Origin of the sequence: Paraburkholderia sp. DHOC27 (genome assembly GCF_003429005.1) — a bacterium.
GTDB lineage: Bacteria > Pseudomonadota > Gammaproteobacteria > Burkholderiales > Burkholderiaceae > Paraburkholderia.
In genome coordinates this window covers 1,598,903-1,656,001 of record NZ_QVQV01000001.1, presented here as the reverse complement: position 1 = coordinate 1,656,001, position 57,099 = coordinate 1,598,903, and the positions used below count along the sequence as shown (strand labels likewise).

Below are 57,099 nucleotides of genomic sequence, written 5' to 3'. Positions count from 1 at the left end.
GGGGCGCTGGCAGCCTGACCGGTCACACGGCCAGCACGAGCTGGTTGATCAGTTCGAACAACCGCACAGGTCCCTCGCCCTTCTGACAATAGCCGTCGAATTCGTGATCGCTCAGATGCCGGCGCACTTCGGCTTCGTCTAGCGCTGTGAACGCAATGATGGCAATGTCATGCGTGTGCTCGCTCTGCCGCAGCGCCATCGCCGCCTGGAAACCATTACATTGCGGCATCGAAATATCCATGATGACCACATGCGGGCGCCAGTCGATGCCAACGCGAATCGCCTCGATCCCACCAAAGGCCAGGCGGCAGTCGAACTCGTCCAGTTCCAGATAAGCGGCCAACGCGCGAGCGGCGTTCACGTTATCGTCGACCACCAGTACACGCGTCGACGGTGAAGTCACCGTGACGCGCCGCTGTGTCCACGGCCTGCACATCGGCTGTCGCGCCCTTGCAGTCATCGCTCGTTGCACCTCATCAGCAGATCATTACCCGGTGTCGTCGTCGACATGACCCGTCTGCCCGACACCGGCTTGCATTGCGTCCACTTGCACTGCGTCCTCCTTCCCGGCGTTCGCTTTCGCAGCACCCACGCGCGATTCGCACGGATGCGCTTCGAGATTCGAGCCGGGAAACACAGACTTGAAGATACGTTGCAACTGCAACGCGCAGCGCTGCGCGTCATCCGGTGCGTTGATGTCCAGCGCTTCCATCAGTCCCACGACAGCGGCGAGAAAAGCGTCCGAAACAGGCGTGGGCCGCGACTGTTCGCGCAGGTAAGCGCTGTGCGCGAACACCCGCCGCAAGAACTCGATCTGATGCGCAGCAAACTCCTCATCAGTAACGGTCTCGGGAACAACCACAACCGCCCCTCCCGATAATGAAGACGGAAGGCGCACGTAATGCGTAGAGTCACTCATCCAGCTCAAGCCCTCGGTGCGCGCGCGGCATCAAGACGATGCGAACATCCAACATCGAATCAAATGCGCGTTTGCTTTCGGTTTTCAAAACTTTCTCTCAGGCCTCAAGGCTCTCATGCGAATCTGGCAACGTCAAATAAATTTGACGAGTGCGAGTTGGCGAGTGCTTGCGTGTAGTCACAACCCCACATCACTTAAAGATGCACTCGGCGCGCTCATTGGACTAATGTGCGGGTCTTTTACACGATGAACGGGAAGTCGCGTCGCCAGCCTCGTAGCCGCGATGTTGCGGCGTCTATAAGGGACATGGCGCGAAGCCAGGCTGAACGGCGCGTCTAAGGTAAGGGACATGGCTGGATGGACTGACAGGCATAGTCGTTGCGGCCATGTATGAACGATGAAAGCGCACAACGGTACGCCGGGCAGCACTTTTTTCCTCTCTACGCGCGTGGTGTTTCCTTTTTGCATGTTTTATCGCGCGCGCTTTTTACGCTCCTGGAGCCATGATCAATGTCTAGATTCGATGTCTAAAGCAGGCAATCTGGCAAACGTCAGATAACGAACGAGGTATCAAGGTCCAACGGGCGCTAACGCGGCGATGATCATCGCACCGCGACAGGCGTTCACGTGACCCACGGAGGGAGCAAATGCTACAGGTTCTGGTTGGAGTATTCGCCTCACACAGAGACGGCGATGAGGCCCTCGCCGCGTTGCAATCGCTCGGCTTGCCCGCAGGTGTCGGCCATCTTTACGAGGAACATAAGCATGATGGCCTGCCACCGGTTGCCGCGCAGCCGGAAGAATCGGATGCGGGTTTGCACGCCGAAGAGCGCGCGGAATATGCGGCGCATGGCGACTATCTGAACATTTCGGGCGCGACCAATCGGTACAGTGCCGAGACCCTCGACGATGCAATCCAACGCGATGCAGCGGAGTCATCGAGCAGCACACCGGGCAGCGATGCAACCGCCCGCACGCTGCTGGTGGTCGAAGATATCGGCGGCCTGCGGGCGGCGACGGCATGCGCCGTGTTGCACGATCACGGCGCCGTGGCAGTCAAGGACCCATCCGGTCACTGGCATTTTTCGCCACGTAGAAACGCGGCGCATCACAAAGTGTGAGGTACGGTGGTTTGATCTGAATGGCGGCGCTCGCCGTGATGCAAGCGCGCGATTCGCGCCACGCGCATTCGGCCATGTTGAGTCGGTCATGTTGAGTCGGCCACGGTAATTCAATCGCTACCGACTCAACTACTCAGCCTGCGATACGCACTCAGATGGCGTACCAGTGCCTGCCTGTCACCGCGTATCTCGCTGAGCCGGGCCAGGTTGAAGTGCGCATCGGCGTGGCCCGGATCGAGTTCGATGCAGCGCCCGTACGCCTGCACGGCCATGTCGAAACGCTGCAATTCCTCCAGCACAACTGCGCGATTGAAGTGCAGCAGTGCGTCGTCGGGAAAATGTTCGAGCGCCTCGTCGAACACAGCGAGCGCATCCTCACCGCGCGTACCGGCTTCGGACAGCAGCACACCCAGGTTGGTGTACGCGTAATAGTGCGGACCTGGCGCCAGTTCCAGCGCCTTGCGATACGCCTGTTCCGCGCCGACAGCATCGCTATCTACCAACTGTTCCGCGAGCGCAAACCACTCGGCCGCCTGTTGCTCGCGGCTTCGCATGCTGCGCGGTGTGGTATCGAGAAAGGTGACATCGCCCTGCAGCGGCGCGACTTCGAAATCGAGCAGATGTTGCCCCGAGGTCGCGTCCCATTGTGCCTGCCCCGTCTTCACGGCGACGCTGTCGCCCACCGCCGTGATGCGGATGCCCGAGAGCGGCAGTTCGTCCGGCAGATCCGCCTTTAGCTTCGCGAGCGCCCGCAAAATCTTGCGCGACGCGATGCGTGCGGATTGCAACTGAAATGCCGTGCGTAACACCACGACGTCCTGAAACGTAAAGCGCAACTCGTTGCGGCGTCCGCGCGTGGGTTGCACGAAGCCGGCTTCGATCAAACCGGACAGCACGCTTCTGGAGACACCCAGCAACGACTGAAGGCTGCGCAGCGAGTAATCGTGGGAAGTCGTACGCTTGCTCACTTACGTGCTCGGACCTTTGCCGGCGCGGCTTCTTCGACCTTGGGCGCAGCGCGTTTGGCCGGCCGCCTGGGTTTGCTGGCGAGTTCGCCTGCGTCTGCCGCCGCAGCCTTTTTCACGGCGGCCACTTTGGTTGGCGCAGCACGTTTGGTCTTGTTGGCGCTGAGACTCGCGCGTAGCGCTTCCATCAGATCGATGACTTCGCCACCGGCTTCATCCGAGCCAACTTCCGGCGACACGATCTGCTTGCCGGCGATCTTCCGGTCGATCGCTTCGAGAATGCGCTTCTTTTCTTCGTCTTCGTAAGCGGTGGGATCGTAGGTATCTTCGGAGACCTGATCGATGATCTGCAACGCCAGCTTGAGTTCCGCCTGCGTGACGGGCGTCGATTCGATATGCAGATCGTCCAGCGTACGCACTTCGTCCGCGAACAGCAATTGCTGAAACACCATGCCGTCTTCGGCCGGACGAATCTGCACGATGCGGGTCTTGCCCTTGTACGACCATTTGGCGAGCGCACAGCGCTCGCTATGCTGCATGGCCTGTTGCAGCAGACTATAGGGCTTGCCGCCGCGCTTGTCGGGCGCGATGAAATAGGCTTTGTCGTAGTAAAGCGGATCGACGGACTTCTGCGGCACGAAGGAAACAATCTCCACTACGTGCGAGGCGCCGTCTTCCAGCGCCTTGAGTTCGTCCGGCGCGAACACGACGAACTGGCCCTTCTCGAATTCGTAGCCTTTCTTCATATCGGCCCGCGCGACGACCTCGCCGGTGGCCTCGGAGACATACTGCTGTTTGACCCGTCCGCCTTCGGGCGTGAGGAAATTGAAGCCGACGCCGGAGGCGCTTTCAGTGGCCGAATAGAGTTTGACCGGGATCGACACGAGGCCGAAAGAAAGCGTGAGCGATGCGATTGAGCGCGCTGCCATGAGACCCTCCTCGAAGCCGGCGGTGGAACACCGCGCGGGCTCTATGCCTTTCTGTCGGCCGCTTCGTTCGCCGCCTGCGCATTATTTAAGCACGAGATTTACCCGTAGCGAAACCCTTTCGTTGACTGTTTCGCGCGCGGATATGGATCAAGGTGTTCAAGACACGCAGCCAGGCGCTTTCCTCGGGACGAAAAACACGCGCCGCACGGCAGCGAAGCAGGCCACCGCGCGTCACCGTCGTCGCCGTGTCTTCAGAAGGCCACCGTGCCGGTCGCCATGAAGGTGGTCGTGCTCGACAGCCGGTTTTTGCTGGCGATGGTCGGCACCCAGCGCACCGACAGGCTGAGCGGCGTCTTGCTGGCGATCTTGGTGTCATAGGTGACGATCGGGCCCATCGACACGTCATAGCCGCGGAAGCCATTCAGCCGGTCCGCGATGGTGCCGCTGTCGTTGCCGATCTGCTGCACCGTGCCGACTATCAGCCCCATACCCACACCGTTGTGGAAGCGCTTGAGCGCCATCACATCGAGCGTGAACAGCGGCGCATTCTGGTAGCCGGTGTCGTTGTTGCGCGTGTAGAACTGCACCCCGGCGCTGGCGTCGAACTCCATGCCAAGCGACGGCACGATCTTCGTGTAGGCCACCGTGGGGATGAAGGTCCAGTTGTTGAGGCTGTCGTTGGCGATATCGCCGGAATCGTATTTGCCGGTCGGCGCCCAGATGTTCACGCTGAATGAAATGTGCTCGGTCTGCGAGAAGTGGTAACCCGCGATGATCGGCGTGAAGGTCAGATCGAACAGGCCCGACGCATCCTGCGTGACGCTTCCCAGGTGATTGCCGACGCCGAGCGACGCGGTGGCGCTTTCCCATAGATACGGCAGTGTCACGCTCGACGCGAAGTTCCACCGGCCCGGACCCGTGTCCCACACATGCAGGAGGGTGGCGAGCGTGAAAGAGAGTTGCCCTTCGAGCCCGAAGGTGGATTTGCCGCCCACCGGCACGGGATGCGACGCGCTGATTGAGCCGTCGAAGTAGATCTCGCTCAGATTCACATACCAGTCCGGCTCGGGCGGCACGACGCCGGCATCGGGCTGCACGCCGGTTCCCGAGATGGGGCGGCCAAGCGCGCCTTCGGTGGCATGCGCCGCCAGCGGCGCGCCGAGTGTGGCAATCAGGGCGGTCAAGCCAAACACACGCTTAAGCATGAAGTCTGTCCTCCTGAAGAACTGCGCTGCGGTCGGCATCTGCACGTCACCCTGTTGTCATTCAAACGGCATGGGTGCTGGCGAACGTCGAATCTATTCGTTTTCCGAATCGTAGACGGTGCGAAAGCAGACCGCTAGTGCTTGTTGCTTTCTGCGCCGCGTGCTTGATATCGCAACGTTGGCAGTGTACGCAGTTCTACCGGCCGAAAGCGCACGCGAGGCTCGCTGCTCTCATGGATCAAGGCCGCGTCCCTTCGCGGCGTTGATCGGCAGGCGTTGCACGGCGTGATTCAATGGGCGTGATTCAACTCGCGCGATTCAACTGGCCTGGTTCAATCGGCCTGGTTCAATTGGCGCGGGCAATCTCGGGCATCGGTGCAAACAGCGCGTCGAGATCGTCGTCGGAAAACTTGACGCTTCCGGCCGCATCTTCGGACAGGATGCTGTCCGCAAGCGCCGCTTTCTTCTCCTGCAGGCGCACGATCTTCTCTTCGATACTGCCCGCTGCGATCAGCTTGTAGACGAACACCGGCTTGTCCTGTCCCAGCCGATGTGCGCGGTCCGTGGCCTGATTCTCGGCGGCCGGATTCCACCAGGGGTCGTAGTGGATCACGGTGTCCGCGGCAGTGAGGTTCAGCCCAACACCGCCTGCCTTGAGGCTGATGAGAAAGAGCGGCACCTCGCCGCGCTGGAAACGCTGCACGGGCGTGGCGCGGTCGGTGGTGTCGCCGGTCAGCGTGACGTACGGGATGCCGGCCTTGTCCAGCGCAGCGGCGATCAGTTCGAGCATGCCGGTGAACTGCGAGAACAGCAGCACGCGGCGGCCCTCCTCGATCAGTTCCGGCAGCATGGCCAGCAGCAGTTCGAGCTTGGCGGATTCCTTCACGCGCGCCGCCCGGTCCAGCTTGACAAGGCGCGGGTCGCAACACACCTGGCGCAGCTTGAGCAAGGCGTCCAGCACGATGATGTGACTGCGCGCGAGCCCTTGTGCGCTGACCGCCGCCCGCACCTTGGCCTGCATCGAGGTACGCACGATTTCGTAGAGGTCGCGTTGGGCGCCCTCCAGATCCACGGTACGCACGATGGTGGTTTTCTGCGGCAACTCCTTCGCCACCTCGTCCTTGCGACGCCGCAACATGAATGGCCGGATGCGCCGCGCCAGCAGTTCGCGCCGCACGTCGTCGCCGTTGCGCTCGATCGGATTGCGCCAGCGTTTCGTGAAGTCGTTCTGCGCACCGAGAAAACCCGGCAGCAGAAAATCGAACTGCGCCCACAGTTCGCCGAGATGATTTTCGAGCGGCGTGCCCGTCAGGCAGAGGCGATGGCGCGCGCGCAACCCACGAATCGCCGTGGCCGATTTGGTGGTGGCGTTCTTCACGTACTGCGCCTCGTCGAGGATCAGCAGGTGATACTCGTGCTCGGCAAGCACGGCGTGATCGCGCCACAGCAACGCGTAGGTGGTCAGAATGAGTTCATGCTCGCCGATCAGTTCGAAGCGCTCCTTGCGCTGCGGACCGTTGAGCACCAGCACCTTCAGATCGGGGGCGAAACGCTGCGCCTCTTCGCGCCAGTTATGCACCAGCGTGGTGGGCAACACGATCAGCGCGGGGCGGTCGAGCCGCCCGGCCTCTTTTTCTGCCAGCACGTGCGCGAGCGTCTGGACGGTTTTGCCGAGGCCCATGTCGTCGGCCAGCACGCCGGCCAGATTGTGTTCACGCAGGAACTGCATCCAGCTCAAACCCTGATGCTGATACGGCCGTAATTCCGCACGCAGGCCGCGCGGCAGCGGCACTTCCTGCACGCCCGCACCGGACTGCAGACGCTCGGCCAACTGGCGGATCGACGCGTCGCCCTGAAACTGCCAGCGGCCCGTGTCCGACAGTGCCGCGAGGCGCCCCGCATCAAGCTCAGGAATCCTGATGTTATCGTCACCCTTCCAGCTGCCGAGACCGTCGAGCAGATCGACCAGTACGCGCACCACCGGCTTCAGACGCCCGGCACGCAAGCGCAGACGCTCGGCGCGATCGGTGGTGAGCTCGATGGCTTCGTCGTCGGCAATGGCTTCGAGTGCGCCGCCCAGCCAGCGGCGGTCGCGCCGGAACAAACCGGCCAGCAGCGGTTCGAGCCGCACCGTGCGATCGCCTACGGCGATGCCCATTTCGAGGTCGAACCAGCCGTCGCCCGATTGGCGTGCGGTGCCTTCAATGGCGTCGATCTCGATGACGTTGTGACGAAACGCCGGCGTCATGCTGACGCGCCAGCCCTTGCTGACGAGTTCGGGCAGCGCCTCGTCGACGAACTCGGGCCAGGCATCCGGGTTGGCAAGTGCGAGCATGGTCTGGGGCAACGCCTGACGCGCATAGCCACCGCTCGCGGGCACCACCTGCAAACCGGCTTTGCGCAGTTCGAGCAGACGCTGTTTTTCCGCATCGTAGCGGCGCCGGATGTGGATCACGCTGCCGCCTGGCACCGGCACCAGCGTGGCGCTGCTGTCGGCCTTGATGCTGACGCCTTCGTAGTCGAAGCTGACCGCGGCGAAATCCAGCACATGGGCGCGCTGCGCCTGCTTGCCCAAACCGGAAGCCGGGATGGTCTGGGTGTTGAGCGACAGCACCGGTACCGGTTCGGCGTCGATCGTGCGCACCTTGCCGCTATCGAGCGCGGGCGGCGGCGGCAGATCCGGCGCGACCTCGCGCAGCACCGCCGCCACCAGCGGCGCCTCGGCGAGCGAAATGGGCGGCATGGACAGATAGTCCGGCAACTGCGCGAACGGCAGCGACAATTCGACGATGCCCGCTTCGCCCAAGGCGGCGTCGACGTACCAGACGGGCTCGGTGGCCAGCACCATCGCGGCGGGCGGGTCGGTGCGCAGCACCGGGCGCAGCCGGTCGTCGGCCTGGGCTTCCCATTCGATCCGCCCGGTGCGCGCCTCGCCCATCGTCAGCGGCCGCAGCGGGCGGGTCCCTAGACCGTTTGCACTGGGCGCGGGAAAGAGCCGCCCCGTCGCGATCATGCGGTGCATCACCTCGCCGCCGTTCGCGCCGCGCAGCACGAAGTGGCTGTGGTTCTGCCGCGAATGTCCGAGCCACAGACTGCGCAGGATGACGAGGTCGTCGTCGGTGATGAATTTGGGCGGCTTGATGAGGGCCGCTTCGATATTGCTCCACGGTTCGTCGAGGCGGTGAACTTCGCCGTCCTGAGCACGCCGCACCTTGAACAACTGGATTTCATGACGCTGCTGGTGATGCGACCAGCCCACCTGGTAAGCCAGCGCCATGACGGTGGGGACCGCGTTGCGCGGTTCCTCGATGTCGTTCTCGGCGCTGGCCCGGAAGGTCTCGAGCCATTGCACCAGTTCCGGACGCACACCGGCGTGCGTTTCCGTGGACTGTTGCGGCAGACCTGCCACCAGCACCGCCGCAATGTGCTTGCACTGGAAACCGACCGGACAGGAGCAGTCGCCCTCCACCCAGAGTTCGTTGCCGACGTCGTGGAAATGCACGTCCACCACGTACGGATAGCGCTGCGTACCCTGCACTTCCGCACTCAGCGTGTTGTTCTCCCAGTGCAGGTTCGTCACGGCGCGCGCATAGTCGCGCGCCTTCGCGACCGTTCTTTCCCCTAACCATTTCGTAACGTCTGCAACGTCATAGATAACTGATGACATCCGGTGATCCTGTGCATGCATATGGGCGCGCGGCGGACGGCGCTGATAGCGTTCCATTTTACGCGCTGTCGCCGCCTGGCTCAGAGGGCGAAGTGGCCGGAATGCGTGTCTATCGCACAACGATGGCGCGGTTTTGGCCGCGTGCAGGGTGGGATTGGTATGAAGGTTTAGCCGGCGCTGACTTCAAGTTCCGCCGCGGCGAATACCTGCGCGAGCGCCGGCGACGGCGCTTCGTCCGTGATCAACAGGTCGAGCCCGTCTGGACCGAACGCATGGACCAGCGCGCTGTGGCCGAACTTGCTGTGATCCGCCACGACCACACGCCGCTCCGCCTGGGCGAACGCGGCCAGCGTGTATGAGACATCGTCGGGCTGCGCGTCCATGAAACGGCCCTGAGCGTCGATGGCGGTGACCGAAACGATCGCATAGCGGACGTGGAACTGCCGCAGGAAAGCGAGGGTGCTCTCGCCGAACGCGGCGGCGTCGTCGGCACGTACTTCGCCGCCCGCCAGAAACACGCGATTGCCGTGGCGCGGCGCCAGCGTGCGGGCAATTTCCGCCGAGTTGGTGACGACCGTCAGACGCGAGCGGGCACATAGCGCCTGCGCGATATGCACGCAAGTCGTGCCGCCGTCGAGGATCAGCGCGTCGCCGTCCTGCACCATCTCGCCAACCCGCGCGGCCAGCGCCCGCTTGGCGGCGAGGTTGTGCTCCAGACGGCGCTGGAACGGCGGCTCGTCCAGTTGCTCCGGCAGCATGACGCCGCCGTGCACCTTCAGCAGCACGCCGTCGGCAATCAGCGGCTTGAGATCGCGGCGGATGGTCTCGTCGGATACCTCGAAGGCTTCGGCCAGTTCGGTGACCGTGCAGGTATGCCGGGCCCGCACGAGGCGCAGGATTCTGGCTTGGCGTTGCGTCGAGAACATGCGGCGGAGAGGAACGGGTGATGGGGAAGCCGGTAGTCTAGCAAACACAGGGCCACTCAGGCGCTCAATATCCACATATTTCCAAGCATAGCAACATCTACCCACAACCGAGATAACTCGCTTATTCTCCCAAGATTATTGCCGTATTCCAGGCCCATCAAGCCGTTCCGGTGTTGCAAAAAACGGCATTTTGTTGCAATCTATCGCCACGCATTTCCACACAGTTCAACATTTCCCTTGCAGGACTCTCGCATGACTCAGCCTCTCCCCCAGCACGCCCGCGTGGTGATCATCGGCGGCGGCATTATCGGATGCTCCGTTGCCTATCATCTGACCAAACTGGGGTGGACCGATGTCGTGCTGCTCGAACAGGGGCAGTTATCCTGCGGCACCACCTGGCATGCAGCCGGTCTGGTCGGCCAGTTGCGCGCGCAGGAGAGCATGACGCGGCTGATCCGCTACTCCACGGCGCTCTATGCCGAACTCGAAGCCGAGACTGGCCTCGGTACCGGCTGGAAGCAATGCGGCTCGCTCTCGGTGGCGCGCACCGCCGAACGGATGACGCAACTCAAGCGCACCGCCGCGGTGGCACGCGCCTACGGCGTGGACTGCGAGGTCATCAGCGCGCGGGAAGCCGGCGAGCTGTGGCCGGTGATGCGCACCGACGACCTGCTCGGCGCGGTCTGGCTGCCTGGCGACGGCAAGGCCAACCCCACCGATCTGACCCAGGCCCTCGCACGCGGCGCCCGCACTCGCGGCGCGCGGATCGTCGAAAACACCCGCGTCACCGCCATCCATACACGTGATGCACAGCATTCAACGGGCGGCGGGCGCGAAGTGAGCGGCCTCACGTGGCGCAACAAGGACGGCGCCGAAGGAACGCTTGGCGCGGAGATCGTGGTGAACTGCGCGGGCCAGTGGGCCAAGGCGGTGGGCCGCCTGTGCGATGTGACCGTGCCGCTGCATTCGGCCGAGCATTACTACATCGTCACCGAGCGGATCGCCGGCGTGCATCCCGATCTGCCCGTCATGCGCGATCCGGATGGCTTCATCTACTTCAAGGAAGAGGTGGGCGGCCTCGTCATGGGTGGCTTCGAGCCCGACGCGAAACCGTGGGGCATGCATGGCATTCCTGAGAACTTCGAATTCCAGTTGCTGCCCGACGACTGGGATCAGTTCGAAATCCTGATGGAAAATGCACTCCAGCGCGTGCCGGCGCTCGAGACCGCACAGGTGCGGCAGTTCTATAACGGCCCGGAATCGTTCACGCCGGACAACAACTTCATGCTCGGCGAGGCGCCGGAACTGCGGCGCTTCTACGTGGGCGCGGGCTTCAATTCGATGGGGATCGCGTCGGCGGGCGGCGCGGGCATGGCGCTCGCCGAATGGATCGTCGCGGGCACGCCGACCATGGATCTGTGGCCCGTGGACATCCGCCGCTTCGCGCGCTTCAACGGCAACGACACCTGGCTGCACGACCGCGTCAAGGAAACGCTCGGGTTGCACTACGCCATGCCGTGGCCGAATCGCGAACTCGACAGCGCGCGTCCATTCCGCCGCTCGCCGCTTTATACGATGTTGCGCGATGCCGGCGCCAGCTTCGGCAGCAAGATGGGCTGGGAGCGCCCCAACTTCTTCGCGCCGAGCGTGGCCGAGGCGAAAATCGAATACGCCTTCGGCCAGCAGAACTGGTTACCGTGGAGCGGCGCCGAACACCGCGCGTGCCGCGAGGGCGTGGCGCTATTCGACATGACGTCGTTTTCGAAATTTCTCGTCAAGGGCCGCGACGCCGAGACCGTCCTGCAAGGCATCGTGGCGAACGACGTGGCGGTCGCGCCCGGCACGACCGTCTATACCGGCATGCTCAACGAGCGCGGCACCTATGAATCCGACTTCACGGTGACGCGCCTGTCGCACGATCAATATCTGATCGTGACGGGTTCCGCCCAGACCACCCGCGACTTCGACTACATCGAGAAGTCCATTCCTCAGGACAAACATTGCACCCTGGTCGACGTCACCGGCCAGTACGCGGTGCTGGCGGTGATGGGGCCGCGCGCCCGCGATCTGCTGCAAAGCGTCTCGCGGGCCGACTGGAGCCACGCCGCGTTCCCGTTCGGGCAGAGCCGCGAAGTGGACCTAGGCTATGCCACGGTGCGCGCGACGCGGCTCACCTACGTCGGCGAACTGGGCTGGGAACTGTATGTGCCGGTCGAATTCGCCGCCGGGGTCTACGAGACGCTGCAACAGGCGGGCGCGGCGTTCGGGCTCGTCAACGCGGGCTATTACGCCATTGATTCGTTGCGGATCGAGAAAGGCTACCGCGCGTGGGGCCGCGAACTCACGCCGGACGTCAATCCGTTCGAGGCCGGTCTCGCCTTTGCCTGCAAGCTCGACAAGGACATCGCGTTTCGCGGCCGCGAGGCGTTGCTGAAGCTGCGCGACGCGCCGCTGCGCCGCCGCATGGTCGTGCTGACGGCAGACGGCGCCGCCGAGCGCATGCTGTGGGGCGGCGAAGCCATCCTGCGCGATGGCCAGCCGGTTGGCTTCGTCAGCTCGACGGCCTTTGGACATACCTTGGGCTGTCCGGTGGCGATGGGCTACATCAATCATCCGGACGGCGTGGCCGATGCAGCGTATCTGGCCAGCGGACGGTATGCGATCGACGTCGCCGGCGAGCTGTTGCCGGCCACGGTGCATCTGAAGGCGCCGTACGATCCGCGCTCGGAGCGGGTCAAGGGCTGAGCGAAGGCTGAGCGTGGAGTACGGGCAGAGTGCGGAGCGCAGGCGAATGTGGCACGCGGCGGGCCGCGCCATGCGCGAGGGCTCGGATTGCATGCGTATCCCGGCAAAAATCGCCTAAGGAATAAAACCGTAGGCCAGGTGTTAGCGCAGGTAAGCACTCTTGAAACCGCCAACATCATGAACCGCACCCCGCCCCGCCACGACCCGCCGCTCTCCGAAAGGGACATCCAGGCCTATGCCGATGGCCTGCTCTCCCCGGAGCGCGCCGCGCATTTGCGCGACTATCTGGGCAAACGTCCCGGCGAGGCACGCCGGGTGGCCTTCTACGGCAGGCTCAACGAGCAGATGCAGCGCTCGTTCGGCCCCGCGGATACCCCCTTGCCTGAGCGCAGCCCTGCCAGGCGCTGGCTGCGCCCGCTGGCCGGCAGATGGCTGGCATGGCGCGGCAGTGCAGCACGTCTGCGCACCCTGCGCACGAGCATGGCCGTGATTTTCGTGGCAGCGCTGGCTGTGCTGGCGGCAAGCGGGTGGATGGCGGCGGCGCAGATATCGCAGCAGGCGCTGAACAATGCGGCCGTGATGGCGTTGATGCAGGCTTCGGGAAGTGGTGAGGCGGTTGCAGAACCGCGGGACCTGGCCGCCCTCGAGGCCAGTGCGCCTAACCTGAGCGCCGTGGGCATGCACCCCGTCAACCGCCGCACGCTGACGCTCGGACCGTTCGCGCACGCCACCGAATATGTGTATCTGAACGCCGAGCATCAGCCGATCGTGCTGCTCACGGCCGCCGCGACAGCCGCGCGCGCCCAGCCGCAATGGGGCGCGCATCGGGTCGGATCGTTGCGTCTGCTGGAATGGACCGCGCACGGCCAGCGCTGGGTGCTGGCCGGCACTGCGGACGCTCGCGGGCTGATGCGCGCCGCTGACGCGCTGACGGTGCGTTGAACGCTCCCGGGCCTTGTACGCAGGTAGCGTAGACAGGCGCCGGAGTTGGAAGTAGAGGGTTTGTGTGGCTGGGGCGTCAGGTGCCGGCCCTCGGGTGCCGGCCTTTAGGTGGCGGACTCTGGGTGCCGGACTTTGAATGCCGACCTCTGGCCGCCCGATTTTCAGCCTCACCGGACCGCCCCCGCCAGAAGATGTCCCGTCCGGCAATTCGGCGGGAATAAAATGCCGTTTAGCGTGTTTGCACCTGAAATGCCGTCGTTCGCCGCTACCGGCGGACCGCGCCGAATATCTCACTGGTAAGGGCAATGGACATCCGTGATGAGTTGATGGACCACGTTCCACGGTTGCGGCGCTACGCAAGAGCGCTGATCAACAACCGGGAACTGGCCGACGATCTGGTGCAGGACACGCTGGAGCGCGCCCTTGGGCGCACCGAACTGTTCCAGGCCGGCACCGATCTGCGCGCGTGGCTGTTCACGATCATGCATAACGTGTTCGCGAACCAGGTACGCAAGGCCTCGGTACGGGCGGTGCATGTGTCCGTGGACGACGACAGCGTCGCGGAAAGCGAATTCGCCGTGCCGTCCGACCAGACGCGGTCACTGGAAATGCGCGACCTCGACTACGCGTTGCAGCGCTTGCCCACCGAGCAGCGCCAGGTCGTGCTGCTGGTCGGACTCGAGGAGATGAGCTACGCCGACGTGGCGCTCGCGCTGGAGATTCCGATTGGCACGGTGATGTCGCGCCTGTCACGCGGACGCGAACGGCTCAGGGCATTGATGGCGGGCACACAGCCCGGAGCGAAATTACAGGTGGTGCGATGAACGAACCAGTCACGCCGATTGGCGAAGAAGAATTGCATGCTTACGTGGACGGCACGCTATCCGACGAGCGCCGTACGCAGGTGGAGCGCGCACTCGAGCAGAATCCGGAACTCGCCGCGCGGGTCAGCGACTATTTCTCGCTGAACAACATGTTCCACGAGCGCTACGACCGCGTGCTGAACGAGCCGGTACCCAAGCGCCTGCAAGCGCCTGCGCCTGTCAAACAGCGGCGCTGGCTGAATGCGGCCAACTGGCCGCAGTTCGCGGGGATGGCGGCGGCGCTGGTGCTAGGCGTCGGCATTGGCGTGGGCACGCAGATGGGCAAGAACGTACCCGAAGCAGTCCCAGGTACGCCCGGCGCCTCGACCTCGGATACGCGTCCTGTCAGCGCGGATGCCTCGGATGGCCTCGCCCGCCAGGCCGCGGTGGCGCACGTGGTCTACATGCCCGCCGTGGACCGGCCGAACGCGATGGACGCCGCCGATCACGAACAGGAGTTCGTGCAGTATCTGGCCAACAAGCTCGGCACCGACGTGCACCCGCCGATGCTCGACAAAAGCGGCTTCGAACTGAGCGGCGGTCGCATCCTGCCCGGCGCGGATGGACCGGTGGCGCAGTTCATGTATCGCGGGCCAGCGGGCGAGCGTGTGACGCTGTGCATCTCGCATCGCAAGGAAAACTCGAACACCACCGCGTTCAAGCTGTATCAGGACGGCCCGGTGAATGTGTTCTACTGGGTGGATGGCGATTTTGGCTATGCGATCTCGAGCGGGATCGACCGCAAGCAGTTGCTGCAACTGTCGCACGATGTGTATGCGCAGTTGACGGCGCGGGGGTAAAACTCGAAGTTGCTGCCGCCGTGGCAATCGTAGCGAATCACGATCGCCACGGCGGTTTCCGCATAACAACGGCGGCAGTGCCTAAACCCGCTCCACCTGTTCCACCATCGTCCCAACCACCCGTTCTTCTCCCGTCGCTTTCGGCTTCCCCTTCGCGCTGTACTTCGCATACAACGCAGTGAGAAACGGCGCGAGCAACGAGGTCACGATCGTCGAAGCCGCGATTTGCGGCGTCGCGATGGCGACGAGCGAAGCCAGATGCGGATCGACGGCGGCGATCGCGGTCGGTGTCGCCACGGCATTGCCCGCCGTGGTAGAGACGGCCACGCCGGCCACGCCCGACCCTCCCGCCAGCCGCGACGCAATCAGATTGAACGCACCGCCAACAATCAGCGTCACCAGCCCGAGCAGCACGCCCGACATGCCCGCGCCCAGGATCGCGTGAAGATTGATCTGCGCACCCAGACCGAAGGCGAAGAAAGGAATCAGCAGGTCGCTGCCCGACTTCAGGAAAGCGCGCATGTCGCGATCGAGATTGCCCAGCAACATGCCAATCAGAATGGGCAGGATCGTGGCGATCAGATCGATGAAGGGAATCTTCGCGAGCCCCGATACGCCGAGCGCGAGCATCGTCAGGAACGGCCCTTCCAGAATGGACAAAACCGCGAGCGCGCCGCGGTCCACCTCATCGCCGAACTGCTTGGTCAGTGCCGCGTAAAGACCCATGTTCGCATTGGTCATGGCCGCGATGATCGCCATGCTGGACAGACCAAAGATGGGACGGCCCTTGAACAGAAAGTTGACGAGCAGGCCGATCGCGACGCCGCTCGCCAGCTTGGCGAGCGTAATGGCCGCGCCATTTTTCAAGGCGCGCGGCGCCGTCTTCAACTGGATTTCCGCGCCCATGCAAACGAAGAAGGCCGCGAGAATGGGTAGCGCGCCGTGCGCGAGTGAGGTGGAGAAACTGCCGATGGTGAGGACGTTGGGAAAAAACGTGTTGAGCAGGCTGCCCCACAGCAGCGGAATCACCATCATCCCGCCAGGAAATTTCTCGATGGTTTCCTTGATCTTCATTGCACATCGTCTCCACCGGTCAGCACCCCCAGGTTCGTGACCCAGGCGCGCTGCCGTTTTTCGTATTACCTGCAAGGGATGCGGGCCGAACAGCCCGCGAGAGTCCGGTTAGGTCTAACCGGGAGGTGTTCTTACATCTGCGCGCCGATCATCCAGGGGACGAATTCCTCGTTACCGACGCCGAGTTGCTCGCTCTTGCTTTCGTCGCCGGAGGCAATCTTGATGATCAACTCGAAGATCTCACGGCCTTTCTGCTCGACCGTCACCGCGCCGTCCATGATGTCGCCGCAGTTGATATCCATGTCGTCGATCATGCGCGTGTACATCTTCGTGTTGGTTGCGAGCTTGATGGACGGCGCCGGCTTAGCGCCGAAACACGAGCCGCGTCCCGTCGTGAACAACACGAGATTCGCGCCGCTCGCGATCTGGCCGGTGGCGCCCATCGGGTCGTAGCCCGGCGCGTCCATGAACACGAGGCCCTTGGTGTCGATCGGCTCGGCGTAGCGGAACACGCCCGTGAGCGGCGTCGATCCGCTCTTGGCCACGGCGCCGAGCGATTTCTCGAGAATCGTCGTGAGACCACCGGCCTTGTTGCCGGGCGTCGGGTTGTTGTCGATGCTGCCCTTCTCGCGCTCCGCGTAGCTTTCCCACCAGTGAATCCGCTCGACGATCTTCTGGCCGACTTCCGGGGTCACCGCACGGCGCGTCAACAGATGCTCCGCGCCGTAAATTTCCGGTGTCTCGCTGAGGATGGCCGTGCCGCCGTGCTGCACCAGCAGATCGACTGCCGCGCCGAGCGCCGGATTCGCCGTGATGCCCGAGTAACCATCGGAGCCGCCGCACTGCAAGGCAATGTTGAGATAGGAGATGGGCAGCGGCTCGCGCTTGACCTCATTGGCCACCGGCAGCATCTTTTCAATGGCGGCGATGGCAGCGTCGACTGTCTTTTGCGTGCCGCCCTGCTCCTGGATGACGAGCGGCACCATCGCGGCGCTCGGCTCGACACCTTCGGCGATAAACAACGCGCCCATCTGGTTCGCTTCGCAACCCAGCCCAATGACGAGCACGCCTGCAAAATTCGGATGACGGATAAATCCACCAATCGTGCGACGCAACTGCTGTACGCCCTCGCCGTTGTGGTCGATACAGCAGCCGAAGCTGTGCGTGACCGGTACGATGCCGTCTACGTTGGGGAAAGCATCCAGCTTGCCGGGCGCGGAGAAATGCTGCGAGACGAGTTTGGTCACCGTCGCCGAGCAGTTCACCGTGCTCACCACGCCGATATAGTTGCGCGTCGCCACGCGACCATCCGCACGACGGAAGCCCATGAACGTGCGCGTTTCCGCTGCTGGCACGACTGCCTTCATGTCCTCGCCAAAGGCGTAATCGCGGGCGAAATCGCCCATCGACACGTTTTGCGTGTGCACGTGGTCGCCCGCTTCGATCGGCTGCGTGACGAAACCGATGATCTGCCCATAGCGTCGTACGGCGTCGCCCACCTTGAGTGAGCGCAACGCGACCTTGTGCGCGCCCGGAATATCCGCGCGGGTGACAATGTCACCGGCTTCGTGGAGGGTCGTGCCGGCGGCGATGGGTCCGCGCGCAATGGCGACGTCGTCGTCAGCGTGCAGCCGGATAACCAGTGAAGTAGAATGCGCCATGTTTTCTCCTGATATGTGGGGACGAACAGGCCCACGATCTTGATACCGGGTTGCGCTGTTCGATCCCGGCAATAGTCCGTTCTCTGCTGGCCTCGCACAAATTGGTCAGGCCAATCCGCTCGATACAGGTATGGGATTTCACAGGCTTTCTTCCGGCGTCCTCGACGGAGTGGTACGGCAAATGGAGGACAAGCTGCTCGACGGCAGCTGGGCGGTTTCTGCGCGTTTGCCGGCAGAGCGGACGCTTGCCGAACAATTCGGTGTGTCGCGGCCTACCGTGCGCGAGGCAATCCGGCACCTCGTGAGCAAAGGCACGCTCGAAACGCGGCCTGGCAGCGGCGTCTACGTGATCCAGCGGCAATCCGCTACGCTGGCATCACCCTGGCTACAGCTGATCGCCGAGCATCCGCCGTTGCGCGAAGAAACGCTCGAATTTCGGATGGTGTTCGAATGCGCGGCCGCGCGTTTCGCGGCACAACGCTCGACACCGGATGAACTGCACAGACTCGAATCCCTGCTCGCCCGGATGCACGACGCGATCGCCGAGCGCGATATCGACGCTGAGGCCAGGATGGACGGAGAATTCCACGCCACCCTCACCACGGCGGCTCACAACCGCATGCTCGGGCAGTTCTACGCAAGCGTCATCACGATGCTGCGTGACCACATTGCCGCGAACACCTTCGACGCCACGGCGAACAACGCCAACGCGGCCGTGCAGTCGGCCATGCGCATGCGCCAGCACGAATCCATCTACTTTGCGGTACGTGAACGGAATCCGGATGCGGCTCAGCAAGCCATGCTGGCGCATATCGACTTCGTGGGACGGCAATTTGCCAGCTAGGTGTGGGTGAGGCGGCCGCGCGAACGCGCCTGTCTTCAGGCGATTTCGGAGCGCGACGCAGTCGGCGCCAGGACGACCCGATTGCCGCCGAGCGCCTTCGCGCTGTACAAAGCCATATCAGCGGCGGCCAGCAGGTCGGCAAGCGTGGGCGCTTCAGAGCCGAGTTGCGCGAGTCCGATGCTCACCGTCGCGCGTATTGCCACGCCATCGATGCTGCGTGGGATTGTCTCCGCGAAACGCCTGGCGAAAGACTCGCCCACTTCTCTGGCACTACGCGCATCGTGGCCGGGAAGCAAAGCAGCAAACTCCTCTCCGCCGATACGCGCGAGAATCGCATCGGATTTCATCACGCTGCGGGCAATTTCGCCGAATACCCGTAGCACTTCATCGCCCGTCTTGTGACCGTATTGATCGTTGATTCTCTTGAAGTGATCGAGATCGAACGCGAGGAGGCAAATCGGCCCGTTTCGCGTCTCGTCGCCGATGACACGCGCGCCCTCTTCGAAGAACCATCTGCGATTGCCGAGGCGCGTCAGATAATCCGTTTGCGATTCCAGCAGCAGCCTGTCGTGGGTTTCCTCGCGAATCTGCTTTAACAAGGTCATCGGCAGAATCACCGAATACAGCACGCCTTCGTACATGGTCATTTCGCTGGCCACCGCGACCAGCGGCCGCCCGTAGCGGGCAGCCAACAACGGCAAGATACTGGCTCTGGCAGCGTACAGGAGCGCGTGGATGCCCGTCACCCACACGGCGATGTGCCGTGACTGGCTGACTTTATGGCCATCGCCGCGCAGCAGTTCATACGACGTCACGCCGCTAGCCAGCGCAATAGGAATCGCGCTGGCGTAGTACCACACTGCATCTTCCCAACGCGTCCCGGCCGCGACCCATGTGAGCGCCAGCAGGATGAGCAGCGCGACAGAACCGTTCCGATACTGCCGGCCGCTCGATGATGCGACGCCGTGCAGGATCAACAGATACCCGCTGACGAGCACCAGATTGCTTATCGCCGAGCCGGCCGCACCGGGCAGGAAGTGGCGGACTGTTACCGTGGCACAGCCAATGGCGAGCGTGGCGTAGCCTGCTGCCAGAATCGTGAGTACCCTGCTGCGCATGGGATGCGCCCGTCGTTCCCAGAGCGTCATGCCGGAACTGGCGAAGAGCGTTCCGATCGCAAGGAAATAAAGGGTAAGAAGATCGACGTGCATCGCAAATGAAAGAGTTCTACGCCGGGTATCGCGTTGGCAGGCGCATTCTACGCAAAAAACTCCAGGCCCAATGGGCTGACAAGTTAACGGAAAGAAATCAGGAAAACTTTATGGTTCTGAGTCGAATGGCATGGACGTTCGCGCGCTACAGCCCATGCCAAACCCTCTACCCTTGCCCGCTACCGTGGGCAACCGGCAGCCGTCATTTGCGCGTCCAGATAGCGGCGTGCCACGGCGTAAACGGTGTGCCCGAGTAGCCGCCAATCTCACCGCGTTCATTGATCGAGGTCGCCGTGCTGGTGTTGCCGCCCGGCAGCATGCCGAGATCGATCATCTTGCCGTGTTCATACAGGAAGGCGCGAAAGTTTCCGCTTGCATCGGTTGACTGACCGACTATCTGGCCGCGATCGTTGATGCCGAATGCCATGCTCAGGTTGCCGCCGGGTAGCGTGCCCAGGTCGATCATCTCGCCGTGGTCGTAGAGAAAAGCGTGCTCGTATCCGTTGGCGACGAGCGACTGGCCGACCACCTGACCGCGATTGTTGAGTCCGAACGCGTCGCTGCTATTGCCACCGGGCAGCGTGCCGAGGTCGTGCATCTCGCCGTGGTCGTAGATAAACGCGTGGTCGTTACCCGAGGTGGCGCTGGTGGACCAGCCCACCACCTGGCCGCGATCGTTGATCGCATAGGCCGCACTGAAGTAGCCGCCGGGCAGCGTGCCCAGCTCGATGACCTTGCCTTTTTCAAACAGCACGGCCCGCGTATCCGTGAGTGCATTGAGCGCCCACCCCACCACCTGGCCACGATCGTTGATGCCGTTCGCTATGCTGGTGTGGCCATTGGGCAGCGTGCCGAGGTCGATCATCTCGCCGTGTTCATACAGAAACGCGTGCTCGTTGATAATGGCCTGCTCGTTACCGCCAACGGCCGACCACCCTATCACCTGGCCTCGATCGTTGATCCCGTCGGCCGCGGCATTGAGGCCGCCGGGCAGCGTACCCAGATCAATGACCTTGCCGCCCTCATACAGGGTGGCGTGCTGGTTCTGATCCGCGACGTTCGAAAAGCCGGCTGCCTGGCCGCGCTCGTTGAGGCTCGAAGCCTGACTGGTATAACCCGAGAGCGTGCCGAGATCTCGCACCTCGAACTTGTCTTCGGCGACGGCCTGTACTGTGAAAGATGAAAGCAGGGAGAAAACGATGATGGCCCGGTGACCGAAGTGCACACGGCGAAGCCGCTTGCATGCAGATTGCATGACGCCTCCTGTTCTTGAAATAAGAATTCATCCAGCTGGATGCCGAGGCCCGCGTGACTTCGATGTTTGTTTGAGTAGATGCGGTGCACCGTGTGTGTCGCTATCGACGTCGATCGACTGGCGCTCGGGTACGTCAATAGAACACACAGCGGTGAAAAATAAATCAGAAATAATTCGTGAGGCGCTTGCCGGTAACAGGCTCCGGCCGTGTTGATCTTGGCGATGACGCGCGCATTGTCCTGCCAACGCGCGCGCTATCGTTTACTGACAGTGCTTATTGCGCTTAGTGCGATTTCTGCCCTCGGTTATTGGATATATTGGAGTACTCGGACTTTCTCTCAGGTTCTGATATTTTTCTGGCGTCTTTATCGATGCCTGCAGCAACCTTACAGAGAAACGAATTCGTAAGCAACATGACGAATACCCAGGATTTCCCCCCATTCAGGTTGCTTTAAAACGCATTACTCCATCCGTACTGCACCGCTCCCTAACCGGTGACGACGATCGCCACTCACATCCCGCCAAGCGGCTTCTGCACGGTCAGTTTGTTGATCACCGATGTGACATCCGGCACACCGCGTGCGATCTCAGCGATCCTGTCCACCTGCGAAGCATCGGCGGATGTGCCATTGAGCGTGACCACGCCGTTCTTCGCCCTTACGCTGATGTCTCCGGCGCTGATCTCCTTATGCTTTGCTATCGCCGCATACACCTTGCGGCGCAGCGCGCGATCCGCTTTCCTGCTGGACGGCGCCGACATGTCTCCCGATGCGGCCACAGCGGACGCCACCGGTGCACTGGCCGCCGCACCCGCCTGCGCCCAGCCATTGATTGACGCGGTCACGGTCAACAGAAAAACTGCCAGCCCGCAGAGCGGAATGACTTTCATAGATTAGCTCCGGTCGATGTAGTTGATGGATGGGGCATCAGAAGGTATGGCGAATGCCGATCATGGCCGCCGTGGTGGACACGCCAGGCGCGACCGGTGCTCCGTAGATGATCGTCTGGTTCATCGTCCCCTTGTTGTCGACATAGCCGACCTGGGCGTACGCGCTGGTGCGGGTCGAGAGACTGTATTCGGCGCCCACCGAGAATTCGCTCGAATGGTTCGCCGAGTGGTTCCGGTCCTTCAGGTAGTAGTAGCCAGAAGTGACCTTGAAACGCGGATTGAACTGGTAGCCGAGGCCACCTGAAATCATCTCGAAGTCGGCTGTGTTCGGGCTCGCGGGATTCTTGCCGATGCCATACGAACCGGACACCGAAAAGCCGGCAATCGTGTACATCGCGCCGAGGTAATAAAAGCGGTTGTTGTCGAGGCCGGTTGCTGCCGCTGCGGGCGCGTTTGGATAAGTGATGGGAAACGGATTGGTGTCGTGCCCGTTGTAGTACACCGCGGACAGATTCAAACCGTAATTCGAAAACTTGAGCACGGCCGACTCGCGCGTGCCGCCCTGAGCTTGTCCGGCGACGCCACCCGGCGCGTACTCCAGCGCGAGCGAGGTGCCAAAGAATTTCGGCGAGCGATACACCACCGCATTGCTGTCATACAGTGCGCCGATTGGTGCATTGGTACTGGTGCCCGGCCAGCCCGCCGCCTGATTCACGCCCAGCCACGCGGTCAGAATGCTGCCGAAATACTGCGCGCCGCGCACGTCGGTTTCGGCCATCGCATAGATCATCGGGATGATCTGCCGCCCCATGTCGATCGTGCCGAACGGACCGGATGCGCCAATCGTCGCGAACTGGTTGAAAATCGCAGTAGTGCCAGGCGTATCGGACAATCCGAACTTGCCGCTCATGGAATTGAACACGCCTTGCAGCTTGAAGTTGATCCGGTAGCCGCCGCCAATGTCCTCGCTTCCCTTGATGCCCCAGAAGCTGGAAAATATGCCGCCGTCTTTCAGTTGATAGACGTGCCCCAGATTGGGCGCATGCGGCAGGAACGTCGCCGCCGACGTGCTTTGATATAACACGCCACTGTCAAGCACGCCGTAAAGCGTGACGGAAGATTGGGCGTAGGCGGTCGTGGCGAACATCGCCAGTGCCGCGGTGCAGATCAACTTCAATTTCATTCCGTGTCTCCAATGGTATGCCGGTGATATCCGGCTGTTCTTCTGGTTATTGCGTGAATGAAGCTGCGTTGCTGCCTGAACGGTTTATGAGCCTGTCAGGTAGTAATTGCTGAACTGATCTCTCAACTGGTTCTTGAGTACCTTCCCTGTCGCGCCGAGCGGCACCGTCTCCACGAACACCACGGCATCCGGTTTGCACCACTTCGCCACCTTGTTGTCGAAGAAGCCCAGCAGTTCATCGGCCGCGAGTGTGCTGTCGGGCTTTTTCACGACCAGCAGCAACGGCCGCTCGTCCCACTTCGGATGCCGCGCGGCGATACACACGGCGCTCGTGACCTCGGGATGCAGATACGCCACATTTTCGATCTCGGTCGAGCTGATCCATTCGCCGCCGGACTTGATGACGTCCTTGCTGCGATCGGTGATCTGCATGAAGCCGTCGGCGTCGATGCGTGCCACGTCGCCGGTTGGAAACCATCCTTCCTGCAACGCGGGCTCATCGCTGCGGAAGTAGTGCCGCGTGACCCAGTGGCCGCGCACCAGCAAGTCGCCGGCGGCCGCGTTGTCCCATGCCAGCTCCTCCCCGTCCGCGCCGGTGATTTTCATATCAATGCCGAATACCGGACGTCCCTGCTTCGCCTGAACCGCATAGCGTTCCTCAGTGGACAAAGACAACTGGTGCGACCTGAAGCTGCACACCGTGCCCACAGGGCTCAGCTCGGTCATGCCCCAGGCGTGCAGCACGTCGACCCGGTGACGCTCCTGAAACGCCGCCGTCATGGCGGTCGGACAGGGCGCGCCGCCAATGATCGTGCGCCGCATCGAAGAGAACGCGCCCGCCATGCCTTCGACATGCGCGAGCAAGCCTTGCCAGACCGTTGGCACGCCAGCGGAGACGGTGACCTGCTCTGCCTCGATCAGTTCGTACAGCGATTTGCCGTCGAGCGCCGGACCGGGCAACACCAGCTTCGCCCCGACCATTGCGGCGATATACGGCAGCCCCCATGCATTCACATGGAACATCGGCACGACTGGCAGGATCACATCGCGCGCGGCGCAGTTCAGCGAATCGGGCAAGGCTGCCGCGTAGGTATGCAAAACGGTCGAGCGGTGGCTGTACAGCACGCCTTTCGGACGCGCCGTCGTGCCCGAGGTGTAGCACAGCGATGAAGCCGTGTTCTCATCGAGCGCCGGCCACTCGAAAACATCGCTGTGCAGATCAATCAGGTCTTCATGGCACAGCAGCGGAATGGGCAGGCCGTGCGCGTGCGGCATATGCTCACGGTCAGTCATGGCCACGAACACCTTCGGGCTCTTCACATGCGGTGCAACGCTTTGGATCAGCGCAAGAAAGCTCAGATCGAAGAAGATGACGCGATCTTCCGCATGCTCGATGATGTACGCCAGTTGTTCGACATGCAGGCGCGGGTTGAGCGTATGCAGCACCGCGCCGGAGCCGGACGCCGCGAAATACAGTTCGAGATGCCTATAGCCGTTCCATGCAAGCGTTCCCACCCGCTCGCCCGGTGCGATGCCGAGTCCGGCCAGCGCATTGGCGAGGCGGCGCGCGCGGCGCGCAAGATCTCGGTATTGATAGCGGTGAATGTCTCCTTCGACGCGACGCGACACGATTTCCTGCGTGCCGTGATGGCGTTCAGCGTGCTGGAGCAACGAAGCAACCAGCAGCGGCTGCTGCATCATCAAACCTTCCATGAGTTCTCCTGCCTGCTGTTATCAGAGGATCGACGCGGCCGCACGTGCGCAATCAGAACAGCTCGCGGATCAGCGTTTCGGCCATCGGCCATGAGCCAAAGCCCGCCGCCGGGTTGAGGTGGCCGACTTCACCAAGGTCGACGAGGCGGCTGTCCCACGCCTTCGCCATCTCGCTCACGCGCTCGAACTGCGCGAGTGGATCGTTGCGGCTCGCGCCGACGATGCTGGCGAACGGCAGCGGACCGCGCGGCACTGGATGCCAGCCGTGCTGTGTCAACGTGTCGAAGTCGGGATAGCCTTCCGGCAGCGGCGTATCGAGGTCGGCCGGTGCCGCGAGCAGCGCACCGTGAATCTGCCGGTGATGCCGCTTCGCCCAGTGCACCGTGATCATCACGCCCGCGCTGTGCGCGACCAGAATGACGGGGCCGTCTATCTTCGCGAGCGCGGCATCGAGCGCGGCGACACGCGCGGCGCAACTCAACCCGTCGTGTTCGAGCGGCGGCACTGAGGCCGCTTTTGGTAGCTTGCCTTGCAACAGGGTTTGCCAATGTTGCGCGACGTGATCGCGCAAGCCCGGGACCATCAGGATGGTCGGGGTTGTCTCGGGAATCATGCATTGTCTCCTCGCTCGTGCCCAGTGCGTCGCCGGTGGGCTGGCGCGCGTCGTCTGCGGGCAGGCAGTGGCTTATGCGGCGCCACGCCATGCTGTCTCTTCCGGTGACTTCGCTCAGGGCAACGCAGCAAGAGGTTCTGCCTGACCAGGCTCAGTTCACGGTACAACTGTAAGTGCAGCACCGTTTTCACCAATTGACATTAGATGACACTTAATTAACATTTAACGACACACACGAGCGACGCTTTACACCACGGAAGCGCCACGTCGGTCTGGTCTGGAGAGGAATCTGGTGCGCACGTCTACCGCCAAACGCAACAACACGCAGGTCCGCTCCGCCGTGCTCTGTCACTACGAAGCGGTGGCACAATCGCAAGGGCTCAACCCGTTGTCGCTGCTGCGCAAGGTCGGCCTGAGCCGGCGCATTCTGGCCACGCCTTCACAACTGATCCCTGTCGATAGCGCCGTGGCACTGCTCGAAACCTCCGCGGAAGCCAGCGGTTGCAGCACCTTCGGTCTGCTGATGGCCGAGGCGCGCACCCTGTCGGATTTCGGCCCCATCAGCCTGCTTCTGACGCATCAACCTTCGGCACGTAACGCCATCAACACCATCATTCAGTATCGTCATCTGATGAATGAAGCCCTCGGCATGATGATCGAGGACGCGGGCAAGATGGCCCTGGTGCGCGAAGAGATCATGACCGATCAACCGGGCGACGCGCGGCAGTCGATCGAAATGGCGGCTGGTGTATTGATGCTGGTGTTCCGTTCGATTCTCGGCTCGCACTGGCGTCCGCAGTCAGTGCACTTCACGCACCAAGCCGCGGGGAATCTGCAGGCGTACCGGCGCATGTTCGGCTGCCCGATTCACTTCGACAGCGACTTCAATGGCGTGAAGTGCCTCACGGCGGATCTCGACAAGCCGAACGCCACCGCGGACACCACGATGGCGGCCTATGCCCGCACCTTTATCGACGCGATTCCCGAAGCGGGCCGCAAAAGCATCGTGCGGGATGTCCGAAAATCGGTCTATCTGCTGCTGCCGATGGGCCGTGCCAGCGTCGAACAGATTGCCTCCGGCCTGGGCATGAACGTACGCACCCTGCAACGCCGGCTCGACGACAGCGAAGCGAATTTCTCCTCCATCGTGAACGACGTCAGGCGTGAACTCGCGCAACGCTACATCGTCCATACCGACTATTCGCTCGGCCGGGTAGCCGAGCAACTCGGCTACTCCAATCTCAGTTCGTTCTCCCGCTGGTTTCAGGCGCAGTTCGAGTGCGCGCCCTCGCAGATGCGATCCCTTCGACGCCCTGCGTAGATCACGCGCGCCCGCGCGGCATGTCGTCAACGGATAACTGTTTGTCGTCAAATGTCCACTCGTGTGAAAGCCTTTGTTTGAATAATCGTTCAGGCATCAAGGCAAATTCACACCGAGAGGATTTATGTCAGCCAGGCAAAAGAAGGTCATCGTCACCTGCGCGGTGACAGGCTCGATTCACACGCCCTCCATGTCGCCGTATCTTCCCGTCAGCGCATCCGAGATCGAGAACGCCGCGGTGGACGCAGCAGAGGCAGGCGCGTCCATCGTGCATCTGCATGCACGTCTGCCGCACAACGGCCAGCCGTCGCAGGACCCGAAGCACTTCATGGCGTTTCTTCCCAACATCAGGAAGCGCTCGAATGTCGTGATCAACCTCACCACGGGCGGCGCGCCCAATATGCAGGTGGAAGAACGGCTGCAGCCGGCGCTGCAACTCAAGCCTGAGGTGGCGTCGCTCAACATGGGATCGATGAACTTCGGCCTGTATCCCATGCTCGATCGCTTTCACGAGTTTCAGCACGGCTGGGAGCGCGACTATCTGGAAGGCTCGCGGGACCGGGTGTTCAAAAACACCTTCAGCGACATTCAATACATCCTGGAGTCGTGCGCGGACCATGGCACGCGCTTCGAAATCGAGTGCTACGACATCGGGCATCTCTATACGACCGCGCACTTCCTCGACCGCGGCATCCTCAAGGGCCCGTTGCTGATCCAGTCGGTGTTCGGGTTGCTCGGCGGGATCGGCGTACATCCCGAGGACGTGCTGCACATGAAGCGTACGGCTGACCGCCTGTTCGGAGACGACTACTACTGGTCGGTGTTGGGTGCCGGAAAAAACCAGATACCGCTCGCCACGATGTCCGCAACGATGGGGGGCAACGTGCGTGTAGGACTCGAAGATTCGCTGTGGGATGGGCCCGGCATGTTGTCCAGAAGCAATGCAGACCAGGTGAAGCGCGTGGTCTCGATCCTGCACGCGCTGAATCTCGAACCGGCCACGCCCGACGAGACACGCGACATGCTGCAACTCAAAGGCGGTGCGCAGGTCGGCTTCTGATCACAGCCTGCTGTTTTGTCCAGAAGACAAGGCATCCAGTCCGAGTCTTCTGGTCAGCATGCGGTCTACCCAGCGAACCGGCAACCAGCGCGACACGAACCACATTCTGCTCAACGGATAGCGCGCTTTCGGGCGGCTCGCGCGCAGGGCACGCAGCACCACCCGGCTCACCGACTCGACCGGCGCAGCCGTCTGGTTGAAGCCTCGCAGCATGGCGTGCAACTTCTGCATGGGCTGGGCGTAGTCGGTCGTGGCGTACGAGAGATTGGATTGCGATTTGTCCCATAGTGGTGTGCGAATCGCGCCAGGTTCGATGGCGCTCACGGCGATACCGTAGAAACACAGTTCGCGTCGGAGCGCATCGCTCATCGCTTCCAGTGCGTGCTTGGATGCGGCATAGGCCCCGGCGAGCGGCGTCACCATTGCGCCTGCGCCCGAACTGATGTTGATGATGCGGCCCCGCCCCGTGGCCCCTTGCCGAGCCCCCAACAGAGGCAAAAATGCTTGCGTCAAGGCCAGCAGACCGAACACGTTCACCTCGAAAATAGCCCGCACTTCCGCAAGCGGCTGATGCGCGAGCGGCCCGTTCGGCGATGCCACGCCAGCATTGTTCACCAGCGCCACGAGACGCTGTGTACCCAGCCAGGATTGCGTCTGCGCGACGGCGCGGGGTAACGCCTCGATGTCACACACGTCCATCAGCAGCGGCAGAAAGTCGGCGCCGAGTTCGGCTTGCAGCGCTTCCGCGTCGGCTTGCCTGCGAAGCGTGCCGATGACGCAGTAGCCATGACGGATCAGCAATTGCGCACAGTCACGTCCGATGCCGGTGGAAACGCCCGTGATCAACACGACGGGTTTGTCCGCAGGCTGCCTTTCAGCGAGTTCGACGCTTTGCCCGGTCTCGCGAGCGCGCACGGGTGACATGAGTGGCTGCATGAATCTGCCCTTTCTCAGTAGATTGCTCGCCTGCGCGCGGAGGTGTTCGCTCTCGTCGCGCAACAGTGATGAATGGAGTGTCGAGCCTGCAGAATTACTGCGAACCACGCTCACGCCGCGGCAAGACTCGTTGCGCTTTCCGCCGCATCCAGTTTGACGGCCATCACGCGCGCGGCATCGCGCTCATAGCTTCGCGCCGCCTTAATGAAGAAGCAGGCTGCGAGAATGCTGAAGAGCGGCACGACCGCCAGCGCCTCACGCAGTCCCCACCAGTCGGATAGCGCGCCGAGCAGGAACGGTCCAACGGCGAGTCCGAACAGGTTCTGGAACAGCGACAGCACCGCGGCCCCTGTTGAACGCACGCCGGGATGAATGACGTCCATCGCGAGGCCAGGTACCACGCCCACCGTACACGTCATGAAAAAGCCGCCCAGCACGATCAGCCGCAACTGTGCGGCGCCTACCAGCGGCCCGTTGAACGCAAACATCAGGACGGCCAGCGAGGCGAGACACAGCGCGGCCAGCAAGGGCAGCTTGTTGCGAGGGCGCCGCAGGGAAAGCCGGTCAATCACCACGCCCCAGATAAAGCAACCGAATGCGCCCGCCAGAATAACCATCGCCGTCTGCTTTCCCGCCTGAGCCGGCGCAGCGCCGTAAAAGCGGTTGAGAAAGCTCGGCAGCCAGGACCAGATGGCCGATACAACGATCAACTGCATGGCCGCCGCCGCGCAGACCCACAGCAAAGTGGGCGTCGCCGCGAGGCTTCCAAAGATATGCCTGAGCGTGCCGCGCAGCGACGGCTTGATCTGATTGCGCTGCGGCGCGAGTTCGACCGTTTTGTAGTCGCGTACCAACAGATACAGCAGCGCGAGCACGAGACCAGGCAAGCCCACTACGCCGAACGCGGCTTGCCAGCCCCATCTGGACGAGACCATGCCGCCCACCACTACGCCAAGTACCGAGCCGAGCGAACCGGCGGCGAACAGCGCACCCATCAGCGTGCCGCGCATCCGCTTGGGAAACAGATTGGACAGCAGCGCCGCACCCACGGAGCCATATCCTGTCTCGCCCACGCCCACCACTGCCCGCGCCACGAACAACTGCGAGTAGGTGCCTGCGAACATGCAGAAGATGGTGGCGAGGCTCCACGTCGCGGCCATCGCGACGATGCTTTTGACGCGGCTCAACCGGTCGGCGAGCAGAGCGACTGGAATGCCGCCAATCGCCACCACGATGGAGATGATGGAGACGAGTGCGCCCAGTTCCTTGTCGCTCAGGTTCCATTCGGCCTTGATGTGCGGAAAGAGCGAGACGATGACTTGCCGGTCGATGTAGTCGAACAGCATCAACGCAAAGGTCATGGCAAACGCGAACCAGGCTTGCGTCCTCCCGACCAGATAGTCGTCCCGCACGGTCGAGGTGGCCGTGGTCGTAGTGGGCATCATGCTGTGTCTCCTGTTTTTTATCGTGCCGGCGAATTCAGGCAGCGCATTCGGGCCACCAGACTCAGGCAGCCGGATTCAAGCCACCGGACTCAAGCCACCGAGTTCAAGCCACCTTCCGCAGGAAGCCTTGATGGCCCCCATTGCGGTTCGGCGCGAAACCGTTTTCCCGCAGGCTTTCTTCCACCGTTTCGTAGAACACACCGATCTTGCTGATCTCACGTGCCTGCTGGGCGGTCGCCACTTCGCGGCCGAACTCGCGAGAGACGCGTACCAGTTGCTCGATCTGCGCAGTAGTGGACATCTTCTCCGTTTGCGCCTGGTTCCAGAGATTGTCCTCGATGCCGCAGCGCACGTGCAGACCCGCTGCAATGCCCATCATATTCACCGGCAGCACGTTGCGCATCGAGCTTTCGACGGTGAGCACCGCGCCGTCGGGCACGGCGCGCACGAAATTGGCGAGGCTGTACAGATTCGGTACGTCCATGCCGCCGCCAATCGCGACCCAGTTCATCACCAGTGGACCTTTGTATATGCCACGTCGCATCAGGCGTTCGACCGAATCGAAGCTGTTGATGTTGTAGCACTGAAACGCGCTCTGAATGCCGACGGCGTTCAGTCTGCGGATGTGCTCCTCGGCCCAGCCCGGCTGGGCGGGTACGGTCATTTCCTTGTAGGCGTTGTAGACGGCGGGATCTTCCATCGACGTGCCCCTGGTGTCCTTGTAGTCCCAGTGTTCGACCACGTTCATCTGCGAGGTGTTGATGGTGACCGTCACCTGATCGGGCTTGGGATCGAGTTCGGCCAGCATGTGACGTGTGTCGTCGCTCAGCCACTTCGCAGCGGCGCCCTCCGATTCCGGCGCGAAACTGATCGAGCCGCCCACCTGGATGATCATCTCGGGCACGGCGTTTCGCACGCCGGCAATCAGTTCGTTGAACTTCGAAAGACGCTTGCTGCCCTTGCCGTCGAGTTCGCGGACATGCAGATGCAGCACGGTCGCGCCGGCGTTATAGCAATCCACGGCCTTCTGGATCTGCTCATCCATCGTGACCGGAATATCTTCGGGGAAATCGGTGGGCACCCACGAAGGCGCGTAGGGTGCGGCCGTGATGATCAGCGGTTGCTGGTTCTCGGGAAAAAGGTGACCGTCAAGGAAGTTCATGGCGTGAGCTCCGGGAAGGATGAATGAACAGAATGTCAAAAGGGCCGCGTGCCGATGATTCCGGCGCGTTCCATCTTGCGGTGAGTGGGTGGGTAATCCATGACTGCGTAATGCTGGGTGGCGCTGTTGTCCCAGATCGCGACGCAGCGCGGGGTCCAGCGCCACCGCACCTGATATTCGGGGATATACGCCTGGCTGATCAGGTAGCGCAACAGGTCGGCAGCGCCTGGGTTGCCGTCCTGCCCATAACGCACGCGTGCTGGCGTGTGGAAGTTGGTGAAGTGGGTGGTGAAGCCGTTCACGTACAGGATCTGCTCGCCCGTCTCAGGATGCGTCCGCACCACGGGATGCTCTGCGTCCGGAAACTGCGCCTTGAGCGCCAGACGCTTTTCGAGCGGCATCACCGCGCCGAAACTCGCTTCAATGCTGTGGCGCGCGCGCAGGTCGGCAATCTGCGTCTTGATGTGTTGCGGCAGGTTTTGATACGCCAATGCCATGTTGGTCCACATCGTATCTCCGCCAACCGTTGGACACTCGAGGCAGTGAAGCACCGCACCGAACTGCGGAATTTCACGCCACGTCGCATCCGAATGCCACGCGTTTTCGTAGCGATCAGGTGGATGTTCCGGCGTTTTATAAATCCGCACGAGGCCGGGATGATCGGGCACGCTTCCCAGTACCGGATGATCTTCTAGCTCGCCAAAGCGGCGTGCGAAACCAACGTGATCCGCACGGCTCAAGCTCTGATCGCGTAGAAAGAGCACCTTGTGCGTGAACAGGGCCGACTTGATCTCGGCGAACAGCTCGTCGTCGCGCACGGCATGGCTCAGATTCACGCCGATCAACTCGGCGCCGATGGCACAGGTCAAGGGTTCAACGCGCATGTTTGCCTCCGTTGACAGGTTCAGATGACAAAGACGGACGACCCAGTGGTCTTGCGTGACTCGAGGTCGCGATGCGCCTGCACGGCATCCTGCAATGCGTAACGCTGATTGATCTCGATGCTGATGCGCCCGGCCGTGACGTGGCCGAAGATTTCGCTCGCGAGTTCGGCCTTCTCAGATGGGTCGGCGATGTAGTCGGCGAGCGCGGGACGGGTCACGAACAGCGACCCCTTCATGGCCAGAATCTGCGGATCGAACGGCGTAATGGTTCCGCTCGCAGTGCCCACGCAGATCAACAGTCCGCGGCGTTTTAGCGAGTCCAGCGAACTCATGAACGTGGTTTTCCCGACGCTATCGATCACCACCGACACGCCCTCGCCGCTCGTCAATTCGCGCACGCGTTGTGCCACATCCTCGTAGCTGTAGTTGATGATGTGGTCGCAGCCATGCGCGCGGGCCACGATGGCCTTGGCATCGGTGGAGACGGTACCGATCACCTTCAGCCCAAGCAGTTTGGCCCACTGCGAAACGATCAGTCCTACGCCGCCCGCGGCGGCATGCAGGAGGATGGACTCGCCCGCCTTGAACGGATAGATGCGGCGCATCAGATAGGCGGCGGTCAAGCCGCGCATGGTCATCGCCGCCGCCGTTTCGAACGGGATGGCGTCCGGCAACCTGATGAGCGGTGCGGCGGGCACGAGTCGCTCGTTGCTGTAGGCGCCGAGCGTGTTGGTGAAGCCGGTGTAGGTCACACGATCGCCCACGCTGACGTTGGTGACGCCCGCCCCCAGCGCTTCGACGTACCCCGCTGCTTCCACGCCGATCCCGTTGGGTAGCGGAATGGGATACGTGCCGTTGCGGAAGTACGTATCGGCAAAGTTCAAGCCCACCGCCGCGTGACGGATCCGAACCTGTCCCGGACCAGGATCGCCCACTTCGACCTCTTCGTAGCGCAATACCTCGGGGCTGCCGGGTTCGTAAAAACGTACTGCATTGGCCATCTGCCGTCTCCTGTGAATAACCTGTCGATCACCGCTTTTGTTTCGACCAGTGTAGGGAGCGCGTCACGACCGCCGCTTCACATTTGACGACATTCACTTTTCTTTAGACGACAGATCACGTCTCGCTTAGGGTTACCCCGGGCGGGAATCGCAGCGGTTGGTTAGGAGCGGGCGCTTGAATGGTCCGGGAGGTGGTCGACACGAGATTCGACTCGGCAAGGCGAGAAGAAGTGCGGCTACGGGATGCGGTTCAAGGCGTGCCGTGCTGGTTTAGCCGGATCGCCTGAGCCGAACGAAAGTCCGCTGACGCTCTACGCGTCTATGTAGAAGCCTGGAAGCGCAGGGATTGAGCGAAGGGTTTGAGCGCACGCAGACGTGCGCCGACGCGCTGGCGAGAACGCCTGCGTGATTACGGATTTGTTTCAGGGCTCAGCCGTTCGAGGCACTTCAGGGCAGTTGGCGGCTCGGCGCAATCTGGACGAACACCGGCAACGCCCCACTCCGTTTATTCGTTTTCGTCGAAGTAGTGCCCAAACTTGACCTGTTTGGTACGGATGTAGCGCTCGTTTTCTTCGCGCGTCGGAATGGCGAGCGCGACCCGTTCGCATACGGGAATGCCGTGTTTCGACAACGTATCGAACTTCTTCGGATTGTTGCTCATCAGTCGCACCGACGTGACCTTCAGCGTGCGCAGAATGCCGGCCGCGGAGTCGTACTCGCGGGAATCGTCCGGCAGGCCGAGGTCGAGATTGGCCTCGACGGTGTCGCGGCCCTGCTCCTGCAACGCATAGGCGCGGATCTTGTTGGACAGGCCAATGCCGCGCCCTTCGTGACCGCGCAGATACAGCAGGACGCCGCAGCCTTCCGCTGCGATATAGCGCAGCGCGAGGTCGAGCTGCTCGCCGCAATCGCAGCGGTACGAGCCGAGCACGTCGCCGGTCAGACACTCCGAATGCAGGCGGGTGAGGACCGAATCGCGGTTGGCGACGTCGCCCATGACGAGCGCAAGGTGTTCGGCGCCCGTCTCGCAGACGCGAAACACATAGGACTTGAACGTGCCGTAGCGCGTGGGCAGCGTGGCGACGGCGTCGAGGATGACGCATTCGCCAGTGGTATCGCCGATTTCGAGCGACGGATCGTGAGACGTGGGCATAGCGGTAGAAGGCACTGACATGAACCCGTGGGCAACCGGGGATAAAGTACGGAACTGGAGTTTACCGCTAATCGGCCTCGCGCACTGCGAGCGTGTGATTAAGATCGGCGCACCAGGTGTTTGCCCATGCGTGTCCGATCCCCGCGCCCCGCCTATACTGGAATTGCCTGTCCCCAACGACGGCGCGTCACGGTTCGACGTGCTGCACTGCGATACGGAGCTGCTCCATGACTAGCGTTGCACAACTTCTGAAGTCCAAGCCCAGCGAAGGCGTCTTTACGATTGCAGCAGACGACTCGGTCTATAACGCCATCAAACTGATGGCGGAAAAGCAGATTGGCGCGCTCGTGGTGACCGAGGGCGATGGCATTGCCGGCATCATCACGGAGCGCGATTATGCGCGCAAGGTCGTGCTGATGGACCGCTCGTCGAAGGCGACGCCGGTGCGTGACATCATGAGCAAGGCGGTGCGCTTCGTGCACCTCGAACAGACCACGGACGAATGCATGGCGCTCATGACCGAACGGCGCATGCGCCATCTGCCGGTGATCGATCAGGACAGGTTGATCGGCATGGTTTCGATTGGCGATCTGGTGAAGAACATCATTGCGGAACAGCAGTTCACCATCCAGCAACTGGAGTTCTATATCACGGGCGGTGAGCGGCCTTGAGATGCTCCGTGAGACGCTGAAGGGTCGGCGGACATAAAAAAGCCCAAGCCGCCAGGTTTGGGCAAAGCTACCTTTCGGCAGCGGAGGTTTCTGACAATCGGGTCTTCGGGTATGCGGCTGGCGTCGATCGCGAGGCATACCCTTTTCATGTTCTTTCGCTGCTGCAGCGGCAGTTACGACGCTGCCTTAGTGACGCTGCCTTAGTGACGCTGGCTCAAACGACGCCAGCTTAATGGCCGAAGTACACGCGTTGGCTAGGCGTGGTCGGCTGCGACATCTGCATCGAACCCGAAGCCGACGAGCCGCTGGTGGACGGTCCATACCCGCTCGTGTCCGCTACCGTGTTCTGGGCAACCGGCGGGTTTTCCGCCTGCACGCGCCGCTCCGCTGCCTGGATATCAGCCGGGTAGTTGATGTCGTTGGAGGCGGACGGGTTGTAGCCGGCCTGTTCCACCTGAATCAATTGCTGCTTTACTTCAGCACGTGTAAGCGGCTGCTGGCTGGTATCCGCGGCCTGGGCGAATGCAGCAACCGGCGCGGCAAGAGCAGCGGCAATGGCAACAGCTTGAATGAGCGATTTCATGATGGCTTACCTCCAGATCTGGTTTTTGTTCACTTGACACGTGGCGTGGCAAGCGGGTAGTTCCAGTCTAGCCATCTGCACCACAAGGGAAAACCCTTGATTCATAGATATATAGTTGCGCAATTTGCAAGAGTCATCGTGAATTAGCGCATTAAATTCCTTTTACCTGACAAAATAACGTAGTAATTGCCAGTTTCGTAAGTTTCGAAGGCTGGCTGTTAAGCGCGTGTTTCATGGTGGTGCATGCCGCAAACCGGAGCGGCTCAATGGCAGGTTCAAATAGCAACCGGCATGACTTCAGTTTTCCCGATGTGACGGGCGCTAATTCGCCATTCCGCTGCCGGCGGGAACCAGCAATTTGCGCGGACCGCTGACAAACGGACTGCCAGGTATGTAAAACCGCAGCGGTCGATGCATCTCACGCGAGAGACCGATGCGCGTGGTGACGGCCACGGGTGTCGGCGGCTCGTCCATGCGGCCGAGCCACAGATCGCGGCCGGTACATAGATCGCAACCGTCGAACGCGGAATCGATGCCCAGCGCCGTGCTCAGCCGCCCCGGTCCGCGCGCAAGGTCGCGCAGGCTCACGCCAGGGCGGCGCGCGTGTATCAACGGCAGACCTTCGAGCGGTTCGATGGCGCGCACCAGCACCCCGGCTCCCACGCCCTCCACCTCGCTCGACACGTTGAACATCCACGACGCCCCATAGGTGAGCCTGACGTGGGCGTGGCCACGCTCGAGGAACATCGCGTCGTTGTGAGGACGTCGTCCGATGAACGCATAACTGGTCGAATCGCCGACCGGATACGCTTCCATTTCGACGATGCGTCCAGTCATGCGCCCCTCGGGCACGTCGTGAACCAGATATTTGCCGACCAGATAACGCGCCATCTCGACGGTATCCAACGGTAAATCGTCACGCTGAAGCGGAATAATACGGAGCGCTGAATCGGTCATTGCAGTTGGCTTTACGGTTGACGATCACCTGGGTGCGAACTCGACGATGAACGGATAATCGCTTCGCACATAAGCAAGCTTTTTATCAAGCGATTCGCTTGTCCGTTGTGCCAAAGCCGCATTTCGCACACAGAAGTATTCAGGAAACTTTCAACTGGAGTATTGTTACATTCCGGCGCGCGGCACGTCCGTCACCGGCTCGCGCGCCCCTTAGCCGCTTGATAATCAGCAGACAAAGCAATCAGGTTTGCATCACTCGCAGCATCGTTCCACTCAGTTTTGATCCCGAAGTACCCGTTGGTGCAATCCTGCGGTTCCACATTGGAACCGTGAAAAATCATGACAACCGGAGAAAGTTGAATGAAAGCATTCCAGGCAATCAAACTCATCAGTGGCGCGGTAATCGTTTTGGCTTCGCTCAACGCCTACGCACAGAGCAGCGATGCAGACGCCGCATCGGCTCCTGCAGCCGCACCGAGCGCCAAGTCGGTCAAGGCTTCGAACCGTGCCCTGCAACGCAGCGTGCGCAAGGCGCTGTCGCGTACCAAGGGCTTGAGCGTCAACAACATCGTGGTGCGCGCACGCAGCGGCGCCGTGACGCTGGAAGGCTCCGTGCCTGAGCAACCGCAAGTCGACCTGGCCACGCAAGCGGCTCAAGGCGTAGCGGGCGTGACTTCGGTGAAGAATGCTCTGACGATCCGCGCGATCGGCCAGTAAGCGTATCGCTTCGGGCGCAGGCTCTTCTCACGGGGAGCCTGCGCCCGTTTCCATTGCGGCTCTGTAGATTCAGGCTCTCTAGTCGCGCTTGCGCTTCGCGACACCGTCCAGCACGTTCCAGTCTTTCACGTACCTCCAGTACCCTTCGGCATCCTCATTGCGCCCGTCCGGGCCCCTGCGCTTCGACATATCGGCTGCCCCGCCAGCGCCGTGTCTCCCGCCAGCATAGTGCTCGCCATCAATCGACGCTGAAACCGTCACCATCCCGGTCGCTTTGTCGTGCCACTCTGCTATCGTTCCTGCAACGCTCGCGGGCCCTTTTCTCTTTCGCGCCTGCACCCATCCAGATCCGACAAGCCAACAAGAAAGGAACCTCTGCATGAAGACGACCACGGCAGTGCTGCCACGTTGGACCATCGCGACGCCGATCGCCGCCTGGCTCGTGCTCGCCGCGGCATTTCTGCTGCCAGGCGCCGGCTTCATGCTGGCGCTCGTCGGCATCGCGCTGGCCGCTGCCGTCTTCGCGGCCGTGCATCATGCCGAAGTCGTCGCGCATCGGGTGGGCGAGCCGTTCGGCACGCTGGTGCTGGCGGTGGCCGTGACGGTCATCGAAGTGGCGCTGATCGTCTCGGTGATGCTCACCTCCGGCCCGGAGAAGGCCGGGCTCGCGCGCGATACGGTGTTCGCCGCCGTGATGATCGTGTGTAACGGCCTAGTCGGCCTGTGCCTGCTGGTGGGCGGCATCCGCCATCGCGAGCAGGACTTCCAGGCGCGTGGCGCGGTGGCGAAGCTCGCCGTGCTGGCGTCGCTCTCCGTGCTGACGCTCGTGATGCCGAACTACACGACCACCCGGGCGGGCCCGCTGCTGTCGTCATCGCAGCTTGCGTTTGCCGGGGTTTCGTCGCTGGTGTTGTACGGCGTGTTCGTGTTCGTGCAGACGGTGCGCCATCGCGACTACTTTCTCGCTGCCACGGCCGACGAAGAGGTTCACGCCGAACCGCCCACCAATACCCAGTCGCTCTTCGCCGGCTTGCTGTTGCTGGTGTGCCTCGTGGCCGTCGTGCTGCTCGCCAAGCTGCTGTCGCCAACGGTCGAAAGCGCGGTGCAGAGCATCGGCGCGCCGGCGGCGGTGGTGGGTATCGTGATCGCGGCACTGGTGCTGCTGCCCGAAGGACTTGCCGCATTGCGCGCGGCGCGCGCCGACCGGCTGCAAAACAGTCTGAACCTGGCGCTCGGCTCGGCGCTGGCCAGCATCGGGCTCACCATTCCAACCGTCGCGGCGGTGTTCCTGTGGACCGGTCAGCCGCTCGTGCTGGGCATTGACGGCAAGGAGACCGTGATGCTGTTCCTGACCCTGCTGGTGGGCACGCTCACGCTGAGCGGCGGGCGCACCACGATCCTGCAGGGCGCGGTGCATCTCTCGCTGTTTGCCGCGTATCTGTTCCTGTCGTTCGCGCCGTAGGCCATCAGCGAGCCAGCAGGCCCGCGCGTCATTCGGGCCAGTTGGCCGCGATCCACTCGCGGAACAAATTGACCTTCTGCTGATGCGCGACGCAATCCGGATAGACGAAATAGTAGCGCCAGCCTGTCATCAGCACCGTATCGAATGGCCGCACCAGACGCTTGGCGGCCACGTCCTCGTCGATCAGCGCAAGATCGCTGATCGCCACGCCAAAGCCCTGCAACGCCGCGTTGGTGGCGAGATCGAGCGTATCGAAAGTCGGGCCATGCCCCGCGTCGATATCGCGTGCCTCGACGTGAGCGAGCCACATCTTCCAGTCGCGATGGTCACGCGTAGGATGCAGCAACGTGTGGCGCGCCAGATCGGCCACGCTGTCGAGCGGTTTGTCGTGCAGCAGTTCCGGCGCGCAGACGGGCGTCAGCCGCTCTTCGAATAGCGGCACGGACTGCACGTCCACGCCGGGCGACGCGCCATAGATGATCGCCGCATCGAACGGCTCCACCTGGAAATCCACGTCATGCTGCCAGGTGGTGGTGATCTGCACGTGCAGGTCAGGATATTCGGCCTGGAACTGCATGATCTTCGGCAGCATCCAGCGCATCACGCAGGTGGGCACCTTGAGCGCGAGGTCGGTACGCTGGCGTGTGAGGCGCAACGAAATCTCCTCGATCCGCGCGAAGCTTTCCTTCACGGCCGGCAACAGCAGCTCGCCCTCGGCGGTCAGCGTCAAACCCTTCGCGTGGCGTTTGAAGAGCGGAAACTTGTAGTAGTCCTCGAGCGCCAGAATCTGCCGGCTCACCGCGCCTTGCGTCAGACACAGGTGATCCGCCGCGCGTGTGAAGCTGCGGTGGCGCGCCACGGTCTCGAAGATTTGCAGCGCGTTCAGGGGTGGAAGTCGTCGCATCGGGATGGTTCGGGTGTCGGCATCGGAAGCTGGCGGCACATCAACGCTCCGCGCACGCATCAGCAAAACGCATTGCTGCCTGCGCGCGGCGGGTCGCGCGTTACGCCCTTCAAGCACCACAGCATACGCGATTCAAAAAATCGCCACGACCTGACGCGCCTGGGTATGCATGCGCCGTGCTCATGCCCGCGCGCAACGACAGCGGTCCGTTGCGCCGCCATCCCGCGCCGCATGCACCGGCGCGGGGCGGTCCGGGCGCCGGATTGCGCCGGATCGCACCAGATTTGATCTTTCCTCATACCGCGCGAGCCCGCTCACCTGCGTCGCGAGTTTTGCCGTATACCCGCGCCCCTTGCCGCCTCGCCACTTGCGCCTGAGCCGCAAATCAGGTTCAGGTACGGGCGGGTTCGTGCACGCATGAGCTTATGTCATGGTGTCCATGCAGAGATTTCGATTGTTCCTTGATTTTGGCAAACCTAGAGTGCATTCACCCGCAACGTGTTCGCACGGCATGCCGCACGCGAAAGTTGCCTTGTTCAACCTGGGAGAAGGTCATGCAGGACATCAAACGCGGCAGAAGGCAGGCGATCAAGACCCTCGGTGCGGCGCTCGCGGCGTCGGCGCTCCCCATGCCATTCGTGAACCTGCGTGCGCAGGAGCAGAACTTCTCCGGCAAGACCTTGCGTCTCCTGACGTGGTCGGACGATACCGGCGCCGCCGCGCTGCGCAATATCGCCGCCACCTTTACGGCGAAAACGGGCGCCAAGGTGATTGCCGATCGCGCCGACGGCACCTCCGGCATGGTCGCCAAGGTCAAGGCGGCGGCCGACCGCCCGACTTACGACGTGATCACCCTGGCGGGCGTGGGCGCCTCGGGTCTCGGCGATGCGGGCCTGCTCGTCAAGCCGGACCTCGACAAGCTGCCCAACCTGAAGGAAGTCGCGCCGCAGTACCGCACCGGCGCCGACGGCTTCGGCGTCGGCTATCTGCTGTGGTCGGACGGCCTCGTCTACAACACCTCGACGGTCAAGACGGCCCCCACGTCGTACGAAGCGCTTTGGGATCCGAAGTACAGCGGCCGTCTGTTCCTGCCGCCGCCCGAGTGGGCCGAGGCGGTGGATCTCGCCATCATCGCCGCGAAAATGAACGGCGGGTCGCAGCAGAACATCGATCCGGGTTTCAAGAAGCTGGCCGAGCTGAAGGACCGCGTGATGACGCTCGGCGAGAATCCGAACCAGGTGGCCGACCTGTTCCGCACCGGCTCGCTGGATATTGGCGGCATCTATTCGCCAGCGTTCTTCCCCGATCAGATCCGCAAGCCCGAGTACAAGATGGGCGTCACCTACGGCATGAAGGAAGGCTTCGCCACGCAGTTGATGTTCACGGTGATCCCCAAAGCACACCCCGGTGACAACGATCTGATTCACGCCTTCATCAATCACTCGCTCGATGCCGGTGTGCAGGGCCGCATGGCCGCCGATGTACTCAACGGCCCGGTCAATTCGAAGGCCGTGATTCCGGCCGAAAGCCGCGCCTTCGTGCCGAGTCCAAAGCAGATCGCCGAGAAAGCCGTGTTGCACGACGACAAGGCACTCGCCGCAGTACAGGCCGCATGGATCAAGCGCTACACTGAGATTTTCTCGGCATGACCACGATGCCCGCGTTCCCGTCGCGGCCTTCTCCCGGCACTTCCGATGCACCCGGCGAGCCGCTCGCGGCCGCGCCGGGTGCCGCGTTGACGCGGGCGCGACCGTGGCTGCTGCTGGCGCCGATCCTGCTGTTCCTCGCCATCCTTGCGGCTGCCGCGCTGGTGGTGCTGCGCATGAGTTTCGGCACGAGCGGCAACGAATGGCACAGCTTCACGCTGCAGAACTACAGCGATCTCGCCGACAGCTATTTCCTGAAGTCACTCTGGATCACCCTCAAGCTGGCCTTTCAGAGCATGGTCTGCGCGGTGCTGCTGGCCATTCCGGTGGCGCTGGCAATGGCGCGCACGGAATCGCGGCTCGCGCGGCGGCTATTGCTGGCGGGCGTGCTGCTGCCGTTGCTCGTCAACCTGCTGCTGCAAGGTTATGGCTGGCTGGTGATTCTCGGACCGGCCGGGCTGCTCAATCACGCGTTGCTGGCAAGCGGCATGGTGGAGCGCCCAGTGCTGTGGCTGTATCGCGAACACGGTGTACTGCTCGGCCTCATCCAGACCGCGTTTCCGCTTGCCGTGCTGCCGCTCTCCAGCGCCATGCGCGCCGTTTCGCGTTCGTACGAAGAAGCCGCCGCCACGCTCGGCGCGACCCGCTGGCAGACCCTGCGCCACATCATGCTGCCGCTCGCCATGCCCGGACTCGTTTCCGGCGCGCTGCTGGTGTTCGCCTACAACGCCAGCGCCTTCGCGGTGCCCTTGCTGCTCGGCGGACGGCGCGTGCCGATGCTCGCCGTGCTGGTCCATGACCAGGTGGCGCCGCTGCTGAACTGGCCGGCCGCGTCAGCGTCCGGTGTGGTGCTGATGGTGGCCACACTCACCGTGATGACGATCTCGCAGCGTCTTGTACGGCGCACCCAGCGTCTCGAGGATCCTGCCGCATGAGCACGCCCGCCCCAACCCTCCGACCGCGCGCACTGCGCCTGCCCGCGACGATGCCTGGCCGGCTCGGCAAACCGGCGGCGCTGCTCGCGGCGATCGTGCTGTTTCTCGCCGCCCTGCCGATCCTGACGATGATCACCATGTCGTTCAGCGCCTCGGACACGCTGGAATTCCCGCCGCCCGCGTACAGCCTGCAGTGGTATCGCGCGGCGTGGCACACCTTCGTGGCGCCGGATGCGAGCGACACCCTGTCGATGGGCGGCGCGTTGACCACCAGCCTGATCGTCGCGGTCTCCACCATGCTGATCGCCACGCTGGTCTCCGTGCCGGCGGCCTATGCGCTGAGCCGCTACCGTTTTCGCGGCAAGGCGGCGGTGGAGCAACTGGTCGCGCTGCCGCTCGTCTATCCGCTCGTGATGCTCGGCCTGTCGCTGCTGCTGGTGTTCAACGTGCTGCCGGTCGAGCTTGGCGTGTTTCGCCTGATCATCGCGCACGTGATCCTCGCGCTGCCCTTCACGGTGAAGAACTGCGCGGCCTCGGTGGCCTCGATCGGCCCCGAGTTCGAGGAAGCCGCCTGCGTGATGGGCGCGAGCCCGCGCCGCGCGCTGATCGACGTCGTGCTGCCGTTGATGCGCCCCGGCATCCTCGCCGGCATGCTGTTCGCGTTCATCATTTCCTTCAACGAATTCACCGTGACGTTCTTTCTGTACGGCATCAACACGATGACGCTGCCGGTTTGGCTGTATAGCCGCACGGTGTCGTCGCTCGATCCCACGGTGTTCTCGTTTGCGGTGTTCATCGTCGCGATCGATTTCGCGCTGATCTGGGCGCTGGAAAAACTGATCGGCGACGAAGGTGTCGCGCTTTGATGCATGCCTTGCAACGCTGCCGGAATCACACGCAGCACCATTGGCTCACGCAGGAACTCTCATGACTCATCTGACATTGCAGGCCGTCACCAAGCGCTTCCACGCCGCCAACGCGGTGGATCATGTCGATCTGAGCGTGCCGGACGGCAAGCTGGTGTGCTTTCTCGGGCCATCCGGATGCGGCAAGACCACCCTGCTGCGCATGATTGCGGGGCTCGAAACGCCGACCTCCGGCAGCATCGAATTCGCCGGCCGCGACATCACGCATTGGCCTGCCAACCGGCGTGACTTCGGCATGGTGTTCCAGTCGCTCGCGCTGTTTCCGCATATGACAGTGGCGGAGAACATCGCCTATCCGCTGCGGCTCAGAAAGACCGACAAGGCGGCGCAAACGCGGCGCGTCACGGAACTGCTGGAACTGATCCAGTTGCCGCATATGGCCAACCGTTCGGTCACCCAGCTATCCGGTGGCCAGCGTCAGCGTGTGGCGATTGCGCGGGCCATTGCGTCCTCGCCCAAACTGCTGCTGCTCGACGAACCGCTCTCCGCACTCGACGCCAAACTGCGCGAAGCCATGCAGGTGGAAATCCGCCTGCTGCAACAGCGGCTCGGCATCACCACGATCATGGTGACGCACGATCAGCGTGAAGCGATGACGATGGCCGACGAAATCGTCGTGATGGAAAAAGGCCGCATCGCACAAGTGGGCAAGCCGCTCGATATCTATCGTGATCCGGTCAGCGAGTTCGTCGCGGATTTCATTGGTCTCGGCAACATCCTGCCCGTGACCTACGACGGACAAGGCGGCGTGAGCCTGCCGGGCGGCCAGCAGATCGTGGTGACACAACCGGCCCGCGTGCCGCCTTCGACCACGGATATCCGCCTGCTGATTCGCCCGGAAGACGTGCACGTGCGGACCGCCTCGGTCGATGCCGGCCCGAACCGGCTCGCCGGCACCGTGACGTTTATCCGCGACGTGGGCGCCTCGCTGGAGGCCACCATCGATTGCGCGGGCTTCACGCTGACGGCCGCGACGACACCACGCGAGACACCTGGCTTGACGCTCGGTATGCCGGTCGTCGCGGAACTTCCGGCGCATGCCTGCAAGCTGATCGCCGCGCGCGCAGCGCACTGATTTTCAAACCCACAACAGGCTCTCGACCAAGGCTCGACCATGACCACCCTTCGTATCATTCCCCCGCGGGTTCGCCGTGCCCTTGCCACCGCCGCGAGCCTGCTGGCCTTCGTGGGCGTCGCCGCGTTCGGGACGCTGGCCAGCCCGGCCGCAAATGCCGATGCGCTCGATTCGATCCAGAAGGCCGGCGTCGTGCGGATCGGCGTATTCGAGGACTATCCGCCGTTCGGCTCGATTGGGCCGGATATGAAGCCGCAAGGCTATGACATCGACGTCGCCGACCTGATCGGCAAGGCCCTGAACGTGAAGGTCGAACTCGTGCAGGTGACGGGCGACAACCGCATGGCCTACCTCGCCGACCACAAGGCCGACATGCTGCTCTCCGTTGGCCAGACCCCGGAACGCGAGAAGGTAATCGACTTCTCGCAGCCCTACGCGCCCTACTATCTGGCCGTGTTCGGCCCGAAGGCGCTGGTCGTGAAGAATGCCAACGATCTGGCCGGCAAAACCATCTCGGTGGCGCGCGGCACGCTCGAAGATTTGAGCGTCAGCAAGATCGCGCCGCCGAGCGCGACGATCAAACGCTTCGACGATCCGAACGGCGCAATTTCGGCGTTTCTTTCTGGTCAGGTACAGTTGATGGTGGTCGGCAACGACGTAGGCGCGACGATCCTCGCGCGCCATCCGCCCAACGATCCGGAGCAGAAGTTTGCGTTGTTCAGTTCGCCGGATCACGTCGGTCTGAACAAGAACGAGCCGCGCCTGAAGCAGAAGATCGACGACACGATTGCCAGGGCCCGCAAGGACGGCACGATGAACGCGATTTCGGAAAAATGGCTGAGGGCGCCGTTGCCGGCGGATCTTTGAACGCCCCCATGTGACGCCGCCATCGGGTTCGCTGCTGCCAGCCCGGTCACGGCTTTGTGATTTCCTGCAGGAGTCTGATTCCACGATGAGCAGCCAGTCATGAGTTACGCGTTCGATTTCAGCGGCTTCGGCGTCTACGCGGGCATGCTGACGCGCGGCGTCGCGGTCACGCTCGGGCTGACGGCGGTATCCACGGTGCTGGGCGGGATCGTCGGCGTGGCGGGGGCGAGTCTCAGCGTTTCCGGGCCGCGCTGGTTGCGTACCGTGATTGCCGCGTATGTCGAGCTGATCCGCAACACGCCGTTCATCGTGCAATTGTTCTTCGTGTTCTTCGGGCTGCCGAGCCTCGGCATTCATATCGATGAAGTGCAGGCCGCGATTCTCGCGATGACGGTCAATCTCGGCGCTTACGCCATCGAGATCGTGCGCGCCGGCATCGAGTCAGTGCCGCGCGGACAGCTACAGGCGGCGCAGGCGCTCGGCTTGCACGGACGCCAGGTGTTTCGCTACGTCGTGCTGCCGCAGGCACTCGCCAACGTGTTTCCGTCGTTGCTGAGCCAGGTGCTGATCGTGATGCTCGGCTCGGCGGTGGTGTCGCAGATATCCGTGCCCGACCTCACGTATGCGGCCAACTTCATTCAGTCGCGCAACTTCCGCTCGTTCGAAAGCTACGTGATCATCACCGTGACCTATCTCGTGCTCTCCATCGTGCTGCGCCAACTGCTCAACTGGCTGGCGCGCGGTCTCTTTGCGGGGCGCATGCCGCATCGGCCTGACGAACCCAGTGGCTGGCGCGTGCTGCTCGCATGGCGCACGGCCCGCACCAGTCTGACGGAGCGCTGAGCATGGTCGAATTCACGCTATGGGACATTGCCCGCAATCTGCTGCTCGCGGCCCGCTGGACCATTTTGCTTTCGCTGATCGCCTTCGTGGGCGGCGGCGTGGTGGGCGCAATCCTGCTGGCGATGCGCGTATCGCCGCTGCCGTGGTTGCGGCGCGTGGTGTCGGTCTACGTCGAGCTGTTCCAGGGCACGCCGCTGCTGATGCAACTGTTCCTCGCGTTCTTCGGCTTGCCTTTGCTTGGTGTCGACGTGTCGCCGTGGACGGCTGCTATCGTCACCTTGACGCTCTACACGAGTGCGTATCTGGTCGACATCTGGCGTGGTTGCGTGGAAGCGGTGCCGCGTGGTCAATGGGCTGCGGGCGCGAGCCTCGGCATGACGTTCGGTCAACAGTTGCGCTACATCGTGTGGCCGCAGGCCAAAAAAATCGCTGTTGCGCCGACGGTGGGTTTTCTCGTGCAGGTGGTGAAGAGCACCGCATTGACTTCGATCATTGGTTTCACGGAGTTGACCAAGACCGGCACGATGATCACCAACGCCGCGTTCCGGCCATTTCCCATCTACGGGATGGTGGCATTGATCTACTTCGCGATGTGCTTTCCGCTCACGTGGTATGCGCGGACGCTGGAGAAACGGCAGCGAGTGGGACAGACTCGGTGAAGGCGGTTGATCGCCCAGTGTGAGCATCTTGATGCGCGTGGTCTCAAAAACGAAAAGCCCGCTGGCTGTTGCAGCGGGCTTTTTCGGTTGGGGAGGCTTGGACCTTCAGACTACTTCTACAGCATAGGGGGATACAACCACACCAGCGCGAAGCCAATCACCAATCCTATTATTGACACGAGGCCCACCACTTTCAGGCCTGTTGGTGTAGACGCACCAGATTCTATAAAAGCACGGATAAACTGCATTTAGGGTCCTTCGATGTCGTGACGAACAAATGCACATAAATCAAGATTCCTAATGATACCATTCCCAACGCAAGAGTAAACCACGCTGCCAGGTAACGCCAAAGCAGACTGACTCCTTGAGAGACAGAAGCGCGCGAAGCGACAGGCCAACGTGCTCCGGCTGCCGCCACCAGGCCCGAAAGAAAAAGCGTGAACCAGAGCAATCCCGTCAACCCTCCCCACGAAACCACCCGCATCACACACTCTTCATACGTGTCCATTTCCAGCAACGCGCTTGCACACCAACCTATTGCAACGAAGCCAAGCTGACCGTCGACATACGCGGAAAGAATATGAGATTGCGCCCGATGGTCTCTCATCCGCTCGACAAGCCAGATCACAAAAGCCCAGATTGCTGGCGCGAGCGCGGCGATCCATATATTGACGAGCAACCACTTCATAAACATTCGCTAGCACCTCCTGTCCGCAATTCTCCAGTGCATGAAGCGTTTGGTCATCTACCGCCCCGAACCAGAAACTTCGCATAACGAACATTATGCCAACGGAGCGCGCCTAAAAGAGTGGCCTATAACGTCTGGCCAGGTCCAGACCGCACGAATGATCACAACGCCCACGCGCAAAAAAAACGGCGATCACTCACGCGATCGCCGCTTCTTAAACAACCACCACCATCAAACCATCTTGCCCTACCGAGCCGCCTGGGTCGCCTTGCGCAACTTCGCCACCTCTTCCGCGCTCACGGCTGGCGCACCGTTATTCCAGCCGGTGCGGATAAACGTCAACACATCCGCAATCTGCCGGTCGTTCAGCACAGGCGAGTATTTCGGCATCGGATACGGCGCCGGGATGCCCTGAATCACGAGATCTTCCGTGCCATTCAATGTCACATTGATCAACGACGACGGATCGTGTTCCAGCACATTCGGATTGCCCGCCAGCGGCGCCAGCATCGGCGCAAACCCGCGTCCGTCGACCCCGTGGCAATGCATGCAATACGCCGTATAGACGCGTGCCCCGGCATTGTTCGCTGGCCGGTTCAACGACACTTTGGTCGCCTGCGGGTCATAGGAGTACGGCGCTGCGCCATTGCCGCCCACCGCCGGTAACGACTTCAGATAGGTCGCCATCGCGGCGATGTCCGTGTCGTTGGTGGCCTGCGTGCTGTTGTTGATCACGCTGGTCATCGAACCGAACGCCGACGCATGCGCGTTCGCTCCCGTCTTCAGGAACGCCTTGAGATCGTCGTCCGACCAGCGCCCAAGCCCGACGTTCTGCTCGCCGGTCAGATTGGCGGCGAACCAGTTGTCGAGTACACCACCCGTCAGATACGCGCTGCCGGTTTCATCCAGCGCCTTCTCCTGGAACGCGATGCCCCGCGGCGTATGACACGAACCGCAGTGCCCGAGACCCTGAATCAGGTAGGCCCCGCGATTCCACGCCACGTCCTTGCCGGGCTTGTCCTGGTACACGCCCTTCTCCAGGAACACCATGTTCCAGAACTTCAACGGCCAGCGCATGCTGAGCGGCCACGGTATGTCTGAAGCGCGATTGGCCTGCGCCACCGGCGCGACGCCATGCATGAAATACGCGTAAAGCGCCTTCGTGTCGTCGTCGTTGATCTTCGTGTACGACGGATACGGCATCGCCGGATACAGGTTGTGGCCGTCCTTCGCCACGCCCTCGCGCAAGGCCCGCGCAAAATCTTCTTCCGTGTAATGGCCTATCCCGTTGTCCGGGTCCGGCGTGATGTTGGTGGTGTAGATCTTGCCCATCGGCGTGGTCATGGGCAGACCGCCGGCGAACGGCTTGCCGTGCGGCAACGTGTGGCAGGCCGCGCAGTCGCCGAGTTTCGCGATGTACGCGCCGCGTTGCACCAGCGCATCGTCCGCGGCATGCGCCGAGGCTGACCACGCGAGCGGCAATGCGCAGCCCAGCGCGGCGCCGAGCACCTTCAGTGTCTTGATCATGGTCGGTCTCCGGTCAGGCGGTTTGCAACTGGCTGCCCACGGGCAACTGCCGCAGACGCTTGCCGGTTGCCGCGAAAATCGCGTTGGTCAACGCTGCCGCGAGCGCCGCCGTACCCGGTTCGCCAATCCCGCCTGGCGCTTCGGTGCTTTTCACGATATGCACGTCGATGGGCGGCGACTGGTCCATGCGCAGCATCCGGTAATCCGTGAAGTTGCTCTGCTGAACGCGGCCGTCCTTGATCGTGATTTCGCTATACAGCGCCGCCGTGATGCCGAAGATGATGCCGCCCTGCACCTGTGCCTCGATAGTGTTCGGGTTGACCACCATGCCGCAATCCACCGCGCACACCACGCGGTTCACGCTCACCTCGCCCTGATCGACCGTGACGTCGACCACCATCGAAAAGAAGCTGCCAAACGCGTGCATCACCGACACGCCGCGTCCCTGCCCCGCCGACATCGCCGGGCCGCCCCAACCTGCCGCCTGCGTCGCCGTGTCCAGCACGTTGCGCGCGCGCGGCGACTTGCCGAGCAGATCGCGCCGGTATTTGACCGGATCGACCTTGGCTTGCGCCGCCAGTTCGTCGACGAAGCTCTCCACCACGAAGGTGCTGCGCGTAGGCCCGACGCCGCGCCAGAAGGCGGTCGGCACAGCGTGCGGCTCCTGACGCACGTAGTCGATCAACTGATTCGGCAGATCGTAAGGCAGGTCCGACGCCACTTCCACAGCGTCTGGATCGACGCCGTTCTTGACCGCGGGTGGTGCGAAGCGCGAGAGAATCGACGAGCCCACGATGCGATGCTGCCAGGCCACCGGCTTGCCATTCGCGTCGAGGCCCGCGGAAATCTTGTCGTAGTAGTACGGGCGATACATGTCGTGCTGGATGTCTTCCTCGCGCGTCCAGACGACCTTGACCGGCACGCCCACCTGCTTGCCGATCTTCAGCGCCTGGGTCGCCATATCGAACTCCAGACGTCGCCCGAAGCCGCCGCCCAGCAGATGGTTATGCACGACGATCTTGTCGGCCGGCAGGCCGGTCACAGCGACCGCCGTATCGACGATGCGCGTGGGCACCTGGGTGCCGAGCCAGATATCGCAGCCATCGGGGCGCACATGCACCGTGCAGTTGACCGGCTCCATCGTGGCGTGGGCGAGAAACGGCTGCTGATAGACCGCATCCACGCGAGTCTTGGCGTCCGAAAACGCCTTCGTCACGTCGCCATCCTTGCGGGCCACCGCGCCCGTGCCATGATCGGCGGCAGCGGACAGATCGTCGACGATCTGCTGCATCGACACCTTGGCGCCCGCCCCTTCGTTCCACTGCACGTCGAGCGCCGCCAGCCCGCGTTTGGCCGCCCACGTATGGTCGCCAATCACCGCCACGGCGTTGTCGGCCTTCACGACCTGACGCACGCCGGGAATCTTTTTCGCATTGGTGTCGTCGACGCTCGCCAGCGTGCCGCCAAACACCGGGCTCGTCGCGATCACGGCGTAGACCATGCCCGGCAGCCGCACGTCGAGACCGAACACGGCGGTACCGTCCACCTTCTCGGGCGAATCCAGCCGTTTGACCGAGGTGCCGATGATCTTGAAGTCCTTCGGATCCTTCAGCGGCACGTTCTGCGGCGCCGGCAGTTTTGCGGCGGCATCCACCAGTTGACCGTAGCCCACAGTGCGATTGCTCTCCGCGTGAATCACCTGGCCGGCCTGCGCGTGACAGGTGGACGGATCGACCTGCCACTGCTGCGCCGCGGCATTGATGAGCAGCACGCGCGCCGTCGCACCAGCTTTGCGCATCGGGTCCCACGCATAGCGGATCGAGGTCGAGCCGCCCGTCAGTTGGCCGCCGAGCAAGGGATCCGTGAACAGTTTCTCGTTGGGCGGCGCATGATCGATCGTCACGCTGTCGAGCGGCACCTCGAGTTCCTCGGCAATCAGCATCGGAATCGACGTATACACGCCCTGTCCCATCTCGACTTTCGGAATCACCAGCGCAACCTTGCCGGTGTTATCGATCTGGATGAACGCGTTCGGCGCGAACACGCCGGACGGTCCCGGTTCGCTGGCGTCGCCGCCAATCACGGTCTTACCCGGATGAACCTCCTCCTGTGGCTCGCCGCCCTGACTGCGCACGGGCATGCTGAAACCCAGCAGTAGTCCGCCGCCGGCTGCGGCGCTCACCGTGGCGCTGAACTTCAGGAAGGTGCGCCGGGAAAAACGCGGGCTGGCCGTGTCGGCTTTGGCGCCGTTCTGCGCATCAAGCAATCCTTGCGACATATCAAGCCTCCTTTGCTGCTTGCTTGATTGCCGCACGGATGCGGTTGTAGGTGCCACAGCGGCAGATGTTGCCGGCCATAGCCGCGTCGATATCCGCATCGGAGGGATCGGGGTTCTGGGTGAGCAGCGAGGCCGCCGCCATCACCTGACCCGACTGGCAGTAGCCGCACTGCACCACGTCGATCTGCCGCCAGGCTTCCTGCACCTTCTTGCCGGCGGGCGTGTCGCCAACGGCTTCGATGGTGGTGATCTTTTTGTCACCCACCGCCGCCACCGGCAGCACGCACGAGCGCACCGCCGCGCCGTCCAGATGCACCGTGCACGCGCCGCACTGCGCGATGCCGCAGCCAAACTTGGTGCCGGTCAGACCGACCAGATCCCGCAGGACCCACAGCAGAGGCATATCCGGCGGTGCGTCGACGGTATGCGTCTGGCCATTGATAGTGAGCGTTGTCATCCGTGCAACTCCAGTTGTGGGTTTTTCTTTTTTGAACGTTTTATACGACGACATCGAACTAAACGACCTTGCAGCGCTGCATTGATCCAGCGTGCCGGTCTAATACGGGTGCTGTGCTGACGCTGCCACATGATCCAGATAGATACGCGGCCCAGGAGGGATTGAGACCGCGATGCCAGACAATGGCGCGAGTGGCGACGAAATTGTAGCGTCGCCGTAAAAATTTGTCCGAACGGCTGCCCAGGGCGGCTGCGGGGCACGCACAGGCCGTTACGCCACGCCGGGTTTTGTTAGGATGACCGTAAGACCCATGACCATTTTCCTGGAGCCACGCCATGACCGATCAGCAAGCCACCCAGTTTCTCGCGGAGGTCCGCAAGCCGCTGCTGACCCTGCATAAGGCCATTCTCGATCACGAGCGTGCGTCGTACGAAAAGGAGTTCGGTCCGGTGACGCCGGCGGCGTTCCTGCAGGTGCTGATCAACGGTTCGGGGTTTCGCTGGCTCACACCGCTTTCCACGGTGATCGCCAACGTGGATGAGATCCTCGATGACAAGGAGGCCACGGCTGTCGATCGCGTCGGCGCGGTAGAAGCCGTCACGGGCCTGTTTGCCGCAGATGCGCACGACAATGCATTTTTGCCGCGCTACCTGCCGTTGTTGCAGGCAAGCTCCACCATCCTGCATGCGCACGGACAGGTTGCGCAGCTATTGAAAACGGTCGAGAAGCAGTAAGGGCTGCACGAAGCGGTCTCGCTTCGCGGCGAAAAAAACGACCCGCGAGGTTGCGCGGGTCGTTCGGCTTACCGGGCTGCTGCTGCCAGCGCGGCGTCATGCGCGCCGGTGAACCCATTGATTGCGTCTGTGAATCTGCCGCTCAGGCCGCCAGATCTGCCGGCAGCTTGCCGCCATTGGCGGCCAGCGCCTGCATCACCTGCTTGTGCAGCCAGATGTTCATGCTGGCGGAATCGTTCGTGTCGCCGGTGTAGTTCAGTTCCTTGGCAAGCTGCTTGCGATGATCGAGGCTGCTGTCGACGCCGAGCGCCTTCAGCGTATCGACAATGGACGTACGCCAGTTCAAGGTCTGGCCGCTTTCGCTGACAAACTGATCCATGACGACGGCCACATCGACATCGGCGAGCGGCGCCGGTGCGGGTGCCGCCGCCGGAGCGGCCGCTTGCGCAGCGGCTTGTGCCACAGCAGGATCAGGCGTTGCTTCCACAGCGGGCGGCTGCGCTTCCGGCTTTGCCTTGTGGAACAGCTTGTTCACGATATCACCAAAAATGCTCATTCTTAATTCTCCTGAATAGTCAGAGAGCGCGTAGAAAATGCGCAGAGAGTGCGGGAGCAACATGCCGCGGAGAAGCATGCGTGCCTATGACATCTTAGGCGTTTATCCCGCCGGGACATTGCAGAATTGTGAAGGCGGACAAGCGCACTTCATCATGCGGTTGTCATGTTGAGTCAGGTCAATTCACGGCGATTCAGAGTCGCGATGATTCACGCGGATTAGCGCGGATTAGGGCCGATTAGCGCTGCGGCAGTCGCGTCACTCCGTTGCACTCAGCTTGCGCCACAGCGTCGTCTTGCTGATGCCGAGCTCTTCACACACACGATCCCTGTCACCATTGAATGCCTCGAGCGCGGCCCGAATCTGATCGGCCTCGACGCGCCGGCTGCGTTGGCGCAACGTCAATGCCGCCGGTGCATCGGCGGACTCACTGGATGCGCGAAGTTCGAACAACTCCGGTGCAATTGACTGCAAAACCGCGTCGGTCAAATGTGCTTCTTCGGTATCCGAATCGGCCAGCTCGACGGTAATCCGTTCAATCACGTTTTGCAGTTCACGCACATTACCCGGCCACGTATGACGGCGCAGCGCGTCGCCGACTGGCGTGAGCACGTCGAGGGCTTCCCGGGTGCTGCGAATCCGCGCGACAAGACGTGCTTCGCGCCGCGCGGACTGCAGCAGTAACTCGGCCGCGAGCGGCATGATGTCCGTCAGACGATCGCGCAACGGCGGTAGCGCAATGTTGAGAATGTTGAGGCGGTAGTACAGATCGGTGCGGAATTCGCCCTCTTCCACTGCCGCAGTCAACGCGCGATGTGTCGCCGCGACGATGCGCACGTCGATGCGCGTCGGCTCCGTCGACCCGAGCCGCACCACCTCGCGCTCCTGCAACACGCGCAGCAGACGGCTTTGCAATGGCAACGGCATCTCGCCAATTTCGTCGAGAAACAGCGTGCCGCGATGCGCCGCTTCGATCAACCCGGCTTTGCCGCCACGTCGCGCGCCGGTGAACGCACCTTCTTCGTAGCCGAACAGTTCGCTCTCCAGCAGCGCTTCGGGAAACGCGCCGCAATTGAGCGCGACGAACGGAAAGTCACGCCGCGGGCTCAGTTGATGCAGACTCTGCGCGACCATCTCCTTGCCCGTACCGCTTTCGCCGCGGATCAGCGCCGTGGCATCCGACTTCGCATAGCGTTGCACGAGTTGCCGCACGCGCTCGATGGCCGCACACGTGCCCACCAGATCGTCGAGCCGGTAACGCGCGACGAACTGCTGCGCGCGTTGCCGCGAGCGCAACGTGCGATCGAGCCGTTCGACCGCGCGCGATTCCTGAAACGTCAGCACCGTGCCGGTGGTCACGCCGTTGTCCACCAGCGGCCCGCGATGCACGACATAACTGACACCACGCAGCGTTTCGAGCGACTCGCCCTCGAGGTCCGGCACCGCATCCGAGAGATCGGGCGCGAGGTCGGACAACGCACGTCCGGCGGCGGCGGCAGGCTCGATGCCGAGCACCGCGGCCAGCCGCTGGTTGATCGCTTCGACGCGTCCTTGCGCATCCAGCGCAACCACGCCGTCGCGCAGATGCTGCAGCACGTTGTCCAGCCGGTGACGCCGCACGGCCTCTCCCCACGTGGCCTGGGTCACCTCCAGCGCGGTATCGAAGGCAGCCCGAACCGACGCGCGCGAATAGAGGAACACGGCATCCATGCCAGCCTTCGCCGCCAGATCCGTGACGAGGCCGGGACCCACGATGGTGCCCACGCCACGATCGCGCAGATCGAGCACGCACGCCTCGGCGTCCTGCGCCGATTCGTACGACGCGAACACCACATCGAGCCCATACGCCGCCACGAACCGGCGTACCTCGGCGGGCGTCTCGCCATACGTGACGAGCGCAACCTGCGAGGCATCGCGGCGCGCCCGCGCCAACGCATGCATCACGTCGAAGCCGGTCGGGTTGATCAGTACGACGGGCAGGTCGATACGCGACTTCAGGTACGTGCCGTTCGAGCCGCCCGCCACGACGATATCCGGACGCTGGTCCCCCGCCGAGGCAATGGCGTGCACGGCATCCTCGAAGCCGCGCGCGACCACGCGCACGTCGGCACGCGCGTCGTATTCGCCGGCGATATCGCGAAACAAGTCGCGCAACCGGCTAATGCCCATCGCCCAGACGCGCGGCCGGGGGCTGGGTTCGAAAGAACGGGTCATGGCAGGCGGCGCGGCAGGGCAACGCCCGGCACGCGCTAAAAAACAGAAAAACTCATTATGAACCTTGCATATCAATTTTGAAATTGATTATTTCACAACTGAAATACGAGCCCGCTTGTCGCGCTTGCCAAACTTAAGAGAAATCAAAGGGTTAGCCCCGAGCGCGTTGACTGGCCTGCTCCTTGCACTAATGGCGCTCAACTTCACCGGGAGAACACGTGAGCTCGAATCAATCAGTCAAACAGCCAGTCAAACAACCGTTCAGCGCAGGTGCGAAATTCCGCACGGCGGTCGCAGAAGGGCAACCCCTGCAAGTCGTCGGCGCCATCACCGCCTACGCGGCGAAAATGGCCGAAGCGGTCGGCTTCAAGGCGCTGTATCTGTCTGGCGGCGGTGTGGCCGCAAACTCGCTCGGCATGCCGGACCTCGGCATCAGCACGATGGACGACGTGTTGATCGACGCGCGCCGCATCACGGATGCGACCAACCTGCCGCTGCTGGTCGACATCGACACTGGCTGGGGCGGCGCCTTCAACATCGCGCGCACGGTGCGCTCGTTCATCAAGGCGGGCGTCGCCGCCGTGCACCTCGAAGATCAGGTCGGGCAAAAGCGTTGCGGCCATCGTCCTGGCAAGGAAGTGGTGCCGAAGGAAGAAATGGTGGACCGCGTGAAAGCCGCGGTCGACGCCCGCACTGACGATCAGTTCGTGATCATGGCGCGCACCGACGCGGGCGCCACCGAAGGCATCGACGCCGCGATCGAGCGCGCCGTTGCCTACGTGGAAGCGGGCGCGGACATGATCTTCCCCGAAGCCATGCAGACGCTCGACGAATACCGCCGCTTCAAGGCCGCCGTGAAGGTGCCGATTCTCGCCAACCTGACCGAGTTCGGCTCCACGCCTTTCTTCACCACCACCGAGCTGCGCGACGCCAACGTGGATATCGCTTTGTACTGCTGCGGGGCCTACCGCGCCATGAACGCCGCCGCGCTCAACTTCTACGAGACCGTGCAGCGCGACGGCACGCAGAAAGCCGCTGTCGGAACCATGCAGACGCGCGCCGATCTGTACAAATATCTCGGCTATCACGCGTACGAAGAAAAACTCGACGCGCTGTTCGCCGCACACAAGTAACCCCGCATAGAGGATTCAGAGGACGACACCATGAGCGAAGCAGACAACAGCACCGCAGCACCCGGCGCATTCAAACCGAAGAAATCTGTCGCACTCTCGGGCGTGACCGCGGGCAACACCGCGCTGTGCACCGTGGGCAAGACAGGCAACGACCTGCACTACCGCGGCTATGACATTCTCGATATCGCCAGCACCTGCGAGTTCGAGGAAATCGCCTATCTGCTGGTGCACGAGAAGCTGCCCACCCCGGCCGAATTGACCGCCTACAAGGCCAAACTCAAGGCGCTGCGCGGCCTGCCTGCCAACGTGAAAGCCGCGCTGGAATGGATTCCTGCCGCCGCGCATCCGATGGACGTGATGCGCACCGGCGTCTCCGTGCTCGGCACCGTGCTGCCCGAAAAGGACGACCACAACCTGCCCGGCGCGCGTGACATCGCCGACCGGCTGATGGCCTCGCTCGGCTCGATGCTGCTCTACTGGTACCACTACTCGCACAACGGCAAGCGCATCGAGGTGGAGACCGACGACGATTCGATCGGCGGCCACTTCCTGCATCTGCTGCACGGCGTCGAGCCGTCGAAGTCGTGGGTCGAGGCGATGCATACGTCGCTGAACCTGTACGCCGAGCACGAATTCAACGCGTCGACCTTCACCGGCCGCGTGATTGCCGGCACGGGCTCGGACATGTACTCGGCGCTCACCGGCGCGATCGGCGCGCTGCGCGGTCCGAAACACGGCGGCGCCAATGAGGTGGCCTTCGAGATCCAGTCGCGCTATGCA

52 protein-coding genes (1 of these 52 running past the window's edge) are annotated in these 57,099 nt (G+C 62.6%); 22 read left to right on the top strand and 30 right to left on the bottom strand.

Annotation, left to right across the window (positions count from 1 at the left end; all coding sequences use genetic code 11):
• On the top strand, positions 1-18 hold the end of the coding sequence (locus tag D0B32_RS07245) for a helix-turn-helix domain-containing protein (RefSeq protein ID WP_117333146.1). 939 nt of this gene lie to the left of the window's left edge; the window shows 18 of its 957 coding nt (coding positions 940-957); its start codon lies beyond the left edge, outside the window; the stop codon is at positions 16-18.
• Positions 19-22: 4 nt separating this feature from the next.
• Here D0B32_RS07245 and D0B32_RS07240 read toward each other — a convergent pair whose 3' ends face one another.
• Together D0B32_RS07240 and D0B32_RS32470 are read right to left on the bottom strand one after the other, a co-directional pair.
• Positions 23-403: a response regulator gene (locus D0B32_RS07240; RefSeq protein ID WP_259294902.1), complete on the bottom strand. Its 381-nt coding sequence runs from the start codon at positions 401-403 to the stop codon at positions 23-25.
• Between the two features lie 84 nt (positions 404-487).
• The gene (locus D0B32_RS32470) at positions 488-862 is read right to left on the bottom strand and encodes a hypothetical protein (RefSeq protein WP_181969733.1); all 375 of its coding nucleotides are present in this window, start codon (positions 860-862) and stop codon (positions 488-490) included.
• Between the two features lie 704 nt (positions 863-1,566).
• Between D0B32_RS32470 and D0B32_RS07230 the strand changes: the two genes are divergently transcribed.
• Entirely contained in the window at positions 1,567-2,040 is a 474-nt protein-coding gene (locus tag D0B32_RS07230) for a hypothetical protein (protein ID WP_117333142.1), read from the top strand.
• A gap of 125 nt (positions 2,041-2,165) precedes the next feature.
• Here D0B32_RS07230 and D0B32_RS07225 read toward each other — a convergent pair whose 3' ends face one another.
• The 5 genes from D0B32_RS07225 to D0B32_RS07205 all read right to left on the bottom strand — a co-directional run bounded on the left by D0B32_RS07225 (position 2,166) and on the right by D0B32_RS07205 (position 9,732).
• A complete protein-coding gene (locus tag D0B32_RS07225; RefSeq protein ID WP_117333140.1) occupies positions 2,166-3,008 on the bottom strand; it encodes a tetratricopeptide repeat protein in 843 nt (280 codons plus the stop codon).
• Positions 3,005-3,934 (bottom strand): Ku protein, encoded by a 930-nt coding sequence (locus tag D0B32_RS07220; RefSeq protein ID WP_117333138.1) that lies wholly within the window; start codon positions 3,932-3,934, stop codon positions 3,005-3,007. Before D0B32_RS07220 ends, D0B32_RS07225 begins: the two co-directional genes overlap by 4 nt.
• Before the next feature lie 251 nt (positions 3,935-4,185).
• Positions 4,186-5,139 (bottom strand): transporter, encoded by a 954-nt coding sequence (locus D0B32_RS07215; RefSeq protein ID WP_117333136.1) that lies wholly within the window; start codon positions 5,137-5,139, stop codon positions 4,186-4,188.
• A gap of 346 nt (positions 5,140-5,485) precedes the next feature.
• A complete protein-coding gene (locus D0B32_RS07210; RefSeq protein WP_117333498.1) occupies positions 5,486-8,806 on the bottom strand; it encodes a DEAD/DEAH box helicase in 3,321 nt (1,106 codons plus the stop codon).
• Positions 8,807-8,973: 167 nt separating this feature from the next.
• Entirely contained in the window at positions 8,974-9,732 is a 759-nt protein-coding gene (locus tag D0B32_RS07205) for a DeoR/GlpR family DNA-binding transcription regulator (RefSeq protein ID WP_117333135.1), read from the bottom strand.
• Positions 9,733-9,984: 252 nt separating this feature from the next.
• Between D0B32_RS07205 and D0B32_RS07200 the strand changes: the two genes are divergently transcribed.
• The 4 genes from D0B32_RS07200 (at position 9,985) to D0B32_RS07185 (ending at position 15,082) form a co-directional block, all read left to right on the top strand.
• A complete protein-coding gene (locus D0B32_RS07200; RefSeq protein WP_117333133.1) occupies positions 9,985-12,477 on the top strand; it encodes an FAD-dependent oxidoreductase in 2,493 nt (830 codons plus the stop codon).
• Positions 12,478-12,654: 177 nt separating this feature from the next.
• Positions 12,655-13,419, top strand: coding sequence for an anti-sigma factor (locus tag D0B32_RS07195; protein WP_117333131.1), 765 nt, complete (start codon positions 12,655-12,657; stop codon positions 13,417-13,419).
• 305 nt (positions 13,420-13,724) lie between these two features.
• On the top strand, positions 13,725-14,243 hold the full coding sequence (locus tag D0B32_RS07190; RefSeq protein WP_117333129.1) for a sigma-70 family RNA polymerase sigma factor: 519 nt from the start codon (positions 13,725-13,727) through the stop codon (positions 14,241-14,243).
• Positions 14,240-15,082 carry an anti-sigma factor gene (locus D0B32_RS07185; protein ID WP_117333127.1) on the top strand — a complete coding sequence of 281 codons (843 nt, stop codon included), beginning with the start codon at positions 14,240-14,242 and terminating at the stop codon, positions 15,080-15,082. Before D0B32_RS07190 ends, D0B32_RS07185 begins: the two co-directional genes overlap by 4 nt.
• Positions 15,083-15,163: 81 nt before the next feature.
• Here the strand turns inward: D0B32_RS07185 and D0B32_RS07180 are convergent, their stop codons facing one another.
• Together D0B32_RS07180 and D0B32_RS07175 are read right to left on the bottom strand one after the other, a co-directional pair.
• Entirely contained in the window at positions 15,164-16,156 is a 993-nt protein-coding gene (locus tag D0B32_RS07180; RefSeq protein ID WP_117333125.1) for a 2-keto-3-deoxygluconate permease, read from the bottom strand.
• A gap of 131 nt (positions 16,157-16,287) precedes the next feature.
• Positions 16,288-17,817: a UxaA family hydrolase gene (locus D0B32_RS07175; RefSeq protein WP_117333123.1), complete on the bottom strand. Its 1,530-nt coding sequence runs from the start codon at positions 17,815-17,817 to the stop codon at positions 16,288-16,290.
• A gap of 130 nt (positions 17,818-17,947) precedes the next feature.
• Here D0B32_RS07175 and D0B32_RS07170 point away from each other — a divergent pair, with 130 nt between their 5' ends.
• A complete protein-coding gene (locus tag D0B32_RS07170) occupies positions 17,948-18,661 on the top strand; it encodes a FadR/GntR family transcriptional regulator (RefSeq protein ID WP_117333121.1) in 714 nt (237 codons plus the stop codon).
• 35 nt (positions 18,662-18,696) lie between these two features.
• Here the strand turns inward: D0B32_RS07170 and D0B32_RS07165 are convergent, their stop codons facing one another.
• From D0B32_RS07165 to D0B32_RS07140, 6 genes are all read right to left on the bottom strand, one after another.
• Positions 18,697-19,872: a diguanylate cyclase gene (locus D0B32_RS07165; protein ID WP_117333119.1), complete on the bottom strand. Its 1,176-nt coding sequence runs from the start codon at positions 19,870-19,872 to the stop codon at positions 18,697-18,699.
• Positions 19,873-20,074: 202 nt separating this feature from the next.
• A complete protein-coding gene (locus D0B32_RS07160; protein WP_117333117.1) occupies positions 20,075-21,127 on the bottom strand; it encodes an HAF repeat-containing protein in 1,053 nt (350 codons plus the stop codon).
• Between the two features lie 511 nt (positions 21,128-21,638).
• Positions 21,639-22,016 carry a BON domain-containing protein gene (locus D0B32_RS07155; protein ID WP_117333115.1) on the bottom strand — a complete coding sequence of 126 codons (378 nt, stop codon included), beginning with the start codon at positions 22,014-22,016 and terminating at the stop codon, positions 21,639-21,641.
• Positions 22,017-22,053: 37 nt separating this feature from the next.
• Positions 22,054-23,199 (bottom strand): porin, encoded by a 1,146-nt coding sequence (locus tag D0B32_RS07150; protein ID WP_117333113.1) that lies wholly within the window; start codon positions 23,197-23,199, stop codon positions 22,054-22,056.
• An 84-nt stretch (positions 23,200-23,283) separates the two neighbouring features.
• Positions 23,284-24,912 carry a 3-(methylthio)propionyl-CoA ligase gene (locus D0B32_RS07145; RefSeq protein ID WP_117333111.1) on the bottom strand — a complete coding sequence of 543 codons (1,629 nt, stop codon included), beginning with the start codon at positions 24,910-24,912 and terminating at the stop codon, positions 23,284-23,286.
• 52 nt (positions 24,913-24,964) lie between these two features.
• Positions 24,965-25,525, bottom strand: a complete 561-nt coding sequence (locus D0B32_RS07140) for an alpha/beta hydrolase (protein WP_117333110.1) — start codon at positions 25,523-25,525, stop codon at positions 24,965-24,967.
• A gap of 292 nt (positions 25,526-25,817) precedes the next feature.
• Between D0B32_RS07140 and D0B32_RS07135 the strand changes: the two genes are divergently transcribed.
• Positions 25,818-26,846: an AraC family transcriptional regulator gene (locus D0B32_RS07135; RefSeq protein WP_117333109.1), complete on the top strand. Its 1,029-nt coding sequence runs from the start codon at positions 25,818-25,820 to the stop codon at positions 26,844-26,846.
• A gap of 124 nt (positions 26,847-26,970) precedes the next feature.
• The gene (locus D0B32_RS07130) at positions 26,971-27,906 is read left to right on the top strand and encodes a 3-keto-5-aminohexanoate cleavage protein (RefSeq protein WP_117333108.1); all 936 of its coding nucleotides are present in this window, start codon (positions 26,971-26,973) and stop codon (positions 27,904-27,906) included.
• Here D0B32_RS07130 and D0B32_RS07125 read toward each other — a convergent pair whose 3' ends face one another.
• From D0B32_RS07125 to ribA, 6 genes are all read right to left on the bottom strand, one after another.
• Positions 27,907-28,842, bottom strand: a complete 936-nt coding sequence (locus D0B32_RS07125; RefSeq protein WP_220444909.1) for an SDR family oxidoreductase — start codon at positions 28,840-28,842, stop codon at positions 27,907-27,909.
• 110 nt (positions 28,843-28,952) lie between these two features.
• A complete protein-coding gene (locus D0B32_RS07120; RefSeq protein ID WP_117333098.1) occupies positions 28,953-30,287 on the bottom strand; it encodes an MFS transporter in 1,335 nt (444 codons plus the stop codon).
• Between the two features lie 103 nt (positions 30,288-30,390).
• Positions 30,391-31,449, bottom strand: coding sequence for a 3-keto-5-aminohexanoate cleavage protein (locus tag D0B32_RS07115; RefSeq protein ID WP_117333096.1), 1,059 nt, complete (start codon positions 31,447-31,449; stop codon positions 30,391-30,393).
• Between the two features lie 35 nt (positions 31,450-31,484).
• The gene (locus D0B32_RS07110; RefSeq protein ID WP_117333094.1) at positions 31,485-32,333 is read right to left on the bottom strand and encodes a TauD/TfdA family dioxygenase; all 849 of its coding nucleotides are present in this window, start codon (positions 32,331-32,333) and stop codon (positions 31,485-31,487) included.
• A 20-nt stretch (positions 32,334-32,353) separates the two neighbouring features.
• Positions 32,354-33,334, bottom strand: coding sequence for a quinone oxidoreductase (locus D0B32_RS07105; RefSeq protein WP_117333091.1), 981 nt, complete (start codon positions 33,332-33,334; stop codon positions 32,354-32,356).
• A gap of 505 nt (positions 33,335-33,839) precedes the next feature.
• Complete coding sequence (gene ribA / locus D0B32_RS07100; protein WP_117333089.1) at positions 33,840-34,487, bottom strand: GTP cyclohydrolase II; 648 nt, start codon at positions 34,485-34,487, stop codon at positions 33,840-33,842.
• Positions 34,488-34,714: 227 nt separating this feature from the next.
• On the opposite strand from ribA, the gene D0B32_RS07095 reads away from it, so the two are divergent.
• The gene (locus D0B32_RS07095) at positions 34,715-35,158 is read left to right on the top strand and encodes a CBS domain-containing protein (protein WP_117333087.1); all 444 of its coding nucleotides are present in this window, start codon (positions 34,715-34,717) and stop codon (positions 35,156-35,158) included.
• Positions 35,159-35,387: 229 nt separating this feature from the next.
• On the opposite strand, the gene D0B32_RS07090 is transcribed toward D0B32_RS07095, so the two are convergent.
• Together D0B32_RS07090 and D0B32_RS07085 are read right to left on the bottom strand one after the other, a co-directional pair.
• Positions 35,388-35,741, bottom strand: coding sequence for a DUF4148 domain-containing protein (locus D0B32_RS07090; protein ID WP_117333085.1), 354 nt, complete (start codon positions 35,739-35,741; stop codon positions 35,388-35,390).
• A gap of 321 nt (positions 35,742-36,062) precedes the next feature.
• Entirely contained in the window at positions 36,063-36,698 is a 636-nt protein-coding gene (locus tag D0B32_RS07085) for a DNA-3-methyladenine glycosylase (RefSeq protein ID WP_117333083.1), read from the bottom strand.
• 360 nt (positions 36,699-37,058) lie between these two features.
• On the opposite strand from D0B32_RS07085, the gene D0B32_RS07080 reads away from it, so the two are divergent.
• Both D0B32_RS07080 and D0B32_RS07070 read left to right on the top strand, forming a co-directional pair.
• Entirely contained in the window at positions 37,059-37,415 is a 357-nt protein-coding gene (locus tag D0B32_RS07080; protein WP_117333081.1) for a BON domain-containing protein, read from the top strand.
• Positions 37,416-37,794: 379 nt separating this feature from the next.
• Positions 37,795-38,877: a calcium:proton antiporter gene (locus tag D0B32_RS07070; RefSeq protein ID WP_117333078.1), complete on the top strand. Its 1,083-nt coding sequence runs from the start codon at positions 37,795-37,797 to the stop codon at positions 38,875-38,877.
• A 28-nt stretch (positions 38,878-38,905) separates the two neighbouring features.
• Here the strand turns inward: D0B32_RS07070 and D0B32_RS07065 are convergent, their stop codons facing one another.
• On the bottom strand, positions 38,906-39,781 hold the full coding sequence (locus D0B32_RS07065) for a LysR substrate-binding domain-containing protein (RefSeq protein WP_117333076.1): 876 nt from the start codon (positions 39,779-39,781) through the stop codon (positions 38,906-38,908).
• Between the two features lie 554 nt (positions 39,782-40,335).
• Here D0B32_RS07065 and D0B32_RS07060 point away from each other — a divergent pair.
• From D0B32_RS07060 to D0B32_RS07030, 7 genes are all read left to right on the top strand, one after another.
• Positions 40,336-41,430 (top strand): PotD/PotF family extracellular solute-binding protein, encoded by a 1,095-nt coding sequence (locus D0B32_RS07060; RefSeq protein WP_117333074.1) that lies wholly within the window; start codon positions 40,336-40,338, stop codon positions 41,428-41,430.
• The gene (locus D0B32_RS07055) at positions 41,427-42,362 is read left to right on the top strand and encodes an ABC transporter permease (RefSeq protein WP_259294901.1); all 936 of its coding nucleotides are present in this window, start codon (positions 41,427-41,429) and stop codon (positions 42,360-42,362) included. The genes D0B32_RS07060 and D0B32_RS07055 overlap by 4 nt, the downstream gene beginning before the upstream one ends.
• On the top strand, positions 42,359-43,228 hold the full coding sequence (locus D0B32_RS07050; protein WP_117333072.1) for an ABC transporter permease: 870 nt from the start codon (positions 42,359-42,361) through the stop codon (positions 43,226-43,228). Before D0B32_RS07055 ends, D0B32_RS07050 begins: the two co-directional genes overlap by 4 nt.
• A gap of 61 nt (positions 43,229-43,289) precedes the next feature.
• Complete coding sequence (locus tag D0B32_RS07045) at positions 43,290-44,363, top strand: ABC transporter ATP-binding protein (RefSeq protein ID WP_117333070.1); 1,074 nt, start codon at positions 43,290-43,292, stop codon at positions 44,361-44,363.
• Between the two features lie 39 nt (positions 44,364-44,402).
• Complete coding sequence (locus tag D0B32_RS07040; protein ID WP_117333068.1) at positions 44,403-45,230, top strand: transporter substrate-binding domain-containing protein; 828 nt, start codon at positions 44,403-44,405, stop codon at positions 45,228-45,230.
• Positions 45,231-45,329: 99 nt separating this feature from the next.
• Positions 45,330-46,073 (top strand): amino acid ABC transporter permease, encoded by a 744-nt coding sequence (locus D0B32_RS07035; protein WP_117333066.1) that lies wholly within the window; start codon positions 45,330-45,332, stop codon positions 46,071-46,073.
• Positions 46,074-46,075: 2 nt separating this feature from the next.
• Entirely contained in the window at positions 46,076-46,732 is a 657-nt protein-coding gene (locus D0B32_RS07030; protein ID WP_117333064.1) for an amino acid ABC transporter permease, read from the top strand.
• A gap of 223 nt (positions 46,733-46,955) precedes the next feature.
• Here D0B32_RS07030 and D0B32_RS07025 read toward each other — a convergent pair whose 3' ends face one another.
• From D0B32_RS07025 to D0B32_RS07010, 4 genes are all read right to left on the bottom strand, one after another.
• Complete coding sequence (locus D0B32_RS07025) at positions 46,956-47,426, bottom strand: hypothetical protein (protein ID WP_117333062.1); 471 nt, start codon at positions 47,424-47,426, stop codon at positions 46,956-46,958.
• A gap of 240 nt (positions 47,427-47,666) precedes the next feature.
• Positions 47,667-48,947 carry a cytochrome c gene (locus D0B32_RS07020; protein ID WP_117333060.1) on the bottom strand — a complete coding sequence of 427 codons (1,281 nt, stop codon included), beginning with the start codon at positions 48,945-48,947 and terminating at the stop codon, positions 47,667-47,669.
• A 13-nt stretch (positions 48,948-48,960) separates the two neighbouring features.
• Positions 48,961-51,225, bottom strand: coding sequence for a xanthine dehydrogenase family protein molybdopterin-binding subunit (locus tag D0B32_RS07015; RefSeq protein ID WP_117333058.1), 2,265 nt, complete (start codon positions 51,223-51,225; stop codon positions 48,961-48,963).
• 1 nt (position 51,226) lies between these two features.
• Positions 51,227-51,682, bottom strand: coding sequence for a (2Fe-2S)-binding protein (locus D0B32_RS07010; protein ID WP_117333056.1), 456 nt, complete (start codon positions 51,680-51,682; stop codon positions 51,227-51,229).
• Positions 51,683-52,017: 335 nt separating this feature from the next.
• Here D0B32_RS07010 and D0B32_RS07005 point away from each other — a divergent pair, with 335 nt between their 5' ends.
• Positions 52,018-52,416, top strand: coding sequence for a hypothetical protein (locus tag D0B32_RS07005; protein ID WP_117333054.1), 399 nt, complete (start codon positions 52,018-52,020; stop codon positions 52,414-52,416).
• Positions 52,417-52,558: 142 nt separating this feature from the next.
• Here D0B32_RS07005 and D0B32_RS07000 read toward each other — a convergent pair whose 3' ends face one another.
• The gene (locus D0B32_RS07000; protein WP_117333052.1) at positions 52,559-52,972 is read right to left on the bottom strand and encodes a DUF3597 domain-containing protein; all 414 of its coding nucleotides are present in this window, start codon (positions 52,970-52,972) and stop codon (positions 52,559-52,561) included.
• Positions 52,973-53,230: 258 nt separating this feature from the next.
• Positions 53,231-55,186 (bottom strand): propionate catabolism operon regulatory protein PrpR, encoded by a 1,956-nt coding sequence (gene prpR, locus D0B32_RS06995; RefSeq protein WP_117333050.1) that lies wholly within the window; start codon positions 55,184-55,186, stop codon positions 53,231-53,233.
• Positions 55,187-55,404: 218 nt separating this feature from the next.
• Here prpR and prpB point away from each other — a divergent pair, with 218 nt between their 5' ends.
• On the top strand, positions 55,405-56,319 hold the full coding sequence (prpB, locus tag D0B32_RS06990) for a methylisocitrate lyase (protein ID WP_117333048.1): 915 nt from the start codon (positions 55,405-55,407) through the stop codon (positions 56,317-56,319).
• Positions 56,320-56,349: 30 nt separating this feature from the next.
• The coding region (locus D0B32_RS06985) for a citrate/2-methylcitrate synthase (protein ID WP_310591182.1) at positions 56,350-57,099 on the top strand (750 nt) is incomplete at its 3' end.

Excerpts from the sequence above, each read along its gene's own strand:
- D0B32_RS07230 (WP_117333142.1), top strand. The coding sequence starts at position 1,567 with ATGCTACAGGTTCTGGTTGGAGTATTCGCCTCACACAGAGACGGCGAT.
- D0B32_RS07220 (WP_117333138.1), bottom strand. The coding sequence starts at position 3,934 with ATGGCAGCGCGCTCAATCGCATCGCTCACGCTTTCTTTCGGCCTCGTG.
- D0B32_RS07215 (WP_117333136.1), bottom strand. The coding sequence starts at position 5,139 with ATGCTTAAGCGTGTGTTTGGCTTGACCGCCCTGATTGCCACACTCGGC.
- D0B32_RS07210 (WP_117333498.1), bottom strand. The coding sequence starts at position 8,806 with ATGTCATCAGTTATCTATGACGTTGCAGACGTTACGAAATGGTTAGGG.
- D0B32_RS07205 (WP_117333135.1), bottom strand. The coding sequence starts at position 9,732 with ATGTTCTCGACGCAACGCCAAGCCAGAATCCTGCGCCTCGTGCGGGCC.
- D0B32_RS07200 (WP_117333133.1), top strand. The coding sequence starts at position 9,985 with ATGACTCAGCCTCTCCCCCAGCACGCCCGCGTGGTGATCATCGGCGGC.
- D0B32_RS07195 (WP_117333131.1), top strand. The coding sequence starts at position 12,655 with ATGAACCGCACCCCGCCCCGCCACGACCCGCCGCTCTCCGAAAGGGAC.
- D0B32_RS07190 (WP_117333129.1), top strand. The coding sequence starts at position 13,725 with ATGGACATCCGTGATGAGTTGATGGACCACGTTCCACGGTTGCGGCGC.
- D0B32_RS07185 (WP_117333127.1), top strand. The coding sequence starts at position 14,240 with ATGAACGAACCAGTCACGCCGATTGGCGAAGAAGAATTGCATGCTTAC.
- D0B32_RS07180 (WP_117333125.1), bottom strand. The coding sequence starts at position 16,156 with ATGAAGATCAAGGAAACCATCGAGAAATTTCCTGGCGGGATGATGGTG.
- D0B32_RS07175 (WP_117333123.1), bottom strand. The coding sequence starts at position 17,817 with ATGGCGCATTCTACTTCACTGGTTATCCGGCTGCACGCTGACGACGAC.
- D0B32_RS07170 (WP_117333121.1), top strand. The coding sequence starts at position 17,948 with ATGGGATTTCACAGGCTTTCTTCCGGCGTCCTCGACGGAGTGGTACGG.
- D0B32_RS07165 (WP_117333119.1), bottom strand. The coding sequence starts at position 19,872 with ATGCACGTCGATCTTCTTACCCTTTATTTCCTTGCGATCGGAACGCTC.
- D0B32_RS07160 (WP_117333117.1), bottom strand. The coding sequence starts at position 21,127 with ATGCAATCTGCATGCAAGCGGCTTCGCCGTGTGCACTTCGGTCACCGG.
- D0B32_RS07155 (WP_117333115.1), bottom strand. The coding sequence starts at position 22,016 with ATGAAAGTCATTCCGCTCTGCGGGCTGGCAGTTTTTCTGTTGACCGTG.
- D0B32_RS07150 (WP_117333113.1), bottom strand. The coding sequence starts at position 23,199 with ATGAAATTGAAGTTGATCTGCACCGCGGCACTGGCGATGTTCGCCACG.
- D0B32_RS07145 (WP_117333111.1), bottom strand. The coding sequence starts at position 24,912 with ATGGAAGGTTTGATGATGCAGCAGCCGCTGCTGGTTGCTTCGTTGCTC.
- D0B32_RS07140 (WP_117333110.1), bottom strand. The coding sequence starts at position 25,525 with ATGATTCCCGAGACAACCCCGACCATCCTGATGGTCCCGGGCTTGCGC.
- D0B32_RS07130 (WP_117333108.1), top strand. The coding sequence starts at position 26,971 with ATGTCAGCCAGGCAAAAGAAGGTCATCGTCACCTGCGCGGTGACAGGC.
- D0B32_RS07125 (WP_220444909.1), bottom strand. The coding sequence starts at position 28,842 with ATGCAGCCACTCATGTCACCCGTGCGCGCTCGCGAGACCGGGCAAAGC.
- D0B32_RS07120 (WP_117333098.1), bottom strand. The coding sequence starts at position 30,287 with ATGATGCCCACTACGACCACGGCCACCTCGACCGTGCGGGACGACTAT.
- D0B32_RS07115 (WP_117333096.1), bottom strand. The coding sequence starts at position 31,449 with ATGAACTTCCTTGACGGTCACCTTTTTCCCGAGAACCAGCAACCGCTG.
- D0B32_RS07110 (WP_117333094.1), bottom strand. The coding sequence starts at position 32,333 with ATGCGCGTTGAACCCTTGACCTGTGCCATCGGCGCCGAGTTGATCGGC.
- D0B32_RS07105 (WP_117333091.1), bottom strand. The coding sequence starts at position 33,334 with ATGGCCAATGCAGTACGTTTTTACGAACCCGGCAGCCCCGAGGTATTG.
- ribA (WP_117333089.1), bottom strand. The coding sequence starts at position 34,487 with ATGCCCACGTCTCACGATCCGTCGCTCGAAATCGGCGATACCACTGGC.
- D0B32_RS07095 (WP_117333087.1), top strand. The coding sequence starts at position 34,715 with ATGACTAGCGTTGCACAACTTCTGAAGTCCAAGCCCAGCGAAGGCGTC.
- D0B32_RS07090 (WP_117333085.1), bottom strand. The coding sequence starts at position 35,741 with ATGAAATCGCTCATTCAAGCTGTTGCCATTGCCGCTGCTCTTGCCGCG.
- D0B32_RS07085 (WP_117333083.1), bottom strand. The coding sequence starts at position 36,698 with ATGACCGATTCAGCGCTCCGTATTATTCCGCTTCAGCGTGACGATTTA.
- D0B32_RS07080 (WP_117333081.1), top strand. The coding sequence starts at position 37,059 with ATGAAAGCATTCCAGGCAATCAAACTCATCAGTGGCGCGGTAATCGTT.
- D0B32_RS07070 (WP_117333078.1), top strand. The coding sequence starts at position 37,795 with ATGAAGACGACCACGGCAGTGCTGCCACGTTGGACCATCGCGACGCCG.
- D0B32_RS07065 (WP_117333076.1), bottom strand. The coding sequence starts at position 39,781 with ATGCGACGACTTCCACCCCTGAACGCGCTGCAAATCTTCGAGACCGTG.
- D0B32_RS07060 (WP_117333074.1), top strand. The coding sequence starts at position 40,336 with ATGCAGGACATCAAACGCGGCAGAAGGCAGGCGATCAAGACCCTCGGT.
- D0B32_RS07055 (WP_259294901.1), top strand. The coding sequence starts at position 41,427 with ATGACCACGATGCCCGCGTTCCCGTCGCGGCCTTCTCCCGGCACTTCC.
- D0B32_RS07050 (WP_117333072.1), top strand. The coding sequence starts at position 42,359 with ATGAGCACGCCCGCCCCAACCCTCCGACCGCGCGCACTGCGCCTGCCC.
- D0B32_RS07045 (WP_117333070.1), top strand. The coding sequence starts at position 43,290 with ATGACTCATCTGACATTGCAGGCCGTCACCAAGCGCTTCCACGCCGCC.
- D0B32_RS07040 (WP_117333068.1), top strand. The coding sequence starts at position 44,403 with ATGACCACCCTTCGTATCATTCCCCCGCGGGTTCGCCGTGCCCTTGCC.
- D0B32_RS07035 (WP_117333066.1), top strand. The coding sequence starts at position 45,330 with ATGAGTTACGCGTTCGATTTCAGCGGCTTCGGCGTCTACGCGGGCATG.
- D0B32_RS07030 (WP_117333064.1), top strand. The coding sequence starts at position 46,076 with ATGGTCGAATTCACGCTATGGGACATTGCCCGCAATCTGCTGCTCGCG.
- D0B32_RS07025 (WP_117333062.1), bottom strand. The coding sequence starts at position 47,426 with ATGTTTATGAAGTGGTTGCTCGTCAATATATGGATCGCCGCGCTCGCG.
- D0B32_RS07020 (WP_117333060.1), bottom strand. The coding sequence starts at position 48,947 with ATGATCAAGACACTGAAGGTGCTCGGCGCCGCGCTGGGCTGCGCATTG.
- D0B32_RS07015 (WP_117333058.1), bottom strand. The coding sequence starts at position 51,225 with ATGTCGCAAGGATTGCTTGATGCGCAGAACGGCGCCAAAGCCGACACG.
- D0B32_RS07010 (WP_117333056.1), bottom strand. The coding sequence starts at position 51,682 with ATGACAACGCTCACTATCAATGGCCAGACGCATACCGTCGACGCACCG.
- D0B32_RS07005 (WP_117333054.1), top strand. The coding sequence starts at position 52,018 with ATGACCGATCAGCAAGCCACCCAGTTTCTCGCGGAGGTCCGCAAGCCG.
- D0B32_RS07000 (WP_117333052.1), bottom strand. The coding sequence starts at position 52,972 with ATGAGCATTTTTGGTGATATCGTGAACAAGCTGTTCCACAAGGCAAAG.
- prpR (WP_117333050.1), bottom strand. The coding sequence starts at position 55,186 with ATGACCCGTTCTTTCGAACCCAGCCCCCGGCCGCGCGTCTGGGCGATG.